Source organism: Ramlibacter sp. MAHUQ-53 (assembly GCF_052600055.1).
Window position 1 is genome coordinate 279,347 of record NZ_JBQWTS010000002.1, and the last position, 54,877, is coordinate 334,223.

Consider the following 54,877-nt stretch of genomic DNA (forward strand, 5'->3'; position numbering starts at 1 on the left):
GTAGTCGATGGCGGCCTTGCCCTCGGCGCGGGCGTGGTAGTCGTCGACCGCGGCCTGCAGGCTCTGGCCCTTGAACTGGCAGGCGAAGGGGATGAGGGTGGTGGTGCCGCCGCAGGCCGCCGAGCGTGTGCCGGTGAGGAAGTCGTCGGCCATCTTCGAGCCGTCGGACATGGGCTGGTCCAGGTGGCAGTGGGCGTCCACGCCGCCGGGGGTGACGAGGCGGCCCGCGGCGTCCAGCGTCTCGCGGCCCGGGCCCAGGTCCTGGCCGATGGTGACGATGCGCCCGCCGCGGATGCCGATGTCGGCCAGGTAGCGGTCGGTGGCGGTGGCGATCTCCGCGCGGCGGATCACGGTATCGAATTCGGTGTTCACGTGACTTCCTTGAAAAGGCGGCCCCAGGCCTGGATGCGGCGGGTGTCGATGCCCGCGAGCTGCAGCGCCTTCCACACCACGGTGGCCACGCTGTCGTAGACGGGGATGCCGAGTTCGGCCTCGAGCTCGGGTACCAGCGGGCCGCCGCGCAGGTTGGTGCACAGGATGGCGATGGCGTCGGGCCGGGCCTGCGCCACCTCTTGGCACATGGCGCGCAGCTGGCCGGCGGTGACCTCGCTGAAGGAGAAGTTGTCCTCCAAGCCCAGATGGCGCTCGGCCACCACCTCGATGCCGGCGGCGGCGTAGTTGGCGATGATCTTCGCCTGCACGTCGTCCAGGTAGGGCGTGACCAGGGCCAGGCGGCGCGCGCCGGTGCGCGCCAGGATCTCGTTGAGCGCCAGCACCGAGGTGCAGCCCCTGGCGCCGGTCTCGGCCTCGATCGCCTGCACCAGGCGCTCGTCGGCGTCGAACCCGAGCCAGGAGGAGGAGGTGCCGCTCCACCCGATCACCTGGCAGTGCGCGTGCGAGAGCAGGGTGGCCGCCTGCATCACGCCCGGGGAGGCGAACTGGGCGAGGGCGCCCTCGCTCAGGGCGATGCGGGTGACGGCGAAGCGGCCGAAGTGCGCGCTGGCCTCGGGCACTTCCCGCAGCATGTCGCAGGTGACCGGCTCCAGCACCGTGTTGGACGAGGGGGTGAGCATGCCCAGCAAGGTGCGGGTCATGAAACGTCTCCTTGAAATGTGGGCTGTCTTCTCGCAATCTTCGAGCCAGCGCGTCTTCGGGCGCCGTCCCGCCCCCAAGGCACGGAGTTGGTGCGGACGCCCTGGATTGGGGACATTCCTTGGTGCATTTTGGACGCAAGCCACTTTAAATCTTGTATCCAAAATCTGCAAACCCTGTATCCTGCCTGCAGCGGCGCCGGAACACGGGGTCCGGTTGCCTGGCATGCGAGTTGCAAGAGAGGAACCATGGGATCCACCCGAACCGAATCCGCTGAACGACCGGCCGCACGCGCCGAGGGGGGCGATGTCGCCGCCCGCACCCAGCGCATGTATGACCAGATCGTCTCTGGCCTGACCGAGCACCGCATCGCGCCCGGCACCCGCCTGCGCGAGGAAAAGCTGGCCGGCCTGTTCGACGTGAGCCGCACCCAGGTGCGCAAGGTGCTCCTGCGCCTGGAGCACGAGGGCCTGGTCGAGCGCCAGCCCCATCGCGGCGTGACCGTGGTCGCGCCCGACATGGACGAGACCCGCGAGATCTTCGAGGCGCGCCGCCTGATCGAGCCCTGGGTCGTCGCCCGCCTGTGCTCCCACTGCACGAAGAAGGGCGCGCTGGGCCTGCGCCGCATCGTGCGCGAGGAGCAGAAGGCCCACGAGGCCGGCGACCGCCGCACCGCGGTGCGCCTGTCCGGGGAGTTCCACCGGGCGCTGGCGCAGGCTGCGGGCAACCGCGCCATCGCCAAGTCCATGGACGAACTGACCCTGCGCACCTGCCTGGCCATCCTGGCCAACCAGGCGCCCACGCCCGCCACCTGTCGCGACGACGAGCATGACCGGATCATCGAGGCCATCGAGCAGGGCGATGCGAAGCTCGCCGCCCGCCTGATGGTCAGCCACCTGGAGCACATCGAGTCCTCGCTCGAGGCGCCGATGGAATCCGCCGCCGGCGACAGCCTCGATGCGCTGTTCGCCGAACTCTCCACCCCCGCCCCGCGCAAGCGTCCCGCCAGGAAGCAGCCATGAACGCGCCCGACAAGCTCCAGACCGCCGCCTACGACCTCACGCTGGATGGCATCGTCCAGCGCTATCGTGGCGCGCCGGTCGCCGCCGTCGACGGCGTCACCCTGGAAATCAAGGCCGGCGAGCTGGTCGCCCTGCTCGGTCCCTCGGGCTGCGGCAAGACCACGCTGCTGCGGATCATCGCCGGCTTCGTCGAGCAGACCGAGGGCCGCGTCGTGGTTGGCGGCCGCGCCATCGACGACCTGCCGCCCAGCGCGCGCGAGGTCGGCGTGGTGTTCCAGAACTACGCGCTGTTCCCGCACATGACCGCGCTGGACAACGTGGCCTACGGCCTGGCCTGCCGCGGCGAGCCGCGCGCCAAGCAGGTGGCCCGCGCCAGGGAGATGCTGGAGATGGTGCAGATGTCGCACCTGGCCGAGCGCCTGCCGCGCGAGATGTCCGGCGGGCAGCAGCAGCGCGTGGCGCTGGCCCGCGCGCTGGCGGTGAGCCCGCGCATCCTGCTGCTGGACGAGCCCTTCGCCGCCCTGGACAAGAGCCTGCGGCTGGACATGCAGATCGAGGTCAAGCGCATCCAGCGCATGGCCGGCATCACCTGCATCATGGTCACGCACGACCAGGAGGAGGCCCTGTCCATGGCCGACCGTGTGGCCGTGATCAACAAGGGCCGCCTGGAGCAGTGCGCCCCGCCCAACACCGTCTACGACGAGCCGGCCTCCCTGTTCGTGAACCAGTTCGTGGGCACGGCCAACAGCCTGGCCGGCCGCGTGGCCGGCCCCGGCGAGGTGGAGGTGGGCGGCACCCGGCTGCCAGCGCGCCTGGTCACGCCGGGCCTGAAGGCCGGCGACGCCGTCACCGTCTGCATCCGGCCCGAGCACCTGGCCCTGGTGGCCGACGGCGCCGGCCTGCCCGGCGAGCTCGAACTGAGCCTGCCCCAGGGCGCCCACATCATCCAGGACGTGCGACTGGCCGGCGGCGACGCGGTCAAGGTCGTGCAATCGCGCAGCGCCGGCGCGCCGGCCCTCGAGCCGGGCGCGCGGGTGCGCGCGCAGCTGTGCCCCGGCGCCCTGGTCAACGCGTTCGCGGCCTGACGACCGCAGACATTCCCCTCGTCCTCAAGGAGCCTCCCATGACCTCACGTCGTCAACTACTCCAGGCCAGCCTGACGCTGGGCGCCATGCACCTGTTCCCGGGCATGAGCCACGCGCAGGCCAAGCGCCTGGTCTTCGCCACCTTCACCGGCAGCTGGGAGGAGGCGCACAAGGCCGTCCTCGTGCCGGCGTTCCGCGCCGCCACCAAGGCCGACATCACGCTGGACCCGATGCTCTCGGTGGACCAGATCGCCAAGGTCAGCGCCGCGCGCAACAACCCGCCGATCGACGTGATGCTGCATGACCCGGGCCCGGCCCTCACCGCCATCGGCCAGGGCCTGACCGAGGACTTCCCGGTGGCCCAGAGCCGCAACTACAAGGACCTGATCCCCGAGGCGCAGGAGGCCACCGGCCCGGCCATCTTCTTCCAGGTGGTGGGCCTGACCTACAACCCCGAGAAGATCAAGACCGCGCCCACTTCCTGGCGCGACCTGTGGAAGCCCGAGTTCAAGGGCCGCGTGGGCATCACCAACCTGAACTCCACCCTCGGCACCGGCTTCCTGGTGGAGATCGCCCGCATGTTCGGCGGCAACGAGGGCAACGTGGAGCCCGGCTTCAAGGCGCTGAACGACCTCAAGCCGAACCTGGCCGCCGTCGCCGCCAACCCGGGCGCCCTGGCGACGCTGTTCCAGCAGGGCCAGATCGACATCTCCCCTGGCAACTTCAACGCCATCCAGATCCTCAAGGCGCGCGGCGTGCCGGTGGAATTCGTCACGCCCAAGGAAGGCGCCATCGCCTTCAAGACCACCATCCACGTGGTCAAGAACGCGCCGAACCGCGACCTGGCCGTGGCCCTGATCGAGGCCGCCATCTCGCCCGAGGTGCAGGCCAAGCTGATGGACAGCCCCTTCCTCATCGTGCCGACCAACTCCAAGGTCAAGATGGCCGGCGAGATCGCCAAGGTGCTGGCCAAGGACCAGGCCGACATGAAGAAGCGCTTCGTCTTCCAGGACTGGAAGAAGATCAACGAGCACCGCGCCCAGTGGATCGAGCGTTTCAACCGCGAAGTCAAGGTCTGACGAAAAGGTGAGCCCCATGCTGCGTCGACTGCCCGTCACCGCCTACTCCCTCTGGCTCGCCTCGCCGCTGGCCGTGGGCATGATGCTGTTCTTCCTGGCGCCCCTGGGCATGCTCGGGGTGGTCAGCTTCTACGGCGACGCGGCGATGACGCAGTGGGGCTCGCTCGCCCAGTGGTCCAAGATGTTCGACGCGTTCGGCCTGCTGGTGCTGGCCGACACGCTGTGGCTCGGGATCCAGGTCACGCTCCTGAGCCTGGTGCTGGGGTACGCGCTGGCCTGGGTGTTCGTGCGCATGCCGGCGCGGCTGCAGCCGGTGGTGATCTTCATCATCATGCTGCCGCTGCTCACGAGCGTGGTGGTGCGCACCTTCGCCTGGATCGTGATCCTGGGCCGCCAGGGCATCGTCAACGGCGTGCTGATGAACCTCGGCTGGATCGAGGAGCCGCTGAAGATGCTCTACACCCGCGGCGGCCTGGTGGTCGCCCTGGCCAACGTGCAGCTGCCCCTGATGGTGCTGCCCCTGATCAACGCGCTGCAGAAGGTGGACGTCAACCTCGCCGACGCCTCCGCCTCGCTGGGCGCCAGCGAGTGGCAGACCTTCCGCAAGGTGACCCTGCCGCTGTCCCTGCCCGGCATCGTGGCCGGCTCGCTGCTCACGTTCGCGGCGGCGATCACCGCCTTCATCTCGCAGTCGCTGATCGGCGGCGGCCAGATGCTGTTCATGCCGATGTACCTGTACCAGCAGGCCTCGGCGCTCTCGAATTACCCGTTCGCCGCCGCCATCGCGCTGACCTTCCTGGCCACCGTGATCGTCTGCGTCAGCGCCTTCAACATGCTGGGCCGCGCCTCCCGCGTGCCGACGAACTGAGGAGGGGACCATGGCCCGCCGAATGACCCTGTCCACCGTCATCTTCCGCGGCTCGCTGGGCCTGCTGGCGCTGGTGACGCTGCTGCTGCTGGTGGCGCCCACCCTGGTGGTGGTCACCGTCTCCTTCACCGACAGCTACTCGCTCAAGTTCCCGCCCCCGGGCTACTCGCTGCGCTGGTATGCCGAGCTGCTGGAGTCCGAGCAGCTGCACTTCGCCGCCTGGAACAGCCTGAAGGTGGGCGTGGCCACCACCGTGCTCTCGGTGGTGCTGGGCGTGGCGGCCTCGCTGTCCATCGCCCGCTCGCCCACGCGCAGGGCGCGGGTGCTCGACTCGCTGTTCATGTCGCCGCTGGTGCTGCCGGCGCTGGCCTTCGGCATCGCCGCCCTCATGGCCTTCAGCGCCGCGGGCCTGCCGGTGTCCACCGCCACCCTGGTGATCGGCCACACCGCCGTCTGCGTGCCCTACGTGATCCGCACCACCACCGCCGCCCTGGCGCAGATGGATCCCTCGCTGCTGGAAAGCTCGGCCAGCCTGGGCGCCTCGCGCTGGTACGGCTTTCGCCGCGTCACGCTGCCCCTGATCCGGCCGGGCGTGCTGGCGGGCGCCTTCATCGCCTTCATGTCCTCGTTCGACAACGTGCCGGTGTCCCTGTTCCTGCGCGACGCCCGCACCGACATGCTCCCGATCCGCATGTGGCAGGACCTGGAGGGCAAGCTCGACGTGACCATCGCCGCGCTCTCGGGCGTGACCATCCTGGTCACCCTGGTGATGATGATCGTGATGGAGCGGGCCACCGGCCTCTCGCGCCGCCTGCGGGGCTGAGCGGGGTCCGCCCGTGAGCCACGCCGGCCGCTCCAGCCTGCCCGTGGCCGCCTGGCTCGGCGCGGTGCTGGCCGCCTGCTCGCTGTCCCTCATGGGCGTGGCGGCGCTGGCGCCGCGCATCGCCGCCGACACCGGCCTGTCTCGCGAGGCGGTGGGCCTGTTCTCCGGCCTGGTCTGGAGCTCGGCCCTGCTCGCCTCGCTGGCCACCGGCGCGCTGGTGCAGCGGGTCGGCCCCTGGGCGGTGGCCCGGTTCGCGCTGGCCGGCTGCGCGCTGGGCCTGGTCGCGATCGCGGCGGGCGAGCCGGCGCTGTTCTGGGGGGCGGCGGTGTGCATCGGCATCGGCCATGGCTTCGAGGCGCCGCCGGCCTCGCAGCTCCTGGGGCACCATGTGCCGACCGAGCGCCGCCCCTTCTACTTCTCCCTCAAGCAGACCGGCGTGCAGGTCGGCGCGGTGACGGCCTCGCTGCTGCTGCCGGCGCTGGCGCTGTGGGGCGGCTGGCGGGCGGCGGTGCTGGGCGTGGCCGGCCTGCTGGCGCTGCTGGCCCTCGCCCTGGCCGGGCCCTCGCGCCGGCATGCGATGCCGGTGGCCGCGCCGCCTGCGGGCGCGGGCGCGGCGCATCCGCTGCTGTCGTGGGTCTCGGTGCTGCGCGGGCGTGCCGACCTGCAGCGCCTGGCCCTGGCCGCCGCCGCCTTCGGCGCCACGCAGGTGTGCATGAACACCTTCCTCGTGACCTGGATGGTGGCGGTGCGCGACGTGCCCCTCACCACCGCCGGCGCGCTCGCCGCCACCGCGCAGGGCGCGGGCCTGGTGGGCCGGCCGCTCTGGGGCTGGGTGGCGAGCCGCTCGGGCGGCGCGATCCGGGTGCTGCGGGGCCTGGGCGCGCTCATGGCCGTGTGCGCGCTGGCGCTGGGGCTCACCGGGGCCAGCCTGCCGGGGCCGGCCCTGGCGCTGCTCGCGGCGGCCTTCGGCCTGAGCGCCAGCGGCTGGAACGGCGTCTTCCTGTCCGAGGTCGCCACGCGCAGCGGCGGCGAGGGCATCGCCGCGGCGACGGCGGCGGCCATGGTGCCGATGTACCTGGGGCTGGTGGCTGGCCCGGTGGCCTTCGCGGCGATCAGCCGCGGGCTGGACCTGTCGGCCGGGTTCGTGGTGCTGTCGGCGGCGGCGGCCGTGGGCGCGCTGCTGGTGCCGGCGGCGCGCCGGTGAATTCAACTTCGAGGAGCGAAGCGATGGCGGGTGGCATTTCCCTTCACGCGGTCGATGTGGCCGCAGGCGTTCCGGCGGCCGGCATGCGGGTGCGCCTGCTGCGGCTGGAGGCGGGGTCCTCCCGCTGCATCGCCGAGGGCGCATTGGGCGCGGGCGGGGCGCTGGACCATCCCGTCACCACCGGGGCCGGCGTCGAGGCCGGCACCTACGAGGCGCACTTCCACCTCGGCGACTGGTGGCGCGAGCGCGAGGCCACCCAGGAGCGCTTCTTCCAGGAGGTGGCGGTGTTCCGCTTCGAGGTGCTGGACGTGGCGCAGCACTACCACCTGCCGGTGAAGTTCACGCGCTGGGGGCTGGCGCTGTTCCGCGGGGCGTGAGGGGATGGGGTCAGGTCTTGCATCAACGCGACCATACCGACATTACAGGCGCCTCTCGGCGCCGCAGGTCAACTGCCGCGTTGATGCAAGACCTGACCCCTTGCCCTTGCCCGCTTCGCCTTCGCCGCCTTCGCGGGGTACTGCTGTCGGGCCCGCTCCAGCCACTGCAGCGACTCCACCTGCGCGAGGAAACGGCGCAGGTAATCGGGCGAGAGGGCCCGCATCACGGCGAGCGACTGCAGCACCAGCGCGTGCGAGTTCAGCGGGCCGGCATTGGCCGGCTTGCGGGCCACGGCCTGTTCCACGCGCTCGAGGCTGCGCTGGCTGGTCCAGGTGCGCCGGAAACGACGCACGCTGGCCAGCTCGTCGCGGCGCGCCGGCTCGCCCGTCGCCTGCGCCTCGCGCAGGGAGGGCGAGGCCTCGCGCAGCCAGGCATTGAGCTGCGCCAGCGGCTCGCAGCCCGCGGGCTGCGCCGCACGGGCCGCGAGGCGGCGCACGCCGTGCACGTCCCCGGTGGCCTGCAGGCGGCGCAGCTCGCGGGCCAGCGCCGGCTGCTTCGCCGCCACGCGCGCGGCCTCCTCGCCGGATTGCCGGCGGGCCTGCGCGAAGCGCTGCGCGTAGTCGTCCACCCCCGCCAGCAGGCGCGCCAGCAGCGCGGCCTGCACCGCCTCGGGTTGCGCCGGCAGGCGGCGGGCCAGCGCCTCCAGGTAGCCGAAGCGTGACGGGTCGAGCCGCCAGGCGCCGTCGCGGCGCAGGTCGGCCAGGCGCGCCTGGGCGGCGGCGGCGTCCTGCAGTGCGGCAGCTTCGGTGCCGGCGGCGTCGGGAGCGGTCATGGCCTGGCGGCCGCCCCGGCGGCGCGCGGCACGGGCGCGATCTCCACGCGCCGGTTCTTCGCGCGGCCGCCCTCGCTGTCGTTCGGGGCCACCGGCTGCTCCGCGCCGAAGGCGGCGGCAAAGACCTGCGAGGCCGGCAGGCCCTCGGCGATCAGCGCGCGGGTCACGGTGAGGGCCCGCTGCGCGGACAGCTCGAGGTTGTCGTCGAAGCGGCGGTTGCCGCCCTGGATCGGCTTGTCGTCGGTGAAGCCGCTGACCATCAGCACCTCGCCGCGCTCGCCCAGGTACACCTGCAGCGGCTGCACCAGGCTTTTCAGCAGCTGCCGGCCCTCGGGCCGCAGCTGGTCGGAGTTGAGGGCGAACAGCACGCTGCCGCTGATGCCGATGCGGCCGTTGGCCAGCGTCACCCGGCCCGAGGCCAGCGGGATCGCCAGCGCCTTCTCCAGCGCCATGCGGCGCTGCTCCTCGACGCGGCGCTTCTCCACTTCGGACTTGAGGCTGGCCACCAGGTCCATCTGCACCACCAGCACGCCGGCCAGCACCAGGACGAAGGCGCCGAGCAGGCCCGCCATCAGGTCGCCGAAGACGGCCCAGACCGGGGCGACCTGTCCCCCGTCGTCGTCGCCGTCCGCGAACTCCGGGCCTGTCATGCCCGCGCCCCTTCCGCCAGCGCCGGCTGCAGCTGCCGCAGGTTCTCCACCAGGCCCTGCTGCGAGGCGATGCTCAGGTCGATGACCTCGCGCGCCTGCGCCACGTAGTAGGCGAGCTGCTCGTCGCTGCGCGCGCTGGACTGGGTGATGGAGGCCTCCAGCCGCTCGAGGCTGTCGACCAGGCGGTCGTTGGTGGCCTGGAAGGCCTGCACGCCCTGGCCGAAGGCCTCGGCCAGGCTGGCGAGTTCGACCGCGCTGGCGCCCACCTGGGTGGACACGCCGGCGGTGTGCTCGGCCTGCGCCTGCAGCGCCTGCGCGAAGCGCTCGCCCGCCTCACCCAGCACCGAGGCGGCCGAAGCCACCAGGGTCTCGATGGCGGCGCGCTGCTCGCCGGTCGCGGCCTGCACCGACTGCAGCAGCTGCGCCAGCTGCGAGAGCAGGGCGGTGCGCTCGTCCAGCGCCGCGTTGTCCCGCTCGGACATCCTCGCCATTTCCTCGCGCAGCTGGGTGATCACGCCGGCCGCGGCCTGCGGCACCTCGGCGGCGGAGGCCAGCAGGCGCGACAGCGGCGCCTCGAGCGCCGCGCCCAGTGTGGCCAGGTGCTGGCCGACGGCCGACTCGAGCTGGCCCAGGCGCTCGACGGCGGCCTGGCCGCGCGCGGCTTCCTCGCCGCGCAGGGCGGACAGCTCGCTGCGCCAGAGGCCGGCGAGTTCGTCCATGCGCCGGCCCTGGTCCTCGGTCCAGCGGGCTTCGGATTCGACCCGCGAGCGGACCAGTTCCTCGCTGCGCGCCACGAGCTGCGCGGCGTCTTCCAGCGTGCGGCCGGCCTGCGCGCCGACGCGGGCGGTGATGTCGTCGGCAGCCTGTTGCAGCGACTGGCCGATGGCCTGCTGCTGCGCGAGGGCCAGTTCGCCGGCCTGCTGCCACCGGGCCTGCAGGTCGGCGGCCAGGGCCTGCAGCGCGCCGGTCCAGGCCTGCAGGCGCTGTTCGTCGGCGCCGGCCTGGGCGCTGGCGCGGGCCGCGGCCTGGTCGGCCACCTGCTGCAGCGACTGGCCGATGGCCTGCTGCTGCGCGAGGGCCTGCTCGCCGGCCTGACGCCACTGCGCGTGGACGTCGGCGGCCAGGGCCTGCAGCGCGCCGGTCCAGGCCTGCAGGCGCTGTTCGTCGGCGCCGGCCTGCGCGCTGGCGCGGGCCGCCATCTGGTCGGCCAGCTGCTGCAGCGACTGGCCGATGGCCTGCTGCTGCGCGCGGGCGAGTTCGCCGGCGCGTTGCCACTGCGCCTGCAAGTCGGCGGCCAGGGCCTGCAGCGCGCCCGTCCAGGCCTGCAGGCGCTGCTGCTCGCTGTCGGCATGCAGCGCCTGCGAGCGGGCCATGCTGTCGTTCACCGCGGCGACCAGCGCCGTGCCGCGCTGCTCGAAGCCTGCGCTGAAGCCGGCCAGGGCCTGTTGCAGGTCGGCGGCCAGCGCCTGGCTGGTGCGGGCATGCGCCTGCAGCGCGGACTGCCAGCCGGTGGCCACCTCGCGCGCCGAGCCCTCCAGCCGCTGTGCCAGGGCATCGGCCTGCGCCTTCGCGGCGTCGCCCAGGCGGGCATGCAGGCCCTGCGTGTCCTGCGCGATGCGGGCCATCGCGGCCTCCACCACCGGGGTGATGCTCTCGCCCGCGGCGCGCGCGCCGGCGGCCAGGCTGTCCCGCAGCGACGCGCCCACCGACTGCGCCAGCTCGCCGTAGGCGCGGGAGGCGCCCTCCTGGAAGCGGGCCTGCCGATCGAGCAGCTGTTCGTCGAGCTGCTGGCTGCGCTGCTCGATGCGGTCCATCAGCGCCTCGAGCCGGCGGGCCACCTCGGGCAGGGCGCCGGCCTGGGCCTGCAGCGCGCGCAGGGCCTCCTCGCGCTGCGAGGTGGCGGAGAAGGCGCGCAGCGCGCCGGCGGTGCGGCCGTCGAGGGCGCGGCCCGCCTCCATGCGCTCGCGCCGGCAGATCGCCGACATCAGGCCCAGCATGGCCGAGGCGGCCACGCCGGCCACCGAGGTGCCGAATGACAGGCCCAGGCCCCGGATCGGCTCGGCCAGCGCCGAACGCATGGCCTGCAGGTCGCCCGAGCCTTCGAGCGCGAAGACGGTGCCCTTGAAGGTGACCACCATGCCCAGGAAGGTGCCCAGCATCCCCAGCATGACCAGCAGGCCGACCAGGTAGGGGGTGAGGGCCGGCGCGGGCAGCGCGACGCGCTCGCCCTCGACGCGCAGGCGCACCGCGTGGCGCAGCGAGGCCGGCACGCGATCGAGCCAGTCCGACAGCCGCTCCAGCGGTTGGGGGATGTCGTCGAGCGCGCCGGCCAGGGCGGCGGTGGCGGCGCGGTACTGCCGCAGCTCCCAGGCGCCCGCCAGGTAGGCGCCGCCGATCACGAGGGTGATGGCCAGGGCCAGCCCGTTGTTGCCGGCGAAGCCCAGGCCCACCCAGGCCACGGCCGCCAGGCCGGCCGCGAAGGCGGCGATGAAGGATCGCTTGTTCATGCTTGTTGCTTCGATGCGTTGTCCAGGGCCTCGACCAGGCCCTTCACGGGTTCCAGGCGCAGGTCCACCTCGGCGAGCAGGGCTTCGCGCCACTGCGGCTCGAAGGCGGCCAGCCAGCCGCCGGGCGCGCGCCAGCGGGCCGGGTCGTCCGGCGCGCCCGCGGCGTCGAGGGCCTGGCGGTGCGCCTGGCGGAGTTGTTCGAACCGCCGCTGCAGCAGGCCGGCCGTGGTGGGCATCAGCGCCTGCTCGCGCGCGGCGAGGGTCTGCTCCAGGGCGGCGTCCAGCGCGGCGAGCTGGCGCAGCGCGGTGGAGGCCCGGGAGATGGCCTGGCGGACGTGGTCACGCAGGCCGGAAATCAGTTGCTCCATCTGGCGCTGCAAGGCCAGGTGGCGGTGGTGGTAGGGCTGGAAGCTGCCGTCCTCGGCCTCGGCCAGGTCCAGCGGGCTGGGCGACTGCGCGATGGCATGGGCCAGCGCGCCGCGCACGCGCTGCACGTCCGCCGCCAGGTCGGCGGCGGTGGGCGCGCGCCCGCTGCGGGGGCGCGCCGGCGCGGGCGCGTCGATCGCGCGGATCGCCTGGTGCGCGGCTTGCAGGCCGATGGCGTCGAAGGCGTTGAGCCACAGGCTCAGGCGCTCGGCGAAGTCCATCGCCGACGCGTCCGCCTCCACGGGCGTCCAGTCGCCGAGCAGGCGAACGAGCGTCGAACTGCCGAAATCGCTGCGCAAGAAAACTTCCTTCGCACCGCGCGGGTGCTGGCCAGGGTGGAGGGGCGGGACGGGGAGCGGTTCGCACCCGCGGGGGGCCGCGGAACGGGCCGCGGACGGTGCGCCGGGCGGGCCGCAGGCCGAAAGGCGGCGCCGCGGCCTGCGGCACGACCCGCTATTTTAAGAAGGCCCGGCCGCCCGCCCCGAAGTTACCCACGGCGCCTGTGGGCGAGGCTGTGGATAGAAGTGGGGGCAACTCGCGCAAGCCGCGCCCCGCCTGGGTTTGCGGGCGATGCCTAAAAAACGGGCAGGCTCCGGGCGGCCCGACGTTCACGATCGGGAAACATCGGATTTCGCCGGCGAACCCTGGCGCCCGGAGGGCGACTTCCATAATCGCCGGCCATGCCCAGCCGCCCTTGCCTGCCTGTTCCCCGCACCGTCGACGGCTGCTTCAGCGTCGAGGACCTGCGCAGGCTGGCCCGCCGGCGCCTGCCGCGCGCCATCTTCGATTTCTATGACGGCGCCGCCGAGGACGAGCGCACCCTCGCCGCCAACCGCGAGGCCTACGCGCACCACCGCTTCGCCCCGCACGTGCTGGTGGACGTGAGCGCCCCGCGCCTGGGCACCACCCTGTTCGGCCGGCCGATGGGCCTGCCCCTGGCCATCGCCCCCACCGGCGCGGCCGCCTTCGGCTGGCGCGACGCCGACCTGCACCTGGCGCGCGCCGCTGCGAAGCATGGCGTGCCCTTCACCCTCTCGAGCAGCGGCACCGCCTCGATCGAGGCGGTGGCCCGCGAGGCGCCGGGGCGCCTGTGGTTCCAGGCCTATGTGCTGAAGAACCAGGACTTCTTCTGGAACATGATCGCGCGCGCCCAGGCCGCCGACTACGAGGCGCTGGTGATCACCGTGGACCTCGCGGTGGGCGGCAAGCGCGAGCGCGATTTCCACAACCGCTTCTCGGTGCCGTTCCGCCTGACGGCCCGCAGTGCGCTCGACTTCGCGCTGCACCCGCGCTGGACGCTGGACCTGCTGCGCCGCGGCATCCCCGCCTTCGAGAACCTGCGCGGGCTGGAGCTGGCCGCCAAGAGCGCCACCGCCATCGCCTCCTCGGTGGGCCGCAATTACGACCCGGCCTTCGACTGGGACCGGCTGGCCCGGGTGCGTGAGCGCTGGTCGCGCCGCCTCATCGTCAAGGGCGTCTGCCGCGGCGACGACGCGCGCCGGCTGGTGGCGCTGGGCGCGGACGCGATCGTGGTCTCCAACCACGGCGGCCGCCAGCTCGATGGCGCGGTGGCCACGCTCGACGCGCTGCCCGAGGTGCTGGAGGCGGTGGGCGGGCGCGTGCCGGTGCTGCTCGATGGCGGCATCCGCCGCGGCGGCGACATCGCCAAGGCCCTGGCCCTGGGCGCGGCCGGCGTGCTCACGGGCCGCGCCACGCTGTATGGCGCGGTGGCCGGCGGCGGGCCCGGCGCGCTGCGCGCGCTCGACATCCTGCGCGACGAATTCCAGCGCACCCTGCAACTGTGCGGGGTGCCCGGTGCCGAGGGGTTGCGGACCGACCTGCTGCGACCGGTCAGGTAGCGGCAGACGACAGATCGACAACAGACAGACAACATTCCAGGAGACAAGACATGAACCGCATCCATCGCGCCGTGAAGGCGCTCGTCGTCGCGGGCGCCGCACTCGCCGGCCCCCTGGCCATGGCGCAGGACGCCTTCCCGAGCAGGCCGGTCAAGCTGGTCGTGGGCTACGCCGCCGGCGGCCCCACCGACGTGATCGCCCGCGTCGTCGGCCAGGACATGAGCGCCACGCTGGGCCAGCCGGTGGTGGTGGAGAACCGCGCCGGCGCCAACGGCAACATCGCCACCGAGGGCGTGGCGCGCGCGCCGGCCGACGGCTACACCGTGATCGTGAACACGCTCTCGCACAACGTGAACGCGCTCCTCAGCCCGGACAAGGTCAAGTACGACCCGGTGAAGAACTTCGCCCCGGTGAGCCTGGCCGTGGTGCTGCCGCAGCTTTTGGTGGTGGGCTACAACTCGCCTTACCAGACGCTGGGCGACCTGGTGAAGGCCGCGAAGGCCGCCCCGGACTCGGTGAGCTACGGCTCCGCGGGGACCGGCGGGTCCGCCCACCTGGCCGCCGAGCTGCTGGCGCAGCGCGCCAGCGCGAAGATGACCCACGTGCCGTACCGCGGCAACGCGCCCGCGATGACCGAGGTGATGGCGGGCCGCGTGAGCTTCATGTTCTATCCCATGATCGGCGTCAACGCCTTCGTGGCCGACAAGAAGGTCCGCATCCTGGCCGTGACCACCGCGGCGCGCCACCCGGACTACCCCACGGTGCCCACCATGGCCGAAGCCGGCTACCCCGGCTTCGAGGCCTATGTCGGCCCGGTGGGCTTCATGGCCCCCGCCGGCACGCCGCCCGCCGCGGTGCAGAAGCTGGCCGGCGCGATCCGCACCGCCCTGGCCAAGCCGGCGATCCGCGACCAGCTGGTGAACCTGGGCGGCGTGGTCGTGGGCTCCACCCCCGACGAGTACCGCGACTGGCTGCGCGGCGACGCCGAGCGCTGGGCCCAGTTGATCAAGGCCGCCGGCATCAAGGGCGAGTGATTCAGGGCTGGGTCGCCCCCGCGGGCGCCCAGGCCGGCGGCCGGGCCGCCCAGTCCTTGAGGAACTCCAGCAGCGCCCGCACCCGGGTGGGCATGTTGCGGCGGGTCGAGAAGACCACGCTGATGTCCAGCTGCTGCGGGCGGTACCCGGGCAGCACCACCGCCAGCGCGCCGCTGCGAAGCTCCTCGGAGACCATGTAGTACGGGTGCAGCGCGATGCCCGCACCCAGGAGCGCGCCCTTCTTCAGGACCTCGCCGATGTTGGAGCGCAGCGTGCCGCGCACCCGCACGTCGCGCGGCGTGTCGCCCTCGAAGTGCCAGATGTTCCCTGACGACTTGATGGTGTGGACCAGGCAGTTGTGCCGGCGCAGGTCCTCCACCGAGCGCGGCGTGCCGGCGCGCGCCAGGTAGGCCGGCGAGGCCACCAGCACCTGCGGCGCCTTCATCAGCGGGATGGCGATGAAGCTGGCATCGTCCAGCTGCGGCGCGATGCGGATCGAGAGGTCCAGCGCGTCGCCCGCGGCCGGCGTGCGGCCGTCGTCCAGGACCACCGTGACCTCGATGTCCGGGAAGCGCTCGGTGAACTGCGCCACCACCGGCGAGAGGTGGTGGATGCCGAAGGCCGGCGGCGTGCCCACGCGGATGCTGCCGCGGGGAAGGTTCACCGAATCGCGAACGTCGGACTCCAGGCGTTCGTAGCGCTCCAGCATCTCCTGGGCGCCCTCCAGCACCCGCGCGCCCGCCTCGGTCAGGGTCACCTGCTTGCTGTTGCGATTGAGCAGCTGGGAGCCCATGTTCTCCTCGAGCCAGGCGATGTGCTTGGTCACCGTGCCCTTGGACAGCGAGAGCTGCCAGGCCGCGCGCACGAAGCTGCGGCAGCGCGCAACCTCCGAGAAGATCTGCAGGCAGCGCAGGCGGTCCATGGGGGTCTCCGGTTTCTTGTTTGGAAACCTCGGATTATCGATCGGCGTGTCCCGCCCGCGCCGCGCGTTCCTACACTGCCCGCCATGACCACGACCCTGGTGACTGCCTCCTGCGCGGGCGAACTCACCCAAGCCCTCCACGCCTTCATCAGCCACCTCGACGAGCGCCGCTACGACGAGCTCCTCGCCGCCTTCGCCCCGCAGGGCCGCTGGCTGCGCCAGGGCCGCTGGCTCGAGGGCCGCGACGCCATCCTGCAGGCGCTGCAGGCCCGCCCCGCAGGCATGCGCGTGCGCCACGTCATGAGCAATGCCTGGGCCTGGCACGGCGAGGGCGGGGTGGTGCACCAGGAGGCCTACATGACGGCCTTCCGCCAGCTCGAGGGCGAAGCCGTGGCCTCGCTGTTCCGGATCAACCGCGTCACCAGCGTGTGGCGCCGTCGCGGCGAGGGCTGGGAACTGCTCGAGCAGCAGCTCCTTCCCGACCTGGAGTTCGGCGCATGAGTGACGCCGCTTCGACCCCGCGCGTGGCCCCCTTCGTCCAGCGACTGCCGCTGATGCGCGTGATCCTGCGCGAGGGCGCCGTCGACGCGCTGGGCGCCGAGCTGGCCCTGCTGCGTGCCAGCCGGCCCCTGCTGGTGTGCAGCGGCAGCGCCCGCCGCAGTGCCACCTTCGCCCGTGTGCAGCGCCAGCTCGAGGGCCTGGCGGTGCTGGCCGGCGACGACGTGCCGCCGCACTCCGCCACCGACCTCGTCACCGGCCTGGCCGGGCGCGCCGCGCAGCATGGCGTGGACTGCATCGTCGCCTTCGGCGGCGGCAGCGCCTCCGACACCGCCAAGGCGGTGGCGATCCTGCTGGGGGAGGGCGGCCGCCTGGAGGACCACGCGGCCCGCTTCACGCCGCCAGCCACGCTGCACGTGCCCTCGCTGACGAAGCCCAAGGTCCCCATCGTCACCATTCCCTGCACCGCCTCGGGCGCCGAGGTCTCGGCCGGCCTGGGCGTGCGCACGCCCGAGGGCCACAAGCTGCTGTTCACCGATTTCCAGGTGGCCAGCCGCGTGGTGCTGCTGGACCCGGTGGCCAACCTCGAGGTGCCGGCCGGCGTGATGCTCTCCACCGGTATGAACGGCCTGGCGCATTGCCTGGAGGGCCTGTACTCGCTGGAGCGCGCGCCGCTGGGCGAGACCATGGCGCTCGACGCGATGGCCCGCTTCGCCCGCGCCCTGCCCGCGGTGCGCCGCGACCCGCAGGACGTGGCCGCCCGCGCCGACCTGCTCTACGCCGCCCACCTCTCGGGGCTGGTGATGATCAATGCCCGCACCGCGCTGCATCACGCCATCTGCCATGTGATCGGCTCGGTCACCGGCGTGCCGCACGGCGAGGCCAATGCGGTGATGCTGCCCTACGCGCTGGAATTCAACCGGCCCGTGGTCGCCCCGGCGCTGGAGCGCGCCGCGCTGGCCCTGGGCGCCGCGAGCGCCGACGCCGTCGCCTGCATCGAGGCCGTGCGCGGCCTGGGCCGCTCGCTGGGCGTGCCGCAGCGGCTGCGCGACATCGGCGTGCCGCGCGAGGCCCTGGCCCGCATCGCCGAGAAGGCCATGGGCGAGCGCGGGCTGTACTTCAACCCGCGCCGTGTGGCCGGCCCGCACGAGATCCTGGCGCTACTCGAGCAGGCGTACTGAGAGGCGCGTCGAGCGCCGCCCCCTTCCCCTTCCACGGAGAGACACCATGACCTTCCAGATCATCCCGAACGACGCCACGCTGGGCGCCCGCGTCGAGGGCCTCGACCTGTCGCAGCCGCTGTCCGACGCCGACCTGGCCACCCTGATCGAGGCCCTGGGCCGCCACGGCGTGCTCAAGTACCCCAAGCAACAGCTCACCGCGCGCCAGCTGCGCGACTTCTCGGCCCGCTTCGGCGAGCTGGAGGTCAACGTGGCCAATGCCTACCAGGAGCCGGGCCTGCCGGAGGTGATGATCCTCTCGAACATGGTGGAGAACGGCAAGCCGCTGGGCCTGTCCGACGCCGGCCAGGACTGGCACACCGACATGTCCTACAGCCGCATGATCGCCTTCACCAACGTGCTGTATGGCACCGTCATCCCGCACCGTGACGGCAAGTCCCTGGGCAACACCGAGTTCTGCAACATGCATGCCGCCTACGAGGCCCTGCCCCAGGCCTGGAAGGACCGCCTCGAGGGCTGCACCGCCACCCACGACTTCAACAAGTTCTGGGAGATGATGCGCCGCGAGCGGGGCAGCTCTCGCCCGCCGCTCACCGAGGCCCAGCGCGCGGCCAAGCCGCCGGTCTCGCACCCCGTGTTCCTGACCCACCCCATCACCGGCAAGAAGGTGCTCTACGCCAACCCGGGCTATGCCATGCACATCGACGGCTGGTCCCAGGAGGAGAGCGACGAGGCCCTGGCCTTCCTGTTCGCGCACCAGCTGCGTCCCGAATTCCGCTACGCCAACAACTGGGAGGTGGGCGACGTGCTGATGTGGGACAACATGGGCACCATCCACAACGCCGTGGCCGACTACCTGCCGCACGAGCACCGCTACATCAAGCGCTGCCAGGTCGCCGCCACCCGCTTCTTCCACGCCGACGGCAGCCCGCGCGAGCGCGCGGCGGCCCTGGCCTGAGCCTTTCCTCCATGAAGCTGCTTCAATTCGAGATCCCCGGCCACGACACGGGCCGCCGCGCCGGCGTGCTGCACGAGGGCCGCATCGTCGACATCACCGACCTGCTCGCCGGGCTGGCCCTGCCCACCGAGGCCGCGCAAGCCCTGCGCGTCCGCGGCATCGAGCCCGCGGCCGGCGGCCTGGTGCGCTGGCTGCAGGCTGGCCCGGCCGCCCGCGCCGCGCTGGCGCCGCAGATCGCGCAGCGCCTGGCCTCGCCGCAGGCCGTGCGCCACGACCCGGCCGCCGTGACCTTGCGCGCGCCGGTGGCGCGCCCCGGCAAGGTGGTGGCCATCGGCCGCAACTACGCGGACCATGCCAAGGAGACCGGCGTCCAGCCGTTCGAGAAGCCGCGCATCATCTCCAAGCTGCCCTCCTCGGTGACCGACCCGGGCACCGTGGTGCGCAAGCCGCCGCCCGTGACCAAGTTCGACTTCGAGGGCGAGCTGGGCGTGGTGATCGGCAGCTTCGCCCACGCGGTGGACGAGGCCCGCGCCCTGGACCACGTGGCCGGCTACACGCTGCTCAATGACCTGAGCGCGCGCGAGTTCCAGTTCGACATCAGCCCGGCGCAGACCACCTTCGCCAAGAGCATGGACGGCTTCTGCCCGCTGGGCCCGGTGCTGGTTTCGGCCGACGCCATCCCCGACCCGCAGGCGCTGGACCTGAGCACCCGCGTCAACGGGGTGGAGGTGCAGCACGCCACCACTGCGGACATGCTGTTCCCGGTGCGCACGCTGATCGCCTACATCAGCCAGTACATGACGCTGGAGCCGGGCGACGTGATCGCCACCGGCACGCCGGCGGGCATCGGCGCCTTCCGCACGCCGCCGGTGTGGCTGGCGGCGGGCGACCGCATCGAGGTCACGATTCCCCAGATCGGCACGCTGGAGACCCGCATCGGCTGACGCGGGTCGGGTGGAGGTTCAGTCCACCCGCAGCAGCACCTTGCCGGTGACGCGCCCGCTCTCCACCTGCTCGTGGGCGGCGGCGATCTCCGCCAGCGGCAGGCGCGCCGCCACCTGGTGCTGCAGGCGGCCGCGTGCCAGCATTTGCGCCAGCACGCCCTCGGCGCGCTCGCGGTCGGCCGGCGCGAGGTTGTAGACCACGAAGAACTTCAGCTGGATGTTCTTCTGGATCAGGGGGAAGAAGGGCAGCGGCATCGGCGTGGCGCCGCTGCCATAGACCACGCATTCGCCGCCGGTGCGCAGCATCTCTAGGTTGGCGGCGGCGTTGGCCGCCATGTCCACCTCGATGATGCGGTCCACGCCGCGCCCGCCCGTGAGTTCGGCCACGCGCCGGGCCAGGGGCTCGGTCTTGTAGTCCACCACGTCGTCCGCGCCGGCCTCGCGGGCCAGGGCGGCCTTGGCCTCGCTGCTGGTGGTGGCGATCACGCGCGCCGCGCCGAGCTGGCTCGCCATCTGCACCGCGTAATGGCCCACCGCGCCCGCGCCGCCCGAGACCAGCACCGTCTTGCCGGCGACGCCGCCATCCATCAGCACCGCGTGCAGCGCGGTCAGCGCCGGCACGCCCAGGCAGGCGCCGACCTCGTCGTCCACCGCGTCGGGCAGGAGGACGGCCTGCGCCTGCGGCACGCACACGCGCTCGCAGGCCGTGCCGTGCGCGCGCTTGAAGGCGGTGTTCCACAGCCACACGCGCTGGCCGATGCGCGCGGCCGGCACGCCGTCGCCCACGGCATCGACCACGCCCATGCCGTCGCTGTGCGGGATCACGCGCGGGAAGGGCATGACGGGGTTGCGCAGGCCCACGCGGGACTTCACGTCGGAGGGGTTCACGCCCGACCATCGAATGCGCACGCGCACCTCGCCCGGGGCGGGCACGGGATCGGGCAGGTCGGCGATTTGCAGCACCTCGCGCGCGGGGCCGAGGCGGTCGTAGAAGGCGGCTTTCATGCGGGCCAGTCTATCGGCCGACGCCGCGGGCCGCAGTCACGGACGGGTCTTCCCGTCCGCGCCGCCTCACTCGGCCTTCGCGCCGGAGTAGCGGATCGGCCCCGCGCGCGAGGCCAGCTCCTGGCGGATGTGGCGCGCCAGCTCCTGCGGCGTGCCGGCCACCAGGTCGTAGCCCTTGGCATCGACCTCGCGCTCCTTGAAGCCGGGCTCGCGCAGCACCGCCGTCACGTCGCGGTGGATGCGGTCCACCGCGGCGGCCGGCATGGCCTTGGGCGCGAACAGGCCCACCCACACGTTGGCATCCACCTCGGGGAAGCCGAGCTCGCCGACGGTGGGCACGTCCGGCAGCGCGGGGTGGCGCACCTTGCCGCCATAGGCCAGCGCCTTGATGCGGCGGGTCTGCAGGTGCGGGCGGGCGGAGGGGATGCCGGCCCACGTGAGCTGCACCTCGCCCGAGACCACCGCCGTCACCGCCTGCGGGATGCCGCGGTACGGGATATGGACGATGTAGAGGCGCGCCTTCTGCTTCAGCGTCTCGGTGGCGAGCTGCGGCTGGCTGCCCGGGCCGTAGGAGGCATAGGCCAGCTGGCCGGGCGACTTGCGGGCCAGGGCCACCAGCTCGGGCAGGGTGGAGGCCGGCAGCGAGGCGGGCGCGACCAGCAGCTGGCTGAAAGACACCATCCGCGTCACCGGCGCGAAGTCGCGCTCCAGGTCGTAGGGCAGCTTCGCGTACAGGTGCGGGTTGATGGTGAAGGTGGCGTCGGTCGTGAACAGCAGGCTGTGGCCGTCGCCGGCGCGGGCCGCGGCTTCTGTGCCGACCACCGTGTTGGCGCCGGGGCGGTTGTCCACCGTCACCGGCTGCTGCCAGGTCTCCTGCAGGCGCTGGGCGAGGGCGCGCGCCAGCACGTCGACGCCGCCGCCGGCGGGGTACGGTACGATCAACCGCACCGGGCGCGTGGGCCAGTCCGCCGCGTGCGCGGCGGCCGGAAGGCCCAGGCCCGCGACGAGCAACGACAGCAGCAGGCCCTGGATCCGACCCCGATGTTTCACTCCATGCTCCTCGTGTATTGAGTCGCGGGGATTCTATGCACGCCGAACCGACCGCTTTCCGCGTCCCTCCCGCGTGGCCCGCGCTGCCCGAGCTGCAGCTGGCCCGCATTCCCACCTCCGCCGCATCGCGCTACCTCGGGGATCGCTGGTCCTTCCTCGAGGCCGGCCCCGCCGATGCGCCCTGCCTGCTGATGCTGCATGGCATCGGCGCTTGCGCCGACTACTACCGTTTCCAGCTCGCGGGGCTGTCCGGGCGCTGGCGCGTGGTCGCCTGGAACGCGCCCGGCTACGGCCTCAGCGACGCGCTGCGCACCGAGTCGCCCGGCTGGACGGACTACGCCCAGGCGGTGGCCGATTTCCTCGACGCGCTCGCCATCCCTCGCTGCGTGGTGGTGGGCAACTCCTTCGGGTCCGCCGTGGCCCAGGCCTTCGCGATCGCCCACCCGGCGCGCGCCGCCGGCCTCGTGCTCACGGGGACCGGCATCGGCCAGCGCGCGCTGGAGCCCGCCCGGCGCGAGGCCTATGAGGACCGCATCCGGCGCATCCGCCTGGGCGGCTACCAGTACGGCGACCGCGGCTCGGACCACCTGGTGGGCGAGGGCGCTTCGCCCGCGCTGCGCGCCTGGCTGACCCGGATCTCGCGCAGCCTGCGCGCCGAGGGCGTCGAGCGCGCCGCGGCCTTCCGCACCAGCGATTTCTTCAGCCCCGACCACGCGGACCGCCTGCGCCTGCCGGTGCTGATGGTGCAGGGCGACCGGGACCGCGTGAACCCGCGCGAGCAGAACGCCGACCTCCTGCGCGAGGCGCTGCCGCACGCGCGCCTCGAGGCCTGGCCCGGCATCGGCCACCTGCCCGACGTGGAGGACCCGGCCCGCTTCAACCAGGCCTTGTCGGACTTCGCGCAAGGCCTGGAGGGCTTCGGCCCATGACGGTCGACGCCAGCGCCACCGGGGTCTGGCAGGGCCTGGACCAGGCGGCCCTGGACCGCGCCTACGACCAGGCCGCCTGGGCGCCGAACATGCACGCGGTGCTGGCCCGCTATGCGCAGCGCAGCCAGGCCGCCCGGGAGCGCCTGGGCGAGCCCCGGCGCATCGCCTATGGCGCCGGGGTGAACGAGGCGCTGGATTTCTTTTCCTGCGGCGGCCAGGGCGCACCCCTGGTGGCCTTCATCCACGGCGGCGCGTGGCGCAGCGGCAAGGCCCGCGACTACGCCTTCGTGGCCGAGCCCCTCGTGCGCCGTGGCGCGCACGTGGCGATCCCGGACTTCGACTGGGTGCAGGACCGCGACGGCGATCTCGCTGTGCTGGCCGACCAGGTGGTGCGTGCCCTCGCCGCGCTGCTCGGACAGGCGCATGTCCTCGGCATCGACCCGGCCCGCGTCCACCTCGTGGGCCACTCCTCCGGCGCACACCTGGCCGCGCTGGCGGCCACGCGCGCGGGCGAGCCGGGCCTGCCGGCCGGGGCGGTGCGCAGCCTCGTGTGCTGCAGCGGCCTGTACGAGCTGGAGCCGGTGCGGCGCTCGGCGCGCAGCCGCTACCTGCGCCTGGACGATGCCGCGGTGGAGGCGCTGAGCCCGCTGCGCCGCACGCACCGGCTGCAGGCTGCGGTGCGGGGGGTGTGCGGCGCGCTGGAGAGCCCGCAGTTCCTCTGGCAGGCGCAGGCCTGGGCGCAGGCCGTGCAGGCCGCCGGGCTGCCCGTGACGCACGAGGTGGCCGCGGGGCTGAACCACTTCGAGGTGCTGGAGGCGCTGGTGGATGCGGCGCATCCGCTCGGCGCGCGGCTGCCCGGGTGGCTGGGGCTGCCGGCCTGACGCCTGCGCGTCACCGGCCGCGGGTCACCCGAACCGCGCCGGCGCGTACGGCGCCGGGTCGACCACCGTCGCCTCGCCCTCGATCAGCTCCGACAGCAGCCGCCCGCTCACCGGACCCAGCGTGAAGCCCTGGTGCGCGTGGCCGAAGTTGAACCACAGGCCGCGGTGCCGCGGCGCGGCGCCGATCACCGGCAGCATGTCGCCGGTGCAGGGCCGGGCGCCGAGCCAGGGCCGGGCCTCCACCGGCTCGGGCAGCTCGAACAGCTGGCGCGCCAGCACCTGCGCGCGATCGAGCTGCACCGGCGTGGGCGGCGCGTCGATCAGGGCGAACTCGGCGCCGGTGGTCAGGCGCACGCCCTGGACCATGGGCGCCAGCACGTAGCCGGCGTCGGCATCGAGCAGGGGCAGGCGCGGCGCGACGCCGCCGCGGTAATGGCGGTGGTAGCCGCGCTTGACGAACAGGGGGTAGCGGTAGCCCAGGGACCGCAGCAGCGCGTCGGACCAGGGACCCAGCGCGATCACCGCATGCTCGGCCTCCACCTCGCCCGCCTCGGTGCGCACGCGCCAGCCCGCGCCGGCCGGCCGCAGCGTCGCGGCATCCCCTGCCAGGAAGCGGCCGCCCTCGCGGGTGAAGAGGCCGGCGTAGCGCCCGCCCACCAGCTCGCCGGGGTCGCTCACCGTCCAGGGATCCAGCCAGTGCAGTCCGCCCGGCAGGCGCAGGCGCAGGCCGGGCTCGGCGTGCGCCAGGGCGTCGGCGTCCAGCACCGCAAGGCGCAGCCCGTGCAGGTCGGCCAGCGCCTGCGCGTGGGCCACGGCGTCGCGCATCGTGGCAGCCTCGCGGAAGACGAAGCGGAAGCCCTCCCGGCGCACCAGGTCGTCGGCGCCGGCGCGGGCCACCAGCGCCTGGTGCTCGGTGAGCGCATGCGCGATGAGGCAGGCGTAGGCCCGGGAGATCGCGGCATGGCGCTGCGGCCGCGAGTTGACCCAGTAGCGGGCGAGGGCGCGGGCCTGCGGCAGCAGCGCGCCCAGGTGGTAGCTCACCGCGGCGCCGCGCTTGAACGCCGCGCGAGCGACCTGGGCCCACGCCTGCGGGAAGGGGTAGGGCTCCACCGCCTCGCGCTGGATGATGCCGGCGTTGCCGTAGGAGGTTTCGCGCCCCGGCTCGCGGCGGTCCACCAGCGTGACCGCATGCCCGCGCAGCGCCAGGTGCAGCGCGGTGCAGGTGCCCACCATGCCCGCGCCGAGCACGATCACGCTGCGGGAACGGGCGGGTGCGTCGCCTGCGATCATGGCGCGGCTCCCGGCGCCGCGGCCGCCCGCGTGCCTGCCAGCACCTGGGCCGCCATGGCGCGGGCCAGTGCGGTCTCGCCCACCAGCACGGTGGCGCCGGTGTCGCGGGCCAGCTGCTGCGCCTCCTCCTCGTTGTGGCTGCGGAGGATCACCGCGACCCCGGGGTTCAGCGCCCGCGCGGTGTCCACCATGCGGCGCATGTCGGCGGCCCGCTGCGTGGCGACCACCAGCAGGCGGGCCCGCGCGATGTGGGCCTGCACCAGCGTCTCGGGCTGGGCTGCGTCGCCGAACACGGCGGCCTGCCCGTCGCGGCGCAGGGCCTCGACCTGCTCGCGGTTGTCGTCCACCACAACGAAGGGCAGACCCTGCTCGCGCAGCACCTGCGCAATGACGCGGCCCACGCGCCCATGGCCCACCAGGACCACCTGGCCGGCGAGGAAGCGCTCGTCGGTGGACATCGGCAGTTCCGCCAGCGGGTCGGCGCGGCGCTCCAGGTCCCGCGCCAGCTGCGAGCGTTCACCGAGCCAGCGCTGCGCCGGCCCGATGGCGGAGAACAGCAGCGGGTTCAGCGCCATCGAGATCAGCGCGCCCGCCAGCACCAGGCTGTGGCCCGCCTCGGGCAGCAGGCCCAGGCCCATCCCCAGGCCGGCGAGGATGAACGAGAACTCGCCGATCTGCGCCAGGCTGGCGCTCACCACCAGGGCGGTATTGAGCGGGTACTTCATCAGCAGCACCAGGGCCGCCGCGGCGAGCGACTTGCCCACCACGATGATGGCCACCACCAGCAGCACCCGCAGCGGCTCGTCGACCAGCACCATCGGGTTGAACAGCATGCCCACCGAGACGAAGAACAGCACCGCGAACGCGTCGCGCAGCGGCAGGCTCTCCTCGGCGGCGCGGTGGCTGAACTGCGACTCGCGCAGCACCATGCCGGCGAAGAACGCGCCCAGCGCGAAGGACACGCCGAACAGGTGGGCCGAGGCGAAGGCGATGCTCACCGCCGCGGCGACCACGCACAGCGTGAACAGCTCGCGCGAGCCGGTGCGCGCCACCTGCCACAGCAGCCAGGGGAAGACGCGCCGGCCCACGCCGAGCATGAGGGCGATGAAGCCCGCCACGGCCAGCACGGTGGTGCCCAGCGAGGCCCACAGCGACCGCCCTGGCTCGGCGGCGGCGTGGCCGCCGAGCACGCCGGCCAGGGGCGGCAGCAGCACGAGCACCAGCACCATGGCGAGGTCCTCCACCACCAGCCAGCCGACGGCGATGCGGCCGTTGCCGGTCTCGAGCGCGCCGCGCGCCTCCAGCGCCTTGAGCAGGACCACGGTGCTGGCCACCGACAGCGCCAGCCCGAACACCACCGACTCGCCCGGCGACCAGCCCCAGGCCAGGCCGGCGGCCAGGCCCATCGCGGTGGCGGCGCCGATCTGCAGCAGCGCGCCGGGCACGGCGATGCGCCGCACCGCCATCAGGTCGGCCAGCGAGAAGTGCAGGCCCACGCCGAACATCAGCAGCATCACGCCGATCTCGGCGAGCTCGGAGGCGACCTGCATGTCGGCCACGAAGCCGGGCGTGGCCGGGCCGATCACGATGCCGGCCAGCAGGTAGCCCACCAGCGCCGGCAGCTTCAGCCGGACGGCGACGAAACCGAGGGCGAGCGCCAGCGCGAACGCGGCGGCCAGGGTGGTGATGAGGGGAATGGCGTGGGGCATCGACGCCCTAGCGTAACCGCAACGGGCATCGGCGTGAGGTCATGCCCGGCGGCGCGCGAGGGCTTGGGCGCGGGCATGAAAAAGGCCCGCCACGCGAGGATGGCGGGCCTTGGAGGCCGGCGGACTGCGGCGCCGGCGCGGGGCTCAGGACTTGGGCGCGGAAGCGGCCTGCTTGGCCTCGCCCTTGGACGTCTTCTTGTCCTTGCCCTTGGCCTCCTTGGTCTCCTTGGCCTTGCCCTTGGCATCGCCGTCCTTCTTGGCGTCGGCCTTCATGTCGGCCTTGGCGGAAGCGGCGGCGGCGGGAGTGGCAGGCGTTGCCGGCGTGGCCGGTGCCGCCGCCGTGGCGGGAGCCGCCGGGGTGGCGGGCTTGGCAGGGGTGGCCGGCGTGGCCTGTGCGAATGCGCCCGCAGCGAAGAGGCCGGCGATCAGGGCGGAGAGGAGCTTGTTCATGGTCGAGCCTTTCAGGATAGTCGAGGTTTCTGGATCTCGTGATCGCTGCGCAGCGGCACGCTCCTATAACTGCCCATCCATGAACTCGGTTGACACGCAGCCCCCCTGGAAATTTGTGTCAAGGTGCGTCGCCGGGCGGGCCCCGCCGGCCCGGCCAGTGTTGTGGCATCGCGGCAACGTCACGCTGCTGCCAATTGATTGTCAATGTAAGATTGATATTCGGATTGACCATTAATTGAAGACCACAGACTGGAGAAACGCATGAAGAAGAAACTCTCGGTGATCCTGGTTGCCCTGGCCGGGTTCGGCTCGGCCCACGCGCAGCAGGCCTCGTCTCCCTGGTACGGCGAGCTCGGCTACACCGCCACCACGATCAAGGCCGAAGGCTACAAGCTCAAGCCCGGGATGCTCCGCGGCATCATCGGCTACGACGCCCACCCGAACGTGGCCATCGAGGGCATGGTCGGCGTCGGCGTGAAGGACGATTCCATCAACATCCCCATGTTCGGCACCACGGTGAACCTGAACGGCGAGATCAAGCACGCCTACGGCCTCTTCGTGAAGCCGAAGGTCGCGGTCTCCCCGGCCCTGGAATTGTTCGCCCGCCTCGGCTACACGGAAACCAAGGTCAAGGCCACGGCGAGTGCGCTGGGCGTCAGCCAGTCCGAGTCCGACAGCGATGGTGACGTGTCGTACGGCGTCGGCGCGGCGTACAAGTTCTCCAAGGCCGGCTTCGCCACCCTCGATTACATGAACTACTACAAGAAGGACGGGGTCAAGGCCTCCGGCATCACGCTGGGCGTCGGCATGCGCTTCTAAGCTGCCGGTACGCTGGATCTACCGCCAAGGGGGCGCGGCCATCCGGGATGGTCGCGCCCCCTTGTCACGTCCAGGCCCGTGGACTCGGGGCACCGCCTGCCGCGGGGCCGGCAAGGCAGGCGACCGGAGCGATCGTTCACGCAGACGGCATGGACCCCGGGCCAGGGAAGCCCTGCGGGTAAGTCCCGAACCCTTGGTCAGGTTGCTCATGGAAGATGTCGGCTCCCGATCCCCGCCCCCAAGGAGTCCGCCGCATGCGCAAGCGCCCCTTCCTCCAGGCCCTCGGTTCCAGCCTGCTGCTGTCCGCCCTGCCTGCCGCCGTGCGCGCGCAGGCCAGGCCCGTGGTGGTGGGCAGCACCCTCTCGCTGACCGGCCCGCTGGCCGGCACGGCGGTGATGCACCGGCTCGCCGGGGAGATCTACCTGGAACAGGTCAATCGCCGGGGCGGCTGGCTCGGGCGCCCGGTCGAATGGCGGATCAAGGACGACCAGTCCAAGCCGGACATGGCGCGCACGCTGTACGAGCAGATCGTCACCGCCGACAAGGCCGACCTGCTGATGGGACCCTACGCCACCGCCAACAGCCTGGCCGCCATGGGCGTGGCCCAGCGCTATGGCAAGGTGCTGGTGACCAACTCCTTCGGCATCCCCTCGCTGGCCAAGTACGAGATGCACTTCCCGGCCTACGTGATGGGCGCCGACCCGGGAACGACCGCGCCCAACACCCTCCTCGACGCGCTGCAGGCCGGCGGCGCCCGGCCCCAGACCGTGGCCCTGGTGACCAGCAAATTCCCCTCGGTGCACTTCATGTCGCTGGGCGCGCGCGAGGTGTTCCGCAAGCGCGGCCTGCGCGAGTCGCTCTGGCTCGAGTGGGAGTTCGGCAACCGCGACTTCGGCCCCATCGCCTCGCGCCTGAAGGATGCCAACGCCGACTTCCTCTGGCTCGGGACCATCGGCCCGGAGAGCCTGCAGCTGCTCGACGCGATGAACAAGATCGACTACCGGCCCAAGCTGCACTTCCACCTCTACCCCACGCCCGGGCCGCTGGCGCAGTCGCCGCTGGCCGCGAACGCGCTGTCGCTCACCACCTTCGAGCAGCATGCGCCGTTCACGAACAACCCGGTCCACGCAGAACTGATCAAGACCTACAACCAGCGCGCGACCGCGGCCAACTTCCCCGACCCGGCCTTCGAGCTGCAGGCGGCCAATGCAGTGGCCGGCTGGCAGATCCTGGAGGCCGGCATCGTCGGCTCGGGCAGCTTCGAGGACAAGAAGATCGCCGACTGGCTCAGGAAGAACCGCGTCGACACCCTGGTCGGCAAGGTGCGCTTCGACGGCCCCAACAACTATGGGGACGACTTCAACCGCGTCAAGCAGCTGCAGGGGGGCAAGTGGGTGGTGATCCACCCCAGGGACATGGCCCTGCCCGGCAGCCGCATGGCCCTCTGACAACACCAACGAACGGATCCAGGAGACTTCATGACACGCAATCCCGTCGAGCATGTCTACGACGCCAGTGACCTCATCACCCAGGAGGTGCTCAAACGCTACGAGAGCACGCCCGACCCGCGCCTGCGCGAGATCATGCTCTCGTTCATCCGGCACATGCACAGCTTCGTGCGGGACATCAAGCTCACGCCTGACGAGTGGATGGCCGCCATGAACCTGCTGCAGGAGACCGGCAAGTGGTGCGGCCCGGGGCGCAACGAGTTCATCATCTTCTCCGACGCGATGGGCATTTCCATGCTCACCATCACGCAGGACTACCAGCGCCCGGCCCACGCCACCGAGCCCACGCTGATCGGCCCCTTCCACCTCGAGGATTCGCCGAAGTTCGAGATGGGCGCCGACATCAGCGCCGGCGCGCAGGGCACGCCGATGTACGCGTGCGGCCGGGTCCTGGACCTGGACGGCAAGCCGCTGGCCAACGCGGTGATCGATGTCTGGCACAGCGACGACCGCGGCCTGTACGACGTGCAGGAGGACCTGGCCACCAAGGGCCCCTGGGCGCGCGGCACCCTGACCACGGGGCCCGATGGCGGCTACAGCTTCTGGTCGGTTCTGCCGGTGGACTACCCGGTGCCGCAGGACGGCACGGCGGTGACCATGCTGCGGGCCACCACGGGCCGCGGCTGGCGGCCGGCGCACCTGCATTTCCGCATCCAGGCGCCGGGCCAGCGCGAGCTGGTCACGCACATCTTCGACCGCAACAGCAAGAACCTGGACGCGGACGCCGTGTTCGGCGTGCGGCCCTCGCTGGTCGGCGACTTCGTGCGCCACGAGGCCGGCACTGCCCCCGACGGGCGCGAAATGAAGCAGCCGTTCTACACGCTGGACTACGACTTCGTGATGGTGCCGCCCAGGGATTGAGGCGCGGGAGGTCCAAAGAAAAAGCCCGCTATGAATTCCATAGCGGGCTTTCCTTTATCGGGTTGGTGCCGGTGAGATGAATCGAACACCCGACCTTCTCATTACGAATGAGCTGCTCTACCGACTGAGCTACACCGGCAACCGAAGCCTCGCATTATAGCGGGGCTTCAGGGCTCATTTACCGAGGTGGTAGCCGGTGACCCGTTCGACCTCGTTTTTCGACCCCAGGATCACGCTCACGCGCTCGTGCAGCTGGGTGGGCTGGATGTCGAGGATGCGCTGCTTGCCGTTGGTGGCCGCGCCGCCGGCCTGCTCGACCAGCCAGCCCATGGGGTTGGCCTCGTACATCAGGCGCAGCTTGCCGGGCTTGTTCGGCTCGCGCTTGTCCCAGGGGTACATGAAGATGCCGCCGCGGGTCAGGATGCGGTGCACGTCGGCCACCATGGAGGCGATCCAGCGCATGTTGAAGTCCTTGCCGCGCGGGCCTTCCTTGCCGGCCAGGCACTCGTCGACATAGCGCTTCACCGGGGCGTCCCAGTGCCGCATGTTCGACATGTTGATGGCGAACTCCTTGGTGTCGGCGGGGATCTGAACGTGCTCCTGCACCAGCACGAAGGAGCCCTGCTCGCGGTCCAGGGTGAACATGGCCACGCCGTCGCCCACGGTCAGCACCAGGGTGGTCTGCGGGCCGTAGATGCAGTAGCCGGCGGCCACCTGCCTGTTGCCAGGCTGCAGGAAGTCCTGCTCGCTCACGCCGGGGTGCTCGTCGGACTTCTTCAGCACCGAGAAGATGGTGCCGATGGAGACGTTGACGTCGATGTTGGAGGAGCCGTCCAGGGGATCGAACAGCAGCAGGTACTCGCCCTGCGGGTAGCGGTTCGGGACCATGTAGATCCCGTCCATCTCCTCGGACGCCATGGCCGCCAGGTGGCCGCCCCATTCGTTGGCCTCGATCAGCACCTCGTTGGCGATGATGTCCAGCTTCTTCTGGACCTCGCCCTGCACGTTCTCGCTGCCGGCCGAGCCCAGCACGCCACCCAGGGCGCCCTTGTTCACGGCGTGGCTGATGCTCTTGCAGGCGCGGGCCACCACCTCCAGCAGCAGGCGCAGCTGCGAGGGAATGTGGCCCTGCTCGCGCTGCTGCTCGACGAGGTAGCGGGAAAGGGAAATCTTGTTCGACATCGTGGGTTCCTTCAGTCGGGGCCTCAGTCGGCCAGCGCGCGGGTGACGACCTCGCGCACGTCGTTGGACAGGTCGGGCTTGGCGGCGACGCGGGCGATGGCCTCGCGGGCGGCGCTGCGCAGGGCGGGCACCAGCTTCTTCCAGCGGTCCAGTGCGCGGGCCAGGCGCGCGGCGACCTGCGGGTTGATCGCGTCCAGCTCGATCACGCGCTCGCTCCAGTACACGTAGCCGGCGGCGTCGGTGCGGTGGAAGGCGCCCGGGTTGGCGCTGCAATAGCTGAAGATCAGGCTGCGCGCGCGGTTCGGGTTGCGGATGTTGAAGTCGGGGTGCGCCATCAGCTGGCGCACCACCGGCAGCACGTCGCCGCCGCGGTCCGGCGCGCCGGCCTGCAGGGCGAACCACTTGTCCAGGACCAGGGCCTCGTCCTTGAACAGCGCATGGAACCGCTCCAGCGCCGGCGCCGCCAGCTCATGGCCGCTGACCACCAGGGCCGACAGCGCGTTGAAGCGGTCGGTCATGTTGCCGGCATCCTTGAAGCGCTGGTAGGCGCGGCCCGGCCAGACCGGGTCGCCGCTGTTGCGGGCGGCCAGGCACAACTGGGTGAGCGCCAGGCCGGCCAGGGCGCGGCGGCCGCTGGAGACCGCGTCGGGCCGGTAGCCGCCGTTGTCCTTGTGCTGCTCGAAGGCCCACTCCCAGTCGTGGCGCAGGGCAGCGGCCAGCTGCTGGCGCATGGCCTCGCGCACCGCGTGGATACGCTGCGGGTCCACCTCGTCGAGCTGCTCGGCGATGTAGGTCTCCGAGGGCAGGGTGAGCACCAGCTCCTTGAAGGCGGCATCGAGCTGCGGGTGGCGCAGCACGCCGCGCATGGCTTCGATGAAGGGCGCGTCGAGTTCGACCACGGCGCCGTTCTTCACATAGTGCAGGGCGCGGTGCATCGCCAGGCGCTGCGCCGCCTCCCAGCGGTTGAACGGGTCGGTGTCGTGCGCCAGCAGGATCAGGAGCTCGGTGTCCTGGTAGTCGTACTCCAGCACCACCGGCGCGCTGAAGCCGCGCAGGATCGAGGGCACCGGCTCGCCGGCCAGGCCGCTGAAGGTGACGGTCTCGCTGGCCTGCGTGAGCACGTGCAGGCCCTCGCTGACCTGCGCGCCATTGGCGTCCAGCAGGCCCAGGCGCACCGGGATCACGAAGGGCTCCTTGGTCGGCTGGCCCGGCGTGGCGGGGCAGGACTGGCGCAGGGTGAGGCTGTAGGTGCCGGTGGCCGCGTCCCAGTGCGAGCTGGCGTGCAGGCGCGGCGTGCCGGCCTGGCTGTACCAGCGCTTGAACTGCGGCAGCAGGGCGGCCAGCGGAGAGCCGGGGTTGGCGTCGGCGATGGCCTGGGCGAAGTCGTCGCAGGTCACGGCCTGGCCGTCATGGCGCTGGAAGTAGAGCGCCATCCCCTTGGCGAAGCCCTCGCGCCCCAGGGGATCGGACTCACTTGCGGTGAGGGTCTGCATCATCCGCACGACCTCCGCACCCTTCTCGTAGATCGTGACGGTGTAGAAGTTGTTGATCTCGAGGTACTGGTCGGGCCGCACCGGGTGCGCCATCGGGCCGGCATCCTCGGGGAACTGGGCGGTGCGCAGCACGCGCACGTCCTCGATGCGCTTGACGGCCCGGGCCGATATGCCGGGGGAAGGGGCCCCGGCATGGCCGGGTCCTTCACCCGCCAGGTCCTGCGAGAACTCCTGGTCGCGGAAGACGGTGAGGCCCTCCTTGAGCGAGAGCTGGAACCAGTCGCGGCAGGTGACCCGGTTGCCCGTCCAGTTGTGGAAGTACTCGTGGCCGACCACGCTCTCGATGTTGGCGTAGTCGGTGTCGGTGGCGGTGGCCTGGCTGGCGAGGACGTACTTCGTGTTGAAGATGTTCAGGCCCTTGTTCTCCATCGCGCCCATGTTGAAGTCGCTGGTGGCGACGATCATGAAGCGCTCCAGGTCCAGCGGCAGGCCGAAGCGCGCCTCGTCCCAGGCCACGGAGGCGATGAGGGAGTTCATCGCGTGCTCGGTCTTGTCCAGGTCGCCCGGGCGCACGTAGACCTGCAGCAGGTGCTCGCCGCCGCTGCGCGCCTTGATGCGCTGCTCGCGCGCCACCAGCTTGCCGGCCACCAGCGCGAACAGGTAGCAGGGCTTGCGGTGCGGGTCCACCCAGCGGGCGAAGTGGCGGCCGTCGTCCAGCGTGCCTTCCTCGACCAGGTTGCCGTTGGACAGCAGCACCGGGTACTTCGCCTTGTCGGCGCGCAGCGTGACGGTGTAGCTGGCCATCACGTCAGGACGGTCCAGGAAGTAGGTGATGCGCCGGAAGCCCTCGGCCTCGCACTGCGTGAAGAACGACTCGTTGCTCACGTACAGGCCCATGAGCTTGGTGTTCTTCGCCGGCGCACAGGTGGTGAAGATCTCCAGGTCGAAGGGCTCGTGGCCCTCGGGCAGGTTCTCCAGCACCAGCTGGCTGCCCTCGAGCTTGAACGAGGTGCCCTGGCCGTTGACCATCACGCGGGCGAGGTTCAGCTCCTCGCCATCGAGCTTGAGGGGCTGGGCCGGCACGTCCGGGTTGCGGCGCAGGCGCATGCGATTGAGCACGCGGGTCTTGGCCGGGTCCAGGTCGAAGGTGAGGTCGACGCTGTCGATCCAGAAGGCCGGGGCCTGGTAGTCCGCGCGGTGGATCACCGCGTTCTGTCCTTCACGCATGATGACTCCCTTGCTTGTTGTTGGATGCCTCAGACGCCCTGCTTGAGCGAGGCCTCGATGAACGCATCGAGGTCGCCGTCCAGGACCTTCTGGGTGTTGGAGATTTCGACGCTGGTGCGCAGGTCCTTGATGCGGCTCTGGTCCAGCACGTACGAGCGGATCTGGTGGCCCCAGCCCACGTCGGTCTTGGTCTCTTCCAGCTTCTGCTGTTCTTCCATGCGCTTGCGCATCTCGTGGTCGTACAGGCGCGAGCGCAGGCGCTGCCAGGCCACGTCGCGGTTGGAGTGCTGGCTGCGGCTGTCCTGGCACTGCACCACGATGCCGGTGGGGATGTGGGTCAGGCGGACCGCCGAGTCCGTCTTGTTGATGTGCTGGCCGCCGGCGCCGGAGGCGCGGTAGGTGTCGGTGCGCACGTCGGCGGGGTTGATGTTGATCTCCACCGAGTCGTCGATCTCGGGGTAGACGAACACCGAGGCGAAGCTGGTGTGGCGGCCGCCCGAGGAGTCGAACGGCGACTTGCGCACCAGGCGGTGAACGCCGGTCTCGGTGCGCAGCAGGCCGTAGGCGTACTCGCCCTCGATGCGGATGGTGGCGCTCTTGATGCCGGCCACGTCGCCGGGGGTCTCGTCCTCGACGTTGGCCTTGAAGCCCTTGCGCTCGGCGTACTTCAGGTACTGGCGCAGCAGCATGCTGGCCCAGTCGCAGGCCTCGGTACCGCCGGCGCCGGCCTGGATGTCCAGGAAGGCGTTCATCGGGTCGGCCGGCTTGTCGAACATGCGGCGGAACTCCAGCGCCTCGACGTCCTTGGTCAGGCGGGCCGCGTCTTCCTCGATCGTGAGCAGGCCGGCCTCGTCACCGTCCTCCTTGCTCATGTCATAGAGCTCGAGGTTGTCGGCGAGGTCGCGGTCCAGGTTCTGGATGGTGACGACGATGTCGTCCAGCTGCTTCTTTTCCTTGCCCAGTTCCTGGGCTTTCTTCGGGTCGTTCCACACCGCCGGGTCTTCCAGCGATGCGTTCACCGTCCTCAGTCGTTCAGCTTTTGCATCGTAGTCAAAGATACCTCCGTAGGTCCGCGGTGCGAACCTGGAGGTCGGAGAGGGTGCTGCCGATGGCGTTGATGCGTTCTGCGTCCATGTCTGTGCTCGGTGTCTGGGGTGTCAACCTTGCATTTTCGCACGGGGCCGCTCGCCGGCAGCCCCGGCCTCAGCGCATGCCCGCCAGCCGCGCCTGGGCGTTGCGGTGCCCCGCGCCGGCCGCCTGCTCGAACCAGCGGATCGCCCGCGCCCGGTCGGGCGCCGGGGCCGTCACGCCCTCCAGCCAGGCCACGCCCAGGAAGTAGCTCATTTCGCCGCGCCCCTGGCGCACGCCGTCGTCGGTGGACTTGCCCGAGCGCCGCACGATGGCGGGCACGTCGCCCCGGCCGCTGGCGTAGGCGTCCATCTGGTCCAGCGTCGCGGCGAAGAAGCGGTCGCGGGCCGCCGTGGCCGCCGCCCGGGCCGGCTCGGGCTCGGCAGCGACGAGCTCGTCGGCCAGCACCGGCAGCGCCTCGAACGGGGTCATGCCCCCGCGCATGCGCGGGGAGTACCAGGCCCGCAGCATCACCCGGTCCAGGGGCAGCAGGGCATCGACCCGGGTCGGGAAGTAGCTCAGGACCGTGCGCCCGCCGGGATGCCCCCGCACCCCCATCACGTGCATGGCCTCGTGGTGGGCGCAGCGCCAGACGTCGCGCCCGCGCATCTGCATGCGGGCCGAGTCGATCCGCGTTTCCCGGCGGAACTCGAGCATCGTCACGCAGGGCTGGCTGTCCTCCAGGGCGGTGTCGGGGGTGATCTCCACGTCCAGGTTGGCGGGCTGGCCGGGCTGATCGGTCACGTCGACCAGGCGCACGCCGGCCTCCTGGGTCACCGCGCGCATGGCCTTGAGCACCGACTCGCGGTGCGCCGCCAGGTTCACCCCGCGCACCCGCACCTGGATGTCGCCCTCCCAGCGCACCACCCGGGTCGGCACGCCGCTCTGGTGCCACAGCACCTCCCACAGGGTGGCCAGGCCGTCCTCCACCTCGTCCCCGGCCCGGGCCGGTCCCGCGCCCAGAACCCCGAGCGTCCCCAGCGCGAGCAGGGCGCACACCATTCGCTTGTTCACTGCGATCACCTCAGCATTCGGAGGCCGCAGCGTACGGGTAGGAGCGCTCCTACGGGGCGCCATTCCCGCTTCCTACGTGAAGCTCAGCGCGTTTCCGAGAAGAAAGTCTCGATCGCGTGGGCCACGGCGGCCGGCTGGTCGTGGTGCAGCATGTGGCCGGCGTCCTCGACGCGGCGGCGCCGGAGGTTCGGCACGGCGTTCAGGCGCAGTTCGACCTCGGCCTGGACGGCCGGGGCCTTCCACCAGCGGGAGCCCGCGTCACCCTCGTCGCCGCTGGCCTGCACCCACAGCACCGGGGCGGTGATCTGGCGGTACACCTCCATCACCTCGTCCGCCCGGAACAGGTGGGCGCTGACGATCTTGTGCGCGGGCTGGCCGAGGATGTGCCAGGCGCCGTCCCGCTCGCGGGCCCAGTGGCGGGCCAGCCACTGGGCCTTGTCCTCGGGCAGGCGGCGGTTGTTCTTCATGAGGCGGTGCGCCACCGCCTCGGCCGAGGGGTAGGGGCGCAGGCCGCCCTCGCCGCGGTGCAGGGCGCGCACCTCGTCGAGCCAGCGGGCGTAGCGGCCGGGGGCCTGGGCCGGCCGGGTGGGCGGCATGCCGAAGCCCTCCAGGTTCACCAGCCGGCGGATGCGGTCCGGGCGCACGCCCGCGTACTGCATGGAGGCGATGCCGCCCATGCTGTGGCCCACCAGGTCCACCGGGGTGTCGGGCAGGTAGTGATCGAGCAGGGCGTCGAGGTCGGCCAGGTAATCGGGGAACCAGAAGCTGTCGGCGCCGGGCACCTCGGTCAGGCCGAAGCCGCGCCAGTCGGGGGCGATCACGTGCCGGTCCCGGGCCATCGCATCGACCACGAACTGCCACGAGGCCGACACGTCCATCCAGCCATGCACCAGGACCAGCGATGGTTGCGCGGGCGACGGCGTGCCCCAGGTGCGCACGTGGTAGGTCAGGTTGCGAATGGGGACAAATTCGGAGTGGGATTCGCGCCGGGGTTGATACATTCGGCTGATCATAAGGAGACGCCCGATGGTCGCCCGTCACGCGAAGGACAAGCCCCAGGACGCCAACGCCATGGACCCCGCCCCCCTGCAGGACCGCCACGCGGCGATGCACGCCGGCTTCGGCTGGGAGGTGCCACCGGACTTCAACATCGCCCAGGCCTGCTGCGCGCGCTGGGCCCAGGCCCCCGACGCCGCCACGCGCACCGCCGTCATCGCCCACGGCACGCCGGCGCCGCAGCAGCGGCTGTCCTACCGCGAGCTGCAGGCGCGGGCCAATCGCCTGTCCAACCTGCTGGCGGCGCTGGGCGTGCGCCGCGGCGACCGCGTCGCCATCGTCCTGCCCCAGCGCTTCGAGACCGCGGTGGCCTACATGGCGGTGCTGCAGATGGGGGCGGTGGCCATGCCGCTGTCCATCCTGTTCGGGCCCGAGGCGCTGCAGTACCGGCTGCAGGATTCCGAGGCGGTGGTGGCGATCTGCGACGAGAACGCGGTGGGCGCCCTGGTCTCGGTGCGCGCCACCTGCAGCCACCTGCGCTCCCTGGTCGGCGTGGGCGCCGCCGCCCTGCGCGCCGACCTGGATTACGAGGTCGGCCTGTCGGCCCAGAGCGACCGCTTCCCGCTCGTGTCCACCACCGCGGACGACCCCGCCGTCCTGATCTACACCAGCGGCACCACCGGCGCGCCCAAGGGGGCGCTGGTGCCGCACCGCGCCCTGGTGGGCAACCTGCCGGGGTTCGTGTGCAGCCAGAACTGGTTCGGGTTCGACCCCGCTGGCGGTGCCCGGACTCCCTCCCCCGTGAGGGGGAGGGCTGGGGTGGGGGCGGGCCCAGGACGGGCAGGGCCCAGCGCCGGGGGCCAGAACACGCCAGTGTTCTGGTCCCCGGCGGACTGGGCCTGGACCGGCGGGCTGATGGACGCCCTGCTGCCCACCCTCTACTTCGGCCGCCCCATCGTCGCCTTCAACGGCCGCTTCTCCCCCGAGCTGGCCTTCACGCTGATGCAGCAGCACGGGGTGACCCACACCTTCCTGTTCCCCACCGCGCTCAAGGCCATGATGAAGGCCTTTCCCTCGCCGCGACGCCAGTTCCGCCTGAAGCTGCAGGCGATCATGAGCGCGGGCGAGGCGGTGGGCGACGCGGTCTTCGGCTGGTGCCGCGACGAGCTGGGCGTCATAGTCAACGAGATGTTCGGCCAGACCGAGATCAACTACATCGTCGGCAACTGCGCGATGAACCACCGCGCGGCCCCGGTCGGCTGGCCCGCGCGCCCCGGCAGCATGGGACGGCCCTACCCGGGCCACCGCGTCGCGGTGATCGACGACGAGGGCAACGAGTGCCCGCCCGGCGTGGCCGGTGACGTCGCGCTGCACCGCTTCGACGTGCACGGCCGGCCCGACCCGGTCTTCTTTCTCGGCTACTGGAAGCGCGACGAGGCCACCGCCGCCAAGTTCACCGGCGACTGGTGCCGCACCGGAGACCTGGCGGTGCGCGACGCCGACGGCTACCTCTGGTACCAGGGCCGCGCGGACGACGTCTTCAAGGCGGCGGGCTACCGCATCGGCCCGGGCGAGGTCGAGAACTGCCTGGTCAAGCACCCCGCCGTGGCCAACGCCGCCGTGGTGCCCAAGCCCGACGCCGAGCGCGGCGCGGTCGTCAAGGCCTACGTGGTGCTCGCGCCCGACGCGCTGACCCAGCGCGCCCGCGAGGCCGACGCCGCAGCCTGGGACGCCCGGCTGGTGGCCCAGCTCCAGGCCCATGTGAAGGGGCGGCTGGCGCCCTACGAGTACCCCAAGGACATCGAGTTCATCGAGCAGTTGCCCATGACCACCACCGGCAAGGTGCAGCGCCGCGTGCTGCGCCTGCAGGAAGAGGCGCGGGCCCGGGAGGGCCCGCGGGAAAGAGCCGCCGCATGACCCACGCCGCCCCCGCCTTCACCCCGGCCACCGGCCGCGCGCTCCTGCGAGACCTGTTCGATGCCGCCCTGCGCGCGGTCGACCCGCTGTTCTCGGTGCCGCGCCACCTGCCGCCGCGGCCGCGAGGGCGCACCGTGGTGGTGGGGGCGGGCAAGGCGGCGGCACGCATGGCGCTGGCGCTGGAGCAGGCCTGGGACGGCCCGCTGTCCGGCCTGGTCGTCACGCACCGCGGCCACGGCGAGCCGTGCCGGCGCATCGAGGTCCTGGAGGCCGACCACCCGGTGCCCGACGAGGCCGGCGTGCAGGCCGCGCACCGCATCCTCACGCAGGTGCAGGGGCTGGGGCCCGACGACCTCGTGATCGCCCTGGTCTCCGGCGGCGGCTCGGCCCTGCTCGCCGCACCGGCCGAGGGACTGACCCTGGCGGACAAGCGCCGGGTCACCAGCGCGCTGCTGCAGTCCGGCGCCACCATCGCCGAGATGGACTGCGTGCGCCGGCACCTGTCCGCGGTCAAGGGCGGCAAGCTGGCCCAGGCCTGCGGCCCGGCCATGGTCTGGACGCTGGTGCTGTCCGACGTGCCCGGCGACGACGCCCGCACGGTGGCGGCCGGCCCCACGCTGGCCGACGGCTCCACGCCGGCCGACGCGCTCGACGTGCTGGCGCGCCATGGCATCGCGCTGCCGCCCGCGGTGGCCCGGGCGCTGCAGGCGCCCCCGGCGGCGGCCTATGCCGGCCCCGTGGGCGAGCGCCACTGGCGCGTGATCGGCACCGCCCAGGGCGCCCTGGAGGCCGCCGCGGCCCTGGCGGCCGCCCGCGGGCTGCGCGCGCTGATCCTGGGCAACGCCATCGACGGCGAGGCCCGCCATGTCGGCCGGGTGCAGGCCGGCATCGCGCGGCAGGTGGCGCGCCACGGCCAGCCGGCGCCGGCGCCCTGCCTGCTGCTGTCGGGGGGGGCGACCACCGTCACCGTCACCGGCCCCGGGCGCGGCGGGCGCAACGCGGAGTTCCTGCTGGGGCACCTGGTCGGCGTCTGCGAGCCGGGCGCGAACGCGCACCGGTTCTGGGGGCTGGCGGCTGACACCGATGGCGTCGACGGCAGCGAATCCAACGCCGGCGCCGTCTTCGGGCCGGACAGCTGGCAGCGCGCCCAGGCCCTGGGCCTGTCGGCGCAGGACATGCTGGCGCGCAACGACGCGTTCAGCTTTTTCGAGGCGCTGGGCGACCTGGTGGTCACCGGCCCCACGCGCACCAGCGTCAACGACTTCCGCGCCACCCTGGTCGCCTGAGTCGCCGCCCCCGCGGCCGTAAACTCCCGGCCCATGAAACCCGTCCGCCTCGGCCAGTCCGACCTCCACGTCAGCCCCATCTGCCTGGGCACCATGACCTTCGGCGAGCAGGTCGCCGAGCCCCTGGCCCATTCCATCCTCGACCGCGCCGTGGAGCGCGGCATCGACTTCATCGACACCGCCGAGATGTACTCGGTGCCGGCCCGCGAGGCCACCTACGGCGCCACCGAGACCTTCATCGGCAACTGGTTCGCCAGGAATCCCGCCGCCCGGTCCAAGGTGACCCTGGCCACCAAGGTCGCCGGCCCCTCGCGCGGCATGCCGTGGATCCGCGAGGGCGCGGGCATGACGGCGCAGGACATCGTGCGCTCCTGCGAGGCTTCGCTGCGCCGCCTGCAGACCGACGTGATCGACCTGTACCAGATCCACTGGCCCGAGCGCCACGTGCCGATGTTCGGCAACCTCTACTACGACCCGGCCAAGGAAACCAGCCGCACCCCCATCTTCGAGCAGCTCGAGGCGCTGGACCGGCTGGTGCGCGACGGCAAGGTGCGCGCCATCGGCCTGTCCAACGAGACGCCCTATGGCGTGCACGAGTTCGTGCGCCTGGCCGAACAGCATGGCCTGGCCCGCGTGGCCACCGTGCAGAACGTCTACTGCCTGATCAGCCGCCACCTGGAAAACGGGCTGGACGAGACGATGCACCGCCTCGGCGTGTCCCTGCTGGCGTACTCGCCGCTGGGCTTCGGCCTGCTCACGGGCAAGTACGACGCCAGCGGCACCCAGGGTCCCGGCGCGCCGCAGGATGCGCGCATCGCGAAGTTCGAGTCGGTGCGCGCCCAGCGCTGGGGCCGCCCCGACTCGCTGGCCGCGGCCCGCCGCTACAACCAGCTGGCCCGCGACCACGGCCTCACGCCCACGCGCCTGGCCCTGGCCTTCTGCTACACCAAGTGGCAGGTCGCCAGCACCATCATCGGCGTGACCTCGCTGGCGCAGCTGGACGAGGACATCGACGCCTGGGGCACCACGCTGTCGCCCGAGCTCCTGGCCGAGATCGACAAGATCCGCTGGGAGATGCGCGACCTCGCCAACTGACGCGCCGGCCCGCACCGCGCCGATGGCGAAGAAGCCCCACGTCAGCGAGACCCCGGCCACCGCCTTCCTCAGGGCGAACGGGGTCGCGTTCACCGAGCACCCCTACGAGTGGCTGGAGCATGGCGGCGCGCAGCACAGCGCGCAGGTGCTGGGGCTGGACCCGTTCACCGTGGTCAAGACCCTGGTGATGGAGGACGAGAAGGCCCGGCCCCTGATCATCCTGATGCACGGCAACCGTACCGTCTCCACCAAGAACCTGGCGCGCCAGATCGGCGCCAAGTCGGTGGCGCCGTGCAAGCCCGAGGTGGCCAGCCGCCACAGCGGCTACCTGGTGGGCGGCACCTCGCCTTTCGGCACCCGGCGCGAGATGCCGGTGTACGTGGAGGAGGCCATCCTGTCGCTGCCCCGCATCGTGCTCAATGGCGGCCGGCGCGGCTACCTCGTGGGCATCGACCCGCAGGTGCTGGTGCGGCTGCTCGATGCCAGGCCGGTGAACTGCGCGCTGGCCGAGTGAGCCGGCGCTGACGGCCCGGTGAACGCCCGGTGGCGGGGCAGGTCCTTGGGGCAGAATCCCGGCCCATGCAGAACGCCTTTCCCCTCCTGGCCGCCGCCGGCGCCTACCTCCTGGGCTCGCTGGCCTTCGCGGTGATCGTCAGCCGCCTCATGGGCCTGTCCGACCCGCGCACCTTCGGCAGCGGCAACCCCGGCGCGACCAACGTGCTGCGCTCGGGCAGCAAGGCGGCTGCCCTGGTCACGCTGCTGCTGGATGCCTGCAAGGGCCTGGTGCCGGTGCTGCTGGTGCGCGCCTACGGCGGGCCGCTGGGCCTGGGCGAGGGTACGGTGGCGATGGTCGCCCTGGCGGCCTTCCTGGGCCACCTGTACCCGGTGTTCTTCCGGTTCCGCGGCGGCAAGGGCGTGGCCACCTTCATCGGCGCCGTCTTCGGCATCCACCCGCTGCTGGGCCTGGCCACCGGCGCGACCTGGCTGATCATCGCGTACTTCTTCCGCTACTCCTCGCTGGCCTCGCTGGTCTCGGCGGTCTTCGCGCCGGCCTACTTCCTGCTCGGCGACCGCATCGCCTGGCAGGCCGAGGCGCCGGTGGTGATGGCGCTGGCGGTGATGGCCATGCTGCTGGCGTGGCGGCACCGCGAGAACATCGCCCGGTTGGTGGCGGGCACGGAATCGAGGCTGGGGTCGAAGAAGAAGGCCTGAGCGCCGGCCGGCCCGGCGCGTCAGTCCTGTTCGATCACGTAGCGCGTCACCCGGGGCGGCTCCTCGCCCAGGTGGAAGGACATGCGGCGGTCACGCAGCTGCGCGTCGTCGGCGCTGATGCGGTCGAACCGGCGCAGGTGCTCGGTCCAGGACTCGTCGATGATCTGCTCCACGTAGCGGCCCGGCTCGGCCACGTCGTGCAGCAGCTGCCAGGCCAGCGCGCCCTGGCGCAGGCGGCTGCTGCGGCTGTCGTTCATCAGCGCCATGAAGTCCTCGGCGCGGGCCGGGTCGATGCGGTACTCCACCCGCGTGAGGATGCGGCCCGATCCCGGGCGCACCGGCACTTCGGGCAGCACCAGGCGCTTGGCGGGGCTGAGGTCCTCCTCGGTGCCGCGGTCGGGGGTGAGGCGCTGGGCCGTCACCATGAGCACCACCGACGTGACCGCCGCGATCTCCAGCGCCGCGGTGATTCCCAGCCAGGTCGCCACCTGGCCCCAGAGCGCCGCGCCGAGCGCGGTCGAGCCCATGATGGCCATCTGGTACATCGACATGCCGCGCGCGCGCACCCAATCCGGCAGCGCCATCTGGGCGGCCACCGTGTTGGTGTTGGCCACCGAGATCCAGGCGACGCCGCAGACGAACATGCCCACCGCCGCCACCGCGGCATGGGGCGACCACGCCACGGCCACCGCGCTGAGCGACTGCACCACGGTGCCGGTGATCACCAGGCGGTCCCCCGGCAGCGCCTGGCGCAGGCGCGGCATGAACAGCACGGCGACGATCGCGCCCGAGCCCATGGAGGCGAGCAGCAGGGTGAAGGTGCCGGCGTCACCGCCCGGCAGGCCCTTGGCCACCAGGGGCAGCAGCGCCAGCAGCGCGGTGCAGTGCAGGAAGAACAGCGAGATGCGCGCCAGCACGCCGCGCATGCGGTGGGACTCGCGAACGAACTGCAGGCCCACACGGATCGCGCTGCCCAGGGGCTCGCGGCCCAGCGGGCTCTCCTTGTGCTCGCGGTGCCAGCGCATCACGCCATAGGCCGCCATCAGCGACAGGAGGGTGTTCAGGACGAACACCCAGGCACTGCCCAGGCTGGCGATGATCGCGCCGGCCACCAGCGGGCCGATGATGCGCGCGCCATTCATGCTGATGCCGTTCAGGGCCAGGCCCTGCGCCAGCAGCGGCCGCGGCAGCACCTCGGGCATGATCGCGGCGAATACCGGCCAGCGCAGCGCCAGGCCGATGCCGTTGAGGAAGGTCAGGGCCAGCAGCAGGGGGGCGGTCATCCACCCCAGGAGCACCGTGGTGCAGGTGATGGCGGCGATGGCCGCGAGCCACAGCTGGGTCGCCAGCAGGAAGCGGCGCCGGTCCACGATGTCGGCCAGCGCGCCGCTGGGAAGCCCGAGGAAGAACACCGGCAGCGTGGAAGCCGCCTGCACCAGCGCCACCCACAGCGGGGAGGGCGCCAGCGAGGTCATGAGCCAGGCGCCCGCCACGTCGTTCATCCACATCGTGGTGTTCGCGGCGAACCACGTGAGCCACAGCAGCCGGAACACCGGCAGCTGCAAGGGAGCGAGTGCGGTCGGGAGCGTGGCCAAGGGCGGCGGCGTCAGTCGCGGAAGTTGTTGAACGACAGCGGCAGGTCGGAGATGTCCTTGCGGATCAGGGCCATGGCGGCCTGCAGGTCGTCGCGCTTGGCGCCGGTGACGCGCACCGCGTCACCCTGGATGGCGGCCTGCACCTTGAGCTTGCTGTCCTTGACGATGCGCTGGATCTTCTTGGCGGCCTCGCTCTCGATGCCGTTGCGCACCTTCACCACCTGCTTGACCTTGTCGCCGCCGACCTTCTGCACGTCGCCGGTGTCGAGGAAGCGCACGTCGACGTTGCGCTTGGTCAGCTTGTTCACCAGGATGTCCATCACCTGCTGCAGCTGGAAGTCGGCGTCGCCGAACAGGGTGATCTCCTTGTCCTTGATCTCGATCGCGGCCGAGGTGCCCTTGAAGTCGAATCGGGTGCCGATCTCCTTGGCGGCGTTGTCGACGGCGTTCTTGACCTCGACGAGGTTGGGTTCGCAGACGGTGTCGAAAGAAGGCATGGATGGATCTCCCGGGGAGGCGCCTGGGGCGCAAGGTGTTGGTCTCGAATGCGACAATTCTCCCATGATCGTCGAGCACAACGTGCCCCTGCAGGCCCACAACACCTTCGGCATTGTCGCGAAGGCGCGGGAGTTGGTGCGCGTGCGCTGCGACGACGACCTGCGCGCCGTGCTGTCCGACCCGCAGCGAGCCGGCGCGCCCAAGTTCGTGCTCGGGGGCGGCAGCAACATCGTGCTGACCGGCGACGTCAAGCCGCTGGTCCTCAAGATGGAGATCCCGGGCATCCGGGTGCTGGAGGACGGCCCCAGGGCCACTGTCGTCGAGGCTGGCGCCGGCGTGCCCTGGCACGACTTCGTCACCTGGACGCTGGATCACGACCTGCCCGGGCTGGAGAACCTGGCCCTGATCCCCGGCAGCGTGGGCGCCTCGCCGGTGCAGAACGTGGGCGCCTACGGGGTGGAGGTGCAGGACCGCTTCGAGTCGCTCGACGCGATGGACCTGGCCACCGGCCGCATCTTCACGCTGGACGCCGCCCAGTGCGCCTTCGGCTACCGCGACTCGGTGTTCAAGCACGCCCCGGCGCAGGAGGGCGACTTCGGCCTGGCCGGCCGCGCCGTGATCCTGCGGGTGCGCTTTCGCCTGCCCCGGCCCTGGAAGCCGGAACTGGGCTACCTCGACCTGCAGCGGCGGATGGAGGAGGCGAGGGTCTCGCAGCCCACGGCGCGCCAGGTCTACGACTGGGTCTGTGCCATCCGCCGCGCCAAGCTGCCCGACCCGCGCGTGATCGGCAACGCCGGCAGCTTCTTCAAGAACCCCACGGTTACGCCGGAGCAGTGCAGCGACATCATCGCCCGCGAGCCGAACATCGTGCACTACCCCATGCCCGATGGCAGCGTGAAGCTGGCCGCGGGCTGGCTGATCGACGCCTGCGGCTGGAAAGGCAAGACGGTGGGCCATGCCGGCGTCTACGAGAAGCAGGCGCTGGTGCTGGTGAACCGGGGGGGCGCCACGGGGGGCGAGGTGGTCACGCTGGCCCGGGCGATCCAGACCAGCGTGTACGAGCGCTTCGGCATCCGGCTGGAGCCGGAGCCGGTGGTGGTCTGAGCCACCACGGGGCGCGGGCCGTTGCGGCCCGCGCGCGGGGACCGGGTTACTCCTTGGTGCCGGTCAGGCGCAGCAGGTGCGCGCCGTCGCCGGCGGCCAGCAGGCCGGTGCTGCTGTAGACGCCCAGCTTCTCGCGGGTGTCCACGATGTCCAGGTTGCGCATGGTCAGCTGGCCGATGCGGTCACGCGGCGAGAACATCGACTCGCCCTTTTCCATCGTCAGGCGCTCGGGCTTGTACGTGAGGTTGGGGGACTCGGTGTTCAGCAGGCTGTAGTCGTTGCCGCGGCGCAGCTCCAGGGTCACCTCGCCGGTGATGGCGCGGGCCACCCAGCGCTGGGCGGTCTCGCGCAGCATCAGGGCCTGCGGGTCGAACCAGCGGCCCTGGTACAGCAGGCGGCCCAGCTTGCGGCCGTTCTCGCGGTACTGCTCGATGGTGTCCTCGTTGTGGATGCCGGTGACCAGGCGCTCGTAGGCGATGTGCAGCAGCGCCAGGCCGGGGGCCTCGTAGATGCCGCGGCTCTTGGCCTCGATGATGCGGTTCTCGATCTGGTCGCTCATGCCCAGGCCGTGGCGGCCGCCGATGCGGTTGGCCTCCAGAATGAGTTCGACCGGGTCGGCGTACTCGCGGCCATTGAGGGCGACGGGCACGCCTTCCTCGAAGCGCACGGACACTTCCTCGGCCTTCACGACCACGTCGTCCTTCCAGAAGGCCACGCCCATGATCGGGTTCACGATGCGGATGCCGGAGTTCAGGTGCTCCAGGTCCTTGGCCTCGTGGGTGGCGCCCAGCATGTTGGAGTCGGTGCTGTAGGCCTTCTCCACGGACATCTTGTAGTCGAAGCCGTTGGCGATGAGGAACTCGCTCATCTCGGTGCGGCCGCCCAGCTCGTTGATGAAGGTCTGGTCCAGCCAGGGCTTGTAGATCTTCAGCGAGGGGTTGGTCAGCAGGCCGTAGCGGTAGAAGCGCTCGATGTCGTTGCCCTTGAAGGTGCTGCCGTCGCCCCAGATGTGGACGTCGTCCTCCTTCATCGCGGCCACCAGCATCGTGCCGGTGACGGCGCGGCCCAGGGGCGTGGTGTTGAAGTAGGTCACGCCCGCGGTGGAGATGTGGAAGGCGCCCGATTGCAGGGCGGCGAAGCCTTCCTGGGCCAGCTGGCGGCGGCAGTCGATCAGGCGGGCGAGCTCGGCGCCGTAGGCCGAGGCCTTGCGCGGGATCTCGTCGTAATCGGGCTCGTCGGGCTGGCCGAGGTTGGCGGTGTAGGCGTAGGGCAGGGCGCCCTTCTTCTTCATCCACAGCAGGGCCGCGGAGGTGTCCAGGCCGCCGGAGAAGGCGATGCCGACCTTCTGGCCGACGGGGACGTTTTCGAGGATGGTGCTCATCGCGGGCTCCGCGGGATCAGCCGAAGTGGCAGATGTAGTGGTAGGCCTCGGTCACGCGGATCTCGAACTTCGAGTTGCCGGGAACCGAGAACTTCTCGCCGGGGCCGGACTTCTGCCAGGCCTCGGTGCCGGCCATGCGCCACTCGCACGAGCCCGCCACGCACTCCATGATCTCGGGCGCGCCCGTGCCGAAGGTGAGGGTGGAGGGCAGGATGACGCCGACGGACTTCTTCGTGCCGTCGGCCAGCGTGATGCCATGGCTCACGCACTTGCCGTCGAAATAGACGTTGGCCTGGGTGTTGACGGAAACGCCGTCGAATTTTTCGGTGGTCATGTCGATGTCCGGTTGGGCGCGCGCGTCCGGCGAAGGCGGCGCGGTGGAAAACCGGACATTTTAGGCGGTGGCGGGCGGGCCGCCGCCCGGGCGTTCAGCGCCAGTGCCCGTGGACGTGGCCGCCGTGGCTCCAGCCGCGGTGGTGCGAGGCGCCGATGAAGCCGGGCGCCACCACCGGGTAGCCGGCGGGCGGGCCGTAGAAGACGGGCGCGGCGGCCACCACCACGGCGGGCGCCTGGCTCACCGGGCGCACCGGCAGGGGCGAGGGGATCACGGCCGGCTGCGGCGTGGCGGCCGGCAGCACCGGGGTGACCTGCACGCGGATCGTCGGGCCCGGGTCGCTGGGCGTCTGCACCTGGTACTGCCTGCCGGCGTACTCGTAGGTCACGTTGTAGCCCACGGTGCGGTTCTCGTAGACGGTCTGGGTGGTGCAGGTGGTCTGTTCCTGCATGCGGGCGGCGGGCTGGCCCTCGATGTTGTTGCCCAGCATGGCGCCGCCGATGACACCGGCCATGGTGGCGACGGCGCGGCCCGAGCCGCCGCCGATCTGGTTGCCCACGGCGCCGCCGGCCACCGCGCCGAGCAAGGCGCCGGCGCCGGACCGGGGCTGTTCGACCATCACCTGCTGGGTGGTGCAGACCTGGCGGGGCACGCCCACCTGCTGGATCATGGGGATGCTGGAGACGACGCGGGCCACTTCCTGCGCGTGCAGGGAGGGGGCGGCGAGGGCGAGGGCGGCGACGCCGCCGGCGATCAGGGATTGCTTCATGGGACCTCCGTTGAGGTTAACGGTGCCATTGTCCGCCACGTTGACGCGGCGGCCGGGGCGAAAAAGTAAACCAGCCGTAAAGGGTCAGGCCCGCGCGGCGCGGGCTTCCCAGGCGGCCGGGTCGAACCCCACGGTGATGCCGTCGTCCCACTCCACCACCGGGCGCTTGATCACGCTGGGCTCGCGCAGCATCAGCGCCTGCGCGCTGGCGTCGTCCTGCACCGCGGCCTGGTCCGCGGGGGCGAGCTTGCGCCAGGTCGTGCCCTTGCGATTGACCAGGGTGCCCCAGCCCGCCGCGGCCAGCCAGGCGGGCAGCCGCCCGGCGTGCACGCCCTCCTTCTTGAAGTCATGGAAACGGTGCTCGACGCCGCGTTCGGCCAGCCAGGCGCGGGCCTTCTTCACCGTGTCGCAGTTGGGGATGCCATACACAACGATCATGGTCCGATGGTAAGGCCCGACAATCACGCCCGATGAACGCCGACAACATGACCCTGCAGGACTGGCTGGCCCACTGCGAGCGCCTGCACCCCAAGACCATCGACATGGGCCTGGACCGCGTGCGCGAGGTCGCCGGCCGCATGGCGCTGCGCTTCGATTGCCCCGTCATCACCGTGGCGGGCACCAACGGAAAGGGCTCGACCTGCGCCATGCTGGAGGCCATCGCCCTCGAGTCGGGCTGGCGCACCGGCGTCTACACCTCGCCGCACCTGGTGCACTTCGAGGAGCGCTGCCGCCTGCACGGCGAGATCTGCGAGCCCGGCGAGCTGGTGCCGCACTTCGCGCGGGTCGAGAAGGCCCGCCAGGACGTGCCGCTGACCTACTTCGAATTCACCACGCTGGCCATCCTGAGCCTGATGGCCACCGCCGGCTTGGACGTGGCCATCCTCGAGGTGGGCCTGGGCGGGCGGCTGGACGCGGTCAACGTGGTCGACGCCGACTGCGCCATCATCACCAGCGTGGACCTGGACCACATGGAATTCCTCGGCCCGGACCGGGAAACCATCGGGCGGGAAAAGGCCGGCATCCTGCGCGCCGGCCGCCCGGCCGTGGTGAGCGACCCGGTGCCGCCGCAAAGCGTGATCGACCGCGCCAACGAGCTGGGCTGTGACCTGTGGCTGCTGGGGCGCGACTTCAACTTCTCCGGCGACAAGCAGCAGTGGGCCTGGGCCGGCCGCGGCCGGCGCTACGCGGGCCTGGCGTACCCGGCGCTGCGCGGTGCGAACCAATTGCTCAATGCCTCGGGCGTGCTGGCGGCCCTCACCGCCCTGCGCGAGCGCCTGCCGGTGACGGCGCAGGCGGTGCGCAACGGTCTGGCGCTGGTCGAACTGCCCGGGCGCTTCCAGCTCGTGCCCGGCCAGCCCGCCCTGGTGCTGGACGTGGCCCACAACCCGCACGCGGTGGGCGCCCTGGTGGCGAACCTGGATGCCATGGGCTTCTACCCCACCACCCACTTCGTCTTCGGTGCCATGGCCGACAAGGACCTGGACGCCATGTTCCGGCGCCTGGCCCCGCTGGCCGATCGCTGGTACTTCTGCGACCTGCCCACCGCGCGCGCCGAGACCGGCGCCGGCCTGCTGGCGCGCTGGCAGGCGGTGGCGTCCTCGCTGCCCCCGCGCGAGGTGGCCGCCAGCGTGCATGCCAGCCCGCGCGCGGCCCTGGAGGCGGCCGCGGCCGCTGCCGACCCCGCTGATAGAATCGTGGTCTTTGGTTCGTTCTTCACGGTGGGCGGCATTCTCGAGGGCGGTGTGCCCCGTCTGCAGGCCCAGCACCTGCGCCCCGGGGCCTGACCCGGACGCACCTGAATCCACCGGGCACGACGCAGTTCCATGGCCTTCTTCAAGTTCCGCAAGGGTGGCGAGGATCCCTCCGCCCCGTCCCCCCAGTCCGGCCAGCCCGAGAGCGTGGAGGCGATGCGCCGCCGCGCGCGCCAGCGCCTGATCGGCGCGGCCGTCCTGGTGCTTGCGGGCGTGATCGGCTTCCCGCTGGTGTTCGACACCCAGCCCCGCCCGATCGCGGTGGACATCCCCATCGACATCCCCGACCGCGCCAAGTCCAAGCCGGCCGGCGCCGCCGCGCCCGCGGCCACGCCCGCTGCCGGCCTGGTCGAGGCCGCGCCGCCGGTGCCCGCCAAGGCCGAAGCTGCCGTGCCCGCGCCTGCCGCGCCTGCCGCGCCTGCGGCGGCCGTCGCGCCCGTGGTACCGGCGGTGTCCCCCGCTGCGTCGGCGCCTGCCGCGGCGCCCGTCGCCAAGGCGGCCTCGAAGGCCGAGGCACGCGTGGACCCCAAGGACCACAAGGATCCCAAGGCCGATGCCGCCCACAAGCCGTCCGGCGACGGCGATCGCGCCAAGGCACTGCTCGAGGGCAAGCCGGCCGCCGCCGCGCCCGCCGCCGCGGCCTCCGCCGCGGACGCCCGCTTCGTCGTCCAGGTCGGCGCCTTCGCCGACCCCGCCAAGGCCGCTGCCGCGCGCAGCAAGCTGGAAAAGGCCGGGCTCAAGACCTATACCCACGTGGCCGAAACCAAGGAAGGCAAGCGCACCCGCGTGCGGGTCGGCCCGTTCGGCACGCGCACCGAAGCCGACAAGGCCGCTGCCAAGGTCAAGGGCCTGGAATTGCCGGCCTCGGTCCTCACCCTGTAAGCTGAGGCCGCGTGATGACGCTGGCCCCGCTGGACTGGGTCTTCCTTGCCGTGCTGGCGCTGTCGATGGCGCTGGGCGCCTGGCGCGGCCTGGTGTACGAGGTGCTGTCGGTGGCGGGCTGGGTGGCCGCCTTCGTGCTGGCCCAGTGGCTGGCGCCCGACATGGCGGCCTGGCTGCCGATGGGGCAGTCGACTTCCGAAGTGCTGCGGTATGCCGCGGGCTTCGTGGTGGTGTTCGTGGGTGCGCTGTTCGCGGCGGGCCTGCTGGCCTGGCTGGCCAAGAAGGTCATCGAGGCCGTCGGCCTGCGGCCGGTGGACCGCGTCCTGGGTGCGGCATTTGGCCTGGTTCGCGGCGTGGTGATCGCGCTGGCCGCCACAGTGGTGGTCCAGATGACGCCGCTGAAGGACACTGCGGCATGGAACGAGTCGGCCGGCGCGGGCATCGCGTCCCGGCTGCTCAAGGGATTGAAACCGATACTGCCCGAGCGATTCGGCCAGTATCTACCGGGGTAACAGGGAATGTGTGGAATCGTCGGCGTCGTCAGCAACGCCCCCGTCAACCAGCTGATTTATGACGCGCTGCTGCTCCTGCAGCACCGCGGCCAGGATGCGGCCGGCATCGTGACCCAGCAGGGGCACAAGTTCTTCATGCACAAGGCCAAGGGCATGGTGCGTGACGTGTTCCGTACCCGCAACATGCGCGCCCTGCCGGGCAGCGTGGGCCTGGGCCAGGTGCGCTACCCCACCGCCGGCAACGCGTACAGCGAGGAAGAGGCGCAGCCCTTCTACGTGAACGCGCCCTTCGGCATCGTGCTGGTGCACAACGGCAACCTCACGAACGCGCAGGCGCTCAAGGCCGAACTGTTTTCCACCGACCACCGCCACATCAACACCGAGAGCGACTCCGAGGTGCTGCTGAACGTGTTCGCGCACGAGCTCGATCGCGCCACCCGCGGCGTGCCGCTCAAGCCCGAGGACATCTTCACCGCCGTGGGCAACGTCCACAAGCGCGTGCGCGGCTCCTACGCCGTGATCGCGCTGGTCGCCGGCTACGGCGTGGTCGCCTTCCGCGACCCCTACGGCATCCGCCCGCTGTCGCTCGGCCGCGGCAAGGACGGCACCGTGATGGTGGCCAGCGAGTCGGTCACGCTCGAGGGCACCGGCCACCAGCTCGAGCGCCACGTGGCGCCGGGCGAGGCGGTGTTCATCGACCTGCAGGGCCAGGTCCATGCCCGCCAGTGCGCCGAGAACCCGAAGCTCATGCCCTGCATCTTCGAGTACGTGTACCTGGCCCGCCCGGACTCGGTGCTCGATGGCATCTCCGTCTACCAGGCCCGCCTGAACCTCGGCGAGACGCTGGCCAAGCGCGTGGTCTCCACCGTGCCGCCCAGCGAGATCGACGTGGTCATCCCCATTCCCGAGTCCAGCCGCCCCAGCGCCACGCAGCTGGCGCACCTGCTCGGCATCCCGTACCGCGAGGGCTTCGTCAAGAACCGCTACGTGGGCCGCACCTTCATCATGCCGGGCCAGGGCGTGCGCAAGAAGTCGGTGCGCCAGAAGCTCAACGTGATCGGCAGCGAGTTCAAGGGCCGCAATGTGCTGCTGGTCGACGACTCCATCGTCCGTGGCACCACCAGCCGCGAGATCGTGCAGATGGCGCGCGACGCGGGCGCCCGCAAGGTCTACATGGCCAGCGCCGCGCCGCCGGTACGCTTCCCCAACGTCTACGGCATCGACATGCCCACCTCGAAGGAACTGGTCGCCTATGGCCGCACCCTCGAGGAGGTGCGCGAGATCATCGGCTGCGACGCCCTGATCTACCAGGACGTCGATGCGATGAAGCGCGCCGTCAGCAGCCTCAACCCGTCGCTGGACGGCTTCGACGCTTCCTGCTTCGACGGCGTCTACGTCACCGGCGACGTCAGCCCCGAGGACATCACGCGCCTGAACGAGGGCCGCGTGGGCCAGGAAGAGGCCGAGTCCGACACCTCCCGCCTGGCGCTGCCCAACGCCCAGGAGGCCTGAGTCCCATGACCCGCAAGCTGCCCGAGGGCCTGCACCTCGACACCCTGGCGGTGCGCGCCGCCGTCGACAAGAGCCAGTACGGCGAGAACGCCGAGGCCCTGTACCTCACGTCCTCCTTCACCCAGCCCGATTGCGAGACGGCCGCGCGCCGCTTCGCCGGCGAGGAGGAGGGCTTCATCTACTCGCGCTTCACCAACCCGACGGTGGCCAGCATGGAGATGCGCCTGGCCGCCCTCGAGGGCACCGAGGCCTGCGTCGCCACGGCCAGCGGCATGGGCGCGATCCTGCTGCTTTGCATGGGGCTGCTGAAGGCGGGTGACCATGTGGTGTGCTCGCGCTCGGTGTTCGGCTCCACGATCAAGCTGATCGCCTCCGAGTTCGGCAAGTTCGGCGTACAGAGCACCTTCGTCTCGCAGACCGACCTCGCCGAGTGGCAGGCCGCGGTCAAGCCGAACACGAAGCTGTTCTTCGCCGAGACGCCGACCAACCCGCTCACCGAGGTCTGCGACATCCGCGCCCTGGCCGACATCGCCCACGCCGCCGGCGCGCTGCTGGCAGTGGACAACTGCTTCTGCACCCCGGCGCTGCAGCGCCCGGCGGACCTGGGCGCCGACATCATCATCCACTCGGGCACCAAGTACCTCGACGGCCAGGGCCGCGTCATCGCCGGCGCGCTGTGCGCCAGCAAGGCGCTGGTCAAGGACAAGTTCATTCCCGTCATGCGCAGCGCCGGCATCACGCTGTCGGCCTTCAACGCCTGGGTGGTGCTCAAGGGCCTGGAGACGCTGGGCATCCGCATGGAGGCGCAGTCGGCCCGCGCGCTGGAGCTGGCCCGCTGGCTCGAGGCGCACCCGAAGGTCGAACGCGTCTACTACCCCGGCCTGGAGAGCCACCCGCAGCACGCGCTGGCCATGAAGCAGCAGCGCGGCCTGGGCGGCGCGGTGCTGTCGTTCGACGTCAAGGGCGACACGCCCGAGGCCGCGCGGCGCAACGCCTTCACGGTGATCGACTCCACGCTGCTGATGTCCGTCACCGCCAACCTGGGCGACGTGAAGACCATCATCACCCAGCCCGCCAGCACCTCGCACGGCCGCCTCACCGAGGAACAGCGCCAGGCCGCCGGCATCCGCCAGAACCTGGTCCGCGTCGCCGTGGGCCTGGAACACCTCGATGACCTCAAGGCCGACCTCTCGCGCGGCCTGGACCTGCTCTGATCCCCACGTGAAAGTCCGCACCCGCTTTGCCCCGTCGCCGACGGGCTTCATCCACCTGGGCAACATCCGCTCGGCGCTGTACCCCTGGGCCTTCGCGCGCTCGCAGGGCGGCGACTTCATCCTGCGCATCGAGGACACCGACCTGGAGCGTTCCTCGCAGGCCGCGGTCGACGTGATCCTCGAGGGCATGTCCTGGCTGGGCCTGGACCACGACGAGGGCCCGTTCTACCAGATGCAGCGCATGGACCGTTACCGCGAGGTGCTGGCCCAGATGAAGGCGCAGGGCCTGGTCTACCCCTGCTACATGTCGGTCGCCGAGCTCGACGCGCTGCGCGAGCGCCAGATGGCCAGCAAGGAGAAGCCCCGCTACGACGGCACCTGGCGCCCCGAGGAGGGCAAGGTCCTGCCGCCGGTGCCCGAGGGCGTGCAGCCGGTGCTGCGTTTCCGCAACCCGAAGGAGGGCGTGGTCGCCTGGGACGACAAGGTCAAGGGCCGCATCGAGATCGCCAATGCCGAACTCGACGACCTCGTGATCGCCCGTCCCGACGGCACGCCCACCTACAACTTCTGCGTGGTCGTCGATGACATCGACATGGCCATCACCCACGTGATCCGAGGCGATGACCACGTGAACAACACGCCGCGGCAGATCAACATCTTCCGCGCCCTCGGCAAGGAGCCGCCGGTGTACGCGCACCTGCCCACCGTGCTGAACGAGCAGGGCGAGAAGATGTCCAAGCGCAATGGCGCCAAGCCCGTGACGCAGTTCCGCGACGAGGGCTTCCTGGCCGACGCCGTGGTGAACTACCTCGCGCGCCTGGGCTGGTCCCATGGCGACGACGAGATCTTCTCGCGCGAGCAGTTCCTGCAGTGGTTCGACCTGGACCACCTGGGCCGCAGCGCCGCGC

53 protein-coding genes and 1 tRNA gene (2 of these 54 cut by a window edge) are annotated in these 54,877 nt (G+C 71.7%); 30 read left to right on the top strand and 24 right to left on the bottom strand.

Going from position 1 to position 54,877, the window contains the following annotated elements:
* Positions 1-372, bottom strand: the beginning of a protein-coding gene (hydA, locus tag ACT80S_RS04715; protein WP_377413269.1) for a dihydropyrimidinase. Its footprint begins 1,080 nt before the window's first position; 372 of the gene's 1,452 nt are visible here — the first part of the coding sequence; its start codon is at positions 370-372; its stop codon lies beyond the left edge, outside the window.
* On the bottom strand, positions 369-1,094 hold the full coding sequence (locus ACT80S_RS04720; protein ID WP_377413271.1) for a maleate cis-trans isomerase family protein: 726 nt from the start codon (positions 1,092-1,094) through the stop codon (positions 369-371). The genes hydA and ACT80S_RS04720 overlap by 4 nt, the downstream gene beginning before the upstream one ends.
* 246 nt (positions 1,095-1,340) lie before the next feature.
* Here ACT80S_RS04720 and ACT80S_RS04725 point away from each other — a divergent pair, with 246 nt between their 5' ends.
* Genes ACT80S_RS04725 through ACT80S_RS04755 form a run of 7 tightly spaced genes read left to right on the top strand, consistent with a single transcriptional unit; the run spans position 1,341 to position 7,550 of the window.
* Positions 1,341-2,114 carry a GntR family transcriptional regulator gene (locus tag ACT80S_RS04725; RefSeq protein WP_377413273.1) on the top strand — a complete coding sequence of 258 codons (774 nt, stop codon included), beginning with the start codon at positions 1,341-1,343 and terminating at the stop codon, positions 2,112-2,114.
* Entirely contained in the window at positions 2,111-3,199 is a 1,089-nt protein-coding gene (locus tag ACT80S_RS04730; protein ID WP_377413275.1) for an ABC transporter ATP-binding protein, read from the top strand. Before ACT80S_RS04725 ends, ACT80S_RS04730 begins: the two co-directional genes overlap by 4 nt.
* Before the next feature lie 38 nt (positions 3,200-3,237).
* Positions 3,238-4,278, top strand: a complete 1,041-nt coding sequence (locus ACT80S_RS04735; RefSeq protein ID WP_377413277.1) for an ABC transporter substrate-binding protein — start codon at positions 3,238-3,240, stop codon at positions 4,276-4,278.
* A gap of 16 nt (positions 4,279-4,294) precedes the next feature.
* Positions 4,295-5,146: an ABC transporter permease gene (locus tag ACT80S_RS04740; protein ID WP_377413280.1), complete on the top strand. Its 852-nt coding sequence runs from the start codon at positions 4,295-4,297 to the stop codon at positions 5,144-5,146.
* 10 nt (positions 5,147-5,156) lie between these two features.
* Positions 5,157-5,969, top strand: a complete 813-nt coding sequence (locus tag ACT80S_RS04745; protein ID WP_377413284.1) for an ABC transporter permease — start codon at positions 5,157-5,159, stop codon at positions 5,967-5,969.
* A gap of 13 nt (positions 5,970-5,982) precedes the next feature.
* A complete protein-coding gene (locus tag ACT80S_RS04750; RefSeq protein ID WP_377413286.1) occupies positions 5,983-7,173 on the top strand; it encodes an MFS transporter in 1,191 nt (396 codons plus the stop codon).
* Between the two features lie 23 nt (positions 7,174-7,196).
* Positions 7,197-7,550, top strand: coding sequence for a hydroxyisourate hydrolase (locus tag ACT80S_RS04755; protein WP_377413288.1), 354 nt, complete (start codon positions 7,197-7,199; stop codon positions 7,548-7,550).
* A gap of 68 nt (positions 7,551-7,618) precedes the next feature.
* Here ACT80S_RS04755 and ACT80S_RS04760 read toward each other — a convergent pair whose 3' ends face one another.
* Genes ACT80S_RS04760 through ACT80S_RS04775 form a run of 4 tightly spaced genes read right to left on the bottom strand, consistent with a single transcriptional unit; the run spans position 7,619 to position 12,265 of the window.
* A complete protein-coding gene (locus ACT80S_RS04760; RefSeq protein WP_377413290.1) occupies positions 7,619-8,383 on the bottom strand; it encodes a DUF2894 domain-containing protein in 765 nt (254 codons plus the stop codon).
* On the bottom strand, positions 8,380-9,033 hold the full coding sequence (locus ACT80S_RS04765; protein ID WP_377413292.1) for an OmpA family protein: 654 nt from the start codon (positions 9,031-9,033) through the stop codon (positions 8,380-8,382). Before ACT80S_RS04765 ends, ACT80S_RS04760 begins: the two co-directional genes overlap by 4 nt.
* The gene (locus tag ACT80S_RS04770) at positions 9,030-11,540 is read right to left on the bottom strand and encodes a DUF802 domain-containing protein (protein ID WP_377413295.1); all 2,511 of its coding nucleotides are present in this window, start codon (positions 11,538-11,540) and stop codon (positions 9,030-9,032) included. The genes ACT80S_RS04765 and ACT80S_RS04770 overlap by 4 nt, the downstream gene beginning before the upstream one ends.
* Positions 11,537-12,265 (bottom strand): DUF3348 family protein, encoded by a 729-nt coding sequence (locus ACT80S_RS04775; protein WP_377413297.1) that lies wholly within the window; start codon positions 12,263-12,265, stop codon positions 11,537-11,539. Before ACT80S_RS04775 ends, ACT80S_RS04770 begins: the two co-directional genes overlap by 4 nt.
* A 381-nt stretch (positions 12,266-12,646) precedes the next feature.
* On the opposite strand from ACT80S_RS04775, the gene ACT80S_RS04780 reads away from it, so the two are divergent.
* Positions 12,647-13,825 (top strand): alpha-hydroxy acid oxidase, encoded by a 1,179-nt coding sequence (locus ACT80S_RS04780; RefSeq protein ID WP_377413299.1) that lies wholly within the window; start codon positions 12,647-12,649, stop codon positions 13,823-13,825.
* 50 nt (positions 13,826-13,875) lie between these two features.
* Entirely contained in the window at positions 13,876-14,859 is a 984-nt protein-coding gene (locus ACT80S_RS04785) for a Bug family tripartite tricarboxylate transporter substrate binding protein (protein ID WP_377413301.1), read from the top strand.
* A 1-nt stretch (position 14,860) separates the two neighbouring features.
* Here ACT80S_RS04785 and ACT80S_RS04790 read toward each other — a convergent pair whose 3' ends face one another.
* Positions 14,861-15,781, bottom strand: coding sequence for a LysR family transcriptional regulator (locus tag ACT80S_RS04790; protein ID WP_377413303.1), 921 nt, complete (start codon positions 15,779-15,781; stop codon positions 14,861-14,863).
* A gap of 84 nt (positions 15,782-15,865) precedes the next feature.
* Between ACT80S_RS04790 and ACT80S_RS04795 the strand changes: the two genes are divergently transcribed.
* The 4 genes from ACT80S_RS04795 to ACT80S_RS04810 are packed head-to-tail and all read left to right on the top strand — an operon-like array spanning position 15,866 to position 19,362.
* The gene (locus tag ACT80S_RS04795; RefSeq protein WP_377413305.1) at positions 15,866-16,282 is read left to right on the top strand and encodes a nuclear transport factor 2 family protein; all 417 of its coding nucleotides are present in this window, start codon (positions 15,866-15,868) and stop codon (positions 16,280-16,282) included.
* Positions 16,279-17,460 carry an iron-containing alcohol dehydrogenase family protein gene (locus ACT80S_RS04800; RefSeq protein WP_377413308.1) on the top strand — a complete coding sequence of 394 codons (1,182 nt, stop codon included), beginning with the start codon at positions 16,279-16,281 and terminating at the stop codon, positions 17,458-17,460. Before ACT80S_RS04795 ends, ACT80S_RS04800 begins: the two co-directional genes overlap by 4 nt.
* A 46-nt stretch (positions 17,461-17,506) precedes the next feature.
* Positions 17,507-18,418 (top strand): TauD/TfdA dioxygenase family protein, encoded by a 912-nt coding sequence (locus tag ACT80S_RS04805; protein WP_377413310.1) that lies wholly within the window; start codon positions 17,507-17,509, stop codon positions 18,416-18,418.
* A gap of 11 nt (positions 18,419-18,429) precedes the next feature.
* Positions 18,430-19,362 carry a fumarylacetoacetate hydrolase family protein gene (locus tag ACT80S_RS04810; RefSeq protein ID WP_377413312.1) on the top strand — a complete coding sequence of 311 codons (933 nt, stop codon included), beginning with the start codon at positions 18,430-18,432 and terminating at the stop codon, positions 19,360-19,362.
* A gap of 18 nt (positions 19,363-19,380) precedes the next feature.
* Here the strand turns inward: ACT80S_RS04810 and ACT80S_RS04815 are convergent, their stop codons facing one another.
* Positions 19,381-20,367, bottom strand: coding sequence for an NADPH:quinone reductase (locus ACT80S_RS04815; protein ID WP_377413315.1), 987 nt, complete (start codon positions 20,365-20,367; stop codon positions 19,381-19,383).
* 66 nt (positions 20,368-20,433) lie between these two features.
* Positions 20,434-21,417: a Bug family tripartite tricarboxylate transporter substrate binding protein gene (locus tag ACT80S_RS04820; RefSeq protein ID WP_377413318.1), complete on the bottom strand. Its 984-nt coding sequence runs from the start codon at positions 21,415-21,417 to the stop codon at positions 20,434-20,436.
* A gap of 35 nt (positions 21,418-21,452) precedes the next feature.
* Here ACT80S_RS04820 and ACT80S_RS04825 point away from each other — a divergent pair, with 35 nt between their 5' ends.
* Both ACT80S_RS04825 and ACT80S_RS04830 read left to right on the top strand, forming a co-directional pair.
* Positions 21,453-22,346: an alpha/beta fold hydrolase gene (locus tag ACT80S_RS04825; protein WP_377413321.1), complete on the top strand. Its 894-nt coding sequence runs from the start codon at positions 21,453-21,455 to the stop codon at positions 22,344-22,346.
* Positions 22,343-23,227, top strand: coding sequence for an alpha/beta hydrolase (locus tag ACT80S_RS04830; protein ID WP_377413324.1), 885 nt, complete (start codon positions 22,343-22,345; stop codon positions 23,225-23,227). Before ACT80S_RS04825 ends, ACT80S_RS04830 begins: the two co-directional genes overlap by 4 nt.
* A gap of 24 nt (positions 23,228-23,251) precedes the next feature.
* Here ACT80S_RS04830 and ACT80S_RS04835 read toward each other — a convergent pair whose 3' ends face one another.
* The 3 genes from ACT80S_RS04835 to ACT80S_RS04845 form a co-directional block, all read right to left on the bottom strand.
* A complete protein-coding gene (locus ACT80S_RS04835; RefSeq protein ID WP_377413327.1) occupies positions 23,252-24,517 on the bottom strand; it encodes an NAD(P)/FAD-dependent oxidoreductase in 1,266 nt (421 codons plus the stop codon).
* On the bottom strand, positions 24,514-26,226 hold the full coding sequence (locus tag ACT80S_RS04840; RefSeq protein WP_377413329.1) for a cation:proton antiporter domain-containing protein: 1,713 nt from the start codon (positions 26,224-26,226) through the stop codon (positions 24,514-24,516). Before ACT80S_RS04840 ends, ACT80S_RS04835 begins: the two co-directional genes overlap by 4 nt.
* A gap of 144 nt (positions 26,227-26,370) precedes the next feature.
* On the bottom strand, positions 26,371-26,676 hold the full coding sequence (locus tag ACT80S_RS04845; protein WP_377413331.1) for a hypothetical protein: 306 nt from the start codon (positions 26,674-26,676) through the stop codon (positions 26,371-26,373).
* 261 nt (positions 26,677-26,937) lie between these two features.
* Here ACT80S_RS04845 and ACT80S_RS04850 point away from each other — a divergent pair, with 261 nt between their 5' ends.
* The 3 genes from ACT80S_RS04850 (at position 26,938) to ACT80S_RS04860 (ending at position 29,864) form a co-directional block, all read left to right on the top strand.
* Positions 26,938-27,495, top strand: coding sequence for a porin family protein (locus ACT80S_RS04850; protein ID WP_377413333.1), 558 nt, complete (start codon positions 26,938-26,940; stop codon positions 27,493-27,495).
* Between the two features lie 254 nt (positions 27,496-27,749).
* Positions 27,750-28,943: an amino acid ABC transporter substrate-binding protein gene (locus ACT80S_RS04855; RefSeq protein ID WP_377413336.1), complete on the top strand. Its 1,194-nt coding sequence runs from the start codon at positions 27,750-27,752 to the stop codon at positions 28,941-28,943.
* A gap of 30 nt (positions 28,944-28,973) precedes the next feature.
* Positions 28,974-29,864 carry a dioxygenase family protein gene (locus ACT80S_RS04860; RefSeq protein ID WP_377413338.1) on the top strand — a complete coding sequence of 297 codons (891 nt, stop codon included), beginning with the start codon at positions 28,974-28,976 and terminating at the stop codon, positions 29,862-29,864.
* A 63-nt stretch (positions 29,865-29,927) separates the two neighbouring features.
* Here the strand turns inward: ACT80S_RS04860 and ACT80S_RS04865 are convergent.
* The 6 genes from ACT80S_RS04865 to ACT80S_RS04890 all read right to left on the bottom strand — a co-directional run bounded on the left by ACT80S_RS04865 (position 29,928) and on the right by ACT80S_RS04890 (position 36,909).
* Positions 29,928-30,003 (bottom strand) — tRNA-Thr (locus ACT80S_RS04865).
* A gap of 35 nt (positions 30,004-30,038) precedes the next feature.
* Entirely contained in the window at positions 30,039-31,046 is a 1,008-nt protein-coding gene (locus ACT80S_RS04870; protein WP_377413341.1) for a class 1 fructose-bisphosphatase, read from the bottom strand.
* Between the two features lie 23 nt (positions 31,047-31,069).
* A complete protein-coding gene (gene pepN, locus ACT80S_RS04875) occupies positions 31,070-33,766 on the bottom strand; it encodes an aminopeptidase N (RefSeq protein WP_377413343.1) in 2,697 nt (898 codons plus the stop codon).
* Positions 33,767-33,795: 29 nt separating this feature from the next.
* A protein-coding gene (prfB, locus tag ACT80S_RS04880) for a peptide chain release factor 2 (protein ID WP_377413345.1) occupies positions 33,796-34,900 on the bottom strand; the annotation gives its coding sequence in 2 pieces (ribosomal slippage) (positions 33,796-34,818 and positions 34,820-34,900; 1,104 coding nt in all).
* A 69-nt stretch (positions 34,901-34,969) separates the two neighbouring features.
* Positions 34,970-35,908, bottom strand: coding sequence for a DUF2927 domain-containing protein (locus tag ACT80S_RS04885; RefSeq protein WP_377413347.1), 939 nt, complete (start codon positions 35,906-35,908; stop codon positions 34,970-34,972).
* A gap of 83 nt (positions 35,909-35,991) precedes the next feature.
* Positions 35,992-36,909, bottom strand: coding sequence for an alpha/beta fold hydrolase (locus ACT80S_RS04890; protein WP_377413350.1), 918 nt, complete (start codon positions 36,907-36,909; stop codon positions 35,992-35,994).
* Positions 36,910-36,979: 70 nt separating this feature from the next.
* On the opposite strand from ACT80S_RS04890, the gene ACT80S_RS04895 reads away from it, so the two are divergent.
* The 5 genes from ACT80S_RS04895 (at position 36,980) to plsY (ending at position 42,414) form a co-directional block, all read left to right on the top strand.
* Positions 36,980-38,821 (top strand): acyl-CoA synthetase, encoded by a 1,842-nt coding sequence (locus tag ACT80S_RS04895; RefSeq protein ID WP_377413894.1) that lies wholly within the window; start codon positions 36,980-36,982, stop codon positions 38,819-38,821.
* Positions 38,818-40,107 carry a glycerate kinase type-2 family protein gene (locus tag ACT80S_RS04900; protein ID WP_377413352.1) on the top strand — a complete coding sequence of 430 codons (1,290 nt, stop codon included), beginning with the start codon at positions 38,818-38,820 and terminating at the stop codon, positions 40,105-40,107. Before ACT80S_RS04895 ends, ACT80S_RS04900 begins: the two co-directional genes overlap by 4 nt.
* A 33-nt stretch (positions 40,108-40,140) precedes the next feature.
* Positions 40,141-41,202 (top strand): aldo/keto reductase, encoded by a 1,062-nt coding sequence (locus tag ACT80S_RS04905; protein WP_377413354.1) that lies wholly within the window; start codon positions 40,141-40,143, stop codon positions 41,200-41,202.
* Between the two features lie 22 nt (positions 41,203-41,224).
* A complete protein-coding gene (locus ACT80S_RS04910) occupies positions 41,225-41,716 on the top strand; it encodes an aminoacyl-tRNA deacylase (RefSeq protein ID WP_377413356.1) in 492 nt (163 codons plus the stop codon).
* A 65-nt stretch (positions 41,717-41,781) separates the two neighbouring features.
* On the top strand, positions 41,782-42,414 hold the full coding sequence (gene plsY / locus ACT80S_RS04915) for a glycerol-3-phosphate 1-O-acyltransferase PlsY (protein WP_377413359.1): 633 nt from the start codon (positions 41,782-41,784) through the stop codon (positions 42,412-42,414).
* 20 nt (positions 42,415-42,434) lie between these two features.
* On the opposite strand, the gene ACT80S_RS04920 is transcribed toward plsY, so the two are convergent.
* Positions 42,435-44,009: an MFS transporter gene (locus ACT80S_RS04920; RefSeq protein WP_377413360.1), complete on the bottom strand. Its 1,575-nt coding sequence runs from the start codon at positions 44,007-44,009 to the stop codon at positions 42,435-42,437.
* An 11-nt stretch (positions 44,010-44,020) separates the two neighbouring features.
* Positions 44,021-44,506 (bottom strand): YajQ family cyclic di-GMP-binding protein, encoded by a 486-nt coding sequence (locus tag ACT80S_RS04925; protein ID WP_377413362.1) that lies wholly within the window; start codon positions 44,504-44,506, stop codon positions 44,021-44,023.
* Positions 44,507-44,570: 64 nt separating this feature from the next.
* Here ACT80S_RS04925 and murB point away from each other — a divergent pair, with 64 nt between their 5' ends.
* Positions 44,571-45,611 (top strand): UDP-N-acetylmuramate dehydrogenase, encoded by a 1,041-nt coding sequence (murB, locus tag ACT80S_RS04930; RefSeq protein WP_377413364.1) that lies wholly within the window; start codon positions 44,571-44,573, stop codon positions 45,609-45,611.
* Positions 45,612-45,657: 46 nt separating this feature from the next.
* Here the strand turns inward: murB and argG are convergent, their stop codons facing one another.
* The 4 genes from argG to ACT80S_RS04950 form a co-directional block, all read right to left on the bottom strand.
* On the bottom strand, positions 45,658-46,992 hold the full coding sequence (gene argG / locus ACT80S_RS04935; protein ID WP_377413366.1) for an argininosuccinate synthase: 1,335 nt from the start codon (positions 46,990-46,992) through the stop codon (positions 45,658-45,660).
* 16 nt (positions 46,993-47,008) lie between these two features.
* Complete coding sequence (gene ppnP, locus ACT80S_RS04940) at positions 47,009-47,326, bottom strand: pyrimidine/purine nucleoside phosphorylase (protein ID WP_377413369.1); 318 nt, start codon at positions 47,324-47,326, stop codon at positions 47,009-47,011.
* 94 nt (positions 47,327-47,420) lie between these two features.
* Positions 47,421-48,095, bottom strand: coding sequence for a glycine zipper 2TM domain-containing protein (locus ACT80S_RS04945; RefSeq protein ID WP_377413371.1), 675 nt, complete (start codon positions 48,093-48,095; stop codon positions 47,421-47,423).
* 84 nt (positions 48,096-48,179) lie between these two features.
* Entirely contained in the window at positions 48,180-48,533 is a 354-nt protein-coding gene (locus ACT80S_RS04950) for an arsenate reductase (RefSeq protein WP_377413373.1), read from the bottom strand.
* Between the two features lie 32 nt (positions 48,534-48,565).
* Between ACT80S_RS04950 and folC the strand changes: the two genes are divergently transcribed.
* The 6 genes in view from folC to gltX are tightly spaced (at most 39 nt apart) and all read left to right on the top strand, a layout consistent with a single transcriptional unit that may run on beyond the window.
* Positions 48,566-49,882 (top strand): bifunctional tetrahydrofolate synthase/dihydrofolate synthase, encoded by a 1,317-nt coding sequence (gene folC / locus ACT80S_RS04955; RefSeq protein ID WP_377413375.1) that lies wholly within the window; start codon positions 48,566-48,568, stop codon positions 49,880-49,882.
* Positions 49,883-49,921: 39 nt separating this feature from the next.
* Entirely contained in the window at positions 49,922-50,731 is an 810-nt protein-coding gene (locus tag ACT80S_RS04960; RefSeq protein ID WP_377413377.1) for an SPOR domain-containing protein, read from the top strand.
* A 20-nt stretch (positions 50,732-50,751) separates the two neighbouring features.
* Positions 50,752-51,243, top strand: coding sequence for a CvpA family protein (locus ACT80S_RS04965; RefSeq protein WP_377413897.1), 492 nt, complete (start codon positions 50,752-50,754; stop codon positions 51,241-51,243).
* Between the two features lie 6 nt (positions 51,244-51,249).
* The gene (purF, locus tag ACT80S_RS04970) at positions 51,250-52,755 is read left to right on the top strand and encodes an amidophosphoribosyltransferase (RefSeq protein WP_377413379.1); all 1,506 of its coding nucleotides are present in this window, start codon (positions 51,250-51,252) and stop codon (positions 52,753-52,755) included.
* 5 nt (positions 52,756-52,760) lie between these two features.
* Positions 52,761-53,969: an O-succinylhomoserine sulfhydrylase gene (locus ACT80S_RS04975; protein ID WP_377413381.1), complete on the top strand. Its 1,209-nt coding sequence runs from the start codon at positions 52,761-52,763 to the stop codon at positions 53,967-53,969.
* Positions 53,926-54,877, top strand: partial view of a glutamate--tRNA ligase gene (gene gltX / locus ACT80S_RS04980; protein ID WP_377413383.1) — the 5' portion only. 494 nt of this gene lie beyond the right edge of the window; 952 of the gene's 1,446 nt are visible here — the first part of the coding sequence; it begins with the start codon at positions 53,926-53,928; the stop codon falls past the right edge of the window. Before ACT80S_RS04975 ends, gltX begins: the two co-directional genes overlap by 44 nt.

Coding starts and splice junctions, on each gene's coding strand:
- ACT80S_RS04890 (WP_377413350.1), bottom strand. CDS start 36,909: ATGTATCAACCCCGGCGCGAATCCCACTCCGAATTTGTCCCCATTCGC.
- ACT80S_RS04740 (WP_377413280.1), top strand. CDS start 4,295: ATGCTGCGTCGACTGCCCGTCACCGCCTACTCCCTCTGGCTCGCCTCG.
- ACT80S_RS04950 (WP_377413373.1), bottom strand. CDS start 48,533: ATGATCGTTGTGTATGGCATCCCCAACTGCGACACGGTGAAGAAGGCC.
- ACT80S_RS04765 (WP_377413292.1), bottom strand. CDS start 9,033: ATGACAGGCCCGGAGTTCGCGGACGGCGACGACGACGGGGGACAGGTC.
- ACT80S_RS04900 (WP_377413352.1), top strand. CDS start 38,818: ATGACCCACGCCGCCCCCGCCTTCACCCCGGCCACCGGCCGCGCGCTC.
- ppnP (WP_377413369.1), bottom strand. CDS start 47,326: ATGACCACCGAAAAATTCGACGGCGTTTCCGTCAACACCCAGGCCAAC.
- ACT80S_RS04780 (WP_377413299.1), top strand. CDS start 12,647: ATGCCCAGCCGCCCTTGCCTGCCTGTTCCCCGCACCGTCGACGGCTGC.
- ACT80S_RS04800 (WP_377413308.1), top strand. CDS start 16,279: ATGAGTGACGCCGCTTCGACCCCGCGCGTGGCCCCCTTCGTCCAGCGA.
- ACT80S_RS04815 (WP_377413315.1), bottom strand. CDS start 20,367: ATGAAAGCCGCCTTCTACGACCGCCTCGGCCCCGCGCGCGAGGTGCTG.
- ACT80S_RS04785 (WP_377413301.1), top strand. CDS start 13,876: ATGAACCGCATCCATCGCGCCGTGAAGGCGCTCGTCGTCGCGGGCGCC.
- ACT80S_RS04975 (WP_377413381.1), top strand. CDS start 52,761: ATGACCCGCAAGCTGCCCGAGGGCCTGCACCTCGACACCCTGGCGGTG.
- ACT80S_RS04795 (WP_377413305.1), top strand. CDS start 15,866: ATGACCACGACCCTGGTGACTGCCTCCTGCGCGGGCGAACTCACCCAA.
- ACT80S_RS04725 (WP_377413273.1), top strand. CDS start 1,341: ATGGGATCCACCCGAACCGAATCCGCTGAACGACCGGCCGCACGCGCC.
- ACT80S_RS04835 (WP_377413327.1), bottom strand. CDS start 24,517: ATGATCGCAGGCGACGCACCCGCCCGTTCCCGCAGCGTGATCGTGCTC.
- ACT80S_RS04910 (WP_377413356.1), top strand. CDS start 41,225: ATGGCGAAGAAGCCCCACGTCAGCGAGACCCCGGCCACCGCCTTCCTC.
- ACT80S_RS04855 (WP_377413336.1), top strand. CDS start 27,750: ATGCGCAAGCGCCCCTTCCTCCAGGCCCTCGGTTCCAGCCTGCTGCTG.
- plsY (WP_377413359.1), top strand. CDS start 41,782: ATGCAGAACGCCTTTCCCCTCCTGGCCGCCGCCGGCGCCTACCTCCTG.
- ACT80S_RS04845 (WP_377413331.1), bottom strand. CDS start 26,676: ATGAACAAGCTCCTCTCCGCCCTGATCGCCGGCCTCTTCGCTGCGGGC.
- murB (WP_377413364.1), top strand. CDS start 44,571: ATGATCGTCGAGCACAACGTGCCCCTGCAGGCCCACAACACCTTCGGC.
- ACT80S_RS04870 (WP_377413341.1), bottom strand. CDS start 31,046: ATGTCGAACAAGATTTCCCTTTCCCGCTACCTCGTCGAGCAGCAGCGC.
- ACT80S_RS04730 (WP_377413275.1), top strand. CDS start 2,111: ATGAACGCGCCCGACAAGCTCCAGACCGCCGCCTACGACCTCACGCTG.
- ACT80S_RS04755 (WP_377413288.1), top strand. CDS start 7,197: ATGGCGGGTGGCATTTCCCTTCACGCGGTCGATGTGGCCGCAGGCGTT.
- pepN (WP_377413343.1), bottom strand. CDS start 33,766: ATGCGTGAAGGACAGAACGCGGTGATCCACCGCGCGGACTACCAGGCC.
- ACT80S_RS04790 (WP_377413303.1), bottom strand. CDS start 15,781: ATGGACCGCCTGCGCTGCCTGCAGATCTTCTCGGAGGTTGCGCGCTGC.
- ACT80S_RS04945 (WP_377413371.1), bottom strand. CDS start 48,095: ATGAAGCAATCCCTGATCGCCGGCGGCGTCGCCGCCCTCGCCCTCGCC.
- ACT80S_RS04830 (WP_377413324.1), top strand. CDS start 22,343: ATGACGGTCGACGCCAGCGCCACCGGGGTCTGGCAGGGCCTGGACCAG.
- ACT80S_RS04745 (WP_377413284.1), top strand. CDS start 5,157: ATGGCCCGCCGAATGACCCTGTCCACCGTCATCTTCCGCGGCTCGCTG.
- ACT80S_RS04840 (WP_377413329.1), bottom strand. CDS start 26,226: ATGCCCCACGCCATTCCCCTCATCACCACCCTGGCCGCCGCGTTCGCG.
- ACT80S_RS04905 (WP_377413354.1), top strand. CDS start 40,141: ATGAAACCCGTCCGCCTCGGCCAGTCCGACCTCCACGTCAGCCCCATC.
- ACT80S_RS04850 (WP_377413333.1), top strand. CDS start 26,938: ATGAAGAAGAAACTCTCGGTGATCCTGGTTGCCCTGGCCGGGTTCGGC.
- folC (WP_377413375.1), top strand. CDS start 48,566: ATGAACGCCGACAACATGACCCTGCAGGACTGGCTGGCCCACTGCGAG.
- ACT80S_RS04895 (WP_377413894.1), top strand. CDS start 36,980: ATGGACCCCGCCCCCCTGCAGGACCGCCACGCGGCGATGCACGCCGGC.
- ACT80S_RS04925 (WP_377413362.1), bottom strand. CDS start 44,506: ATGCCTTCTTTCGACACCGTCTGCGAACCCAACCTCGTCGAGGTCAAG.
- ACT80S_RS04825 (WP_377413321.1), top strand. CDS start 21,453: ATGCACGCCGAACCGACCGCTTTCCGCGTCCCTCCCGCGTGGCCCGCG.
- ACT80S_RS04960 (WP_377413377.1), top strand. CDS start 49,922: ATGGCCTTCTTCAAGTTCCGCAAGGGTGGCGAGGATCCCTCCGCCCCG.
- ACT80S_RS04735 (WP_377413277.1), top strand. CDS start 3,238: ATGACCTCACGTCGTCAACTACTCCAGGCCAGCCTGACGCTGGGCGCC.
- argG (WP_377413366.1), bottom strand. CDS start 46,992: ATGAGCACCATCCTCGAAAACGTCCCCGTCGGCCAGAAGGTCGGCATC.
- ACT80S_RS04805 (WP_377413310.1), top strand. CDS start 17,507: ATGACCTTCCAGATCATCCCGAACGACGCCACGCTGGGCGCCCGCGTC.
- ACT80S_RS04720 (WP_377413271.1), bottom strand. CDS start 1,094: ATGACCCGCACCTTGCTGGGCATGCTCACCCCCTCGTCCAACACGGTG.
- ACT80S_RS04770 (WP_377413295.1), bottom strand. CDS start 11,540: ATGAACAAGCGATCCTTCATCGCCGCCTTCGCGGCCGGCCTGGCGGCC.
- ACT80S_RS04810 (WP_377413312.1), top strand. CDS start 18,430: ATGAAGCTGCTTCAATTCGAGATCCCCGGCCACGACACGGGCCGCCGC.
- purF (WP_377413379.1), top strand. CDS start 51,250: ATGTGTGGAATCGTCGGCGTCGTCAGCAACGCCCCCGTCAACCAGCTG.
- ACT80S_RS04860 (WP_377413338.1), top strand. CDS start 28,974: ATGACACGCAATCCCGTCGAGCATGTCTACGACGCCAGTGACCTCATC.
- ACT80S_RS04760 (WP_377413290.1), bottom strand. CDS start 8,383: ATGACCGCTCCCGACGCCGCCGGCACCGAAGCTGCCGCACTGCAGGAC.